51 protein-coding genes (2 of these 51 cut by a window edge) are annotated in these 57,671 nt (G+C 64.2%); 20 read left to right on the top strand and 31 right to left on the bottom strand.

Annotated features, from left to right (window positions below; translation table 11 throughout):
• The 4 genes in view from CMN27_RS14395 to CMN27_RS14380 are tightly spaced (at most 7 nt apart) and all read left to right on the top strand, a layout consistent with a single transcriptional unit that may run on beyond the window.
• Positions 1–1,048, top strand: the 3' portion of a protein-coding gene (locus CMN27_RS14395; protein ID WP_293627529.1) for an FAD-dependent oxidoreductase. Its footprint begins 218 nt before the window's first position; 1,048 of the gene's 1,266 nt are visible here — the last part of the coding sequence; the start codon falls outside the window, past its left edge; it ends in the stop codon at positions 1,046–1,048.
• Complete coding sequence (locus CMN27_RS14390) at positions 1,041–1,814, top strand: DUF1365 domain-containing protein (protein WP_293627527.1); 774 nt, start codon at positions 1,041–1,043, stop codon at positions 1,812–1,814. Before CMN27_RS14395 ends, CMN27_RS14390 begins: the two co-directional genes overlap by 8 nt.
• Positions 1,804–3,039, top strand: a complete 1,236-nt coding sequence (locus tag CMN27_RS14385; protein WP_293627525.1) for a cyclopropane-fatty-acyl-phospholipid synthase family protein — start codon at positions 1,804–1,806, stop codon at positions 3,037–3,039. Before CMN27_RS14390 ends, CMN27_RS14385 begins: the two co-directional genes overlap by 11 nt.
• A gap of 7 nt (positions 3,040–3,046) precedes the next feature.
• Positions 3,047–4,378: an MFS transporter gene (locus tag CMN27_RS14380; RefSeq protein ID WP_293627523.1), complete on the top strand. Its 1,332-nt coding sequence runs from the start codon at positions 3,047–3,049 to the stop codon at positions 4,376–4,378.
• Positions 4,379–4,881: 503 nt separating this feature from the next.
• On the opposite strand, the gene CMN27_RS14375 is transcribed toward CMN27_RS14380, so the two are convergent.
• The 18 genes from CMN27_RS14375 to pilM form a co-directional block, all read right to left on the bottom strand.
• On the bottom strand, positions 4,882–5,490 hold the full coding sequence (locus CMN27_RS14375; RefSeq protein WP_293627522.1) for an SCO family protein: 609 nt from the start codon (positions 5,488–5,490) through the stop codon (positions 4,882–4,884).
• Positions 5,487–6,359 carry a cytochrome c oxidase assembly protein gene (locus CMN27_RS14370; protein WP_293627521.1) on the bottom strand — a complete coding sequence of 291 codons (873 nt, stop codon included), beginning with the start codon at positions 6,357–6,359 and terminating at the stop codon, positions 5,487–5,489. The genes CMN27_RS14375 and CMN27_RS14370 overlap by 4 nt, the downstream gene beginning before the upstream one ends.
• A gap of 351 nt (positions 6,360–6,710) precedes the next feature.
• A complete protein-coding gene (locus CMN27_RS14365) occupies positions 6,711–6,902 on the bottom strand; it encodes a hypothetical protein (RefSeq protein WP_293627519.1) in 192 nt (63 codons plus the stop codon).
• A 2-nt stretch (positions 6,903–6,904) separates the two neighbouring features.
• The gene (locus CMN27_RS14360; RefSeq protein WP_293627517.1) at positions 6,905–7,657 is read right to left on the bottom strand and encodes an SDR family NAD(P)-dependent oxidoreductase; all 753 of its coding nucleotides are present in this window, start codon (positions 7,655–7,657) and stop codon (positions 6,905–6,907) included.
• The gene (locus CMN27_RS14355) at positions 7,654–8,589 is read right to left on the bottom strand and encodes an acetyltransferase (RefSeq protein ID WP_293627515.1); all 936 of its coding nucleotides are present in this window, start codon (positions 8,587–8,589) and stop codon (positions 7,654–7,656) included. The genes CMN27_RS14360 and CMN27_RS14355 overlap by 4 nt, the downstream gene beginning before the upstream one ends.
• A gap of 100 nt (positions 8,590–8,689) precedes the next feature.
• Positions 8,690–9,736, bottom strand: coding sequence for a uroporphyrinogen decarboxylase (gene hemE / locus CMN27_RS14350; protein WP_293627513.1), 1,047 nt, complete (start codon positions 9,734–9,736; stop codon positions 8,690–8,692).
• Positions 9,737–9,849: 113 nt separating this feature from the next.
• The gene (gene pyrF, locus CMN27_RS14345; RefSeq protein ID WP_293627511.1) at positions 9,850–10,569 is read right to left on the bottom strand and encodes an orotidine-5'-phosphate decarboxylase; all 720 of its coding nucleotides are present in this window, start codon (positions 10,567–10,569) and stop codon (positions 9,850–9,852) included.
• A gap of 72 nt (positions 10,570–10,641) precedes the next feature.
• Positions 10,642–12,078: an FAD-dependent oxidoreductase gene (locus CMN27_RS14340; RefSeq protein ID WP_293627509.1), complete on the bottom strand. Its 1,437-nt coding sequence runs from the start codon at positions 12,076–12,078 to the stop codon at positions 10,642–10,644.
• A 79-nt stretch (positions 12,079–12,157) separates the two neighbouring features.
• Positions 12,158–16,615, bottom strand: coding sequence for a glutamate synthase large subunit (gltB, locus tag CMN27_RS14335; protein ID WP_293627507.1), 4,458 nt, complete (start codon positions 16,613–16,615; stop codon positions 12,158–12,160).
• 248 nt (positions 16,616–16,863) lie between these two features.
• Positions 16,864–17,973, bottom strand: coding sequence for a 3-dehydroquinate synthase (aroB, locus tag CMN27_RS14330; protein WP_293627505.1), 1,110 nt, complete (start codon positions 17,971–17,973; stop codon positions 16,864–16,866).
• A complete protein-coding gene (locus CMN27_RS14325) occupies positions 17,970–18,473 on the bottom strand; it encodes an RDD family protein (protein ID WP_293627503.1) in 504 nt (167 codons plus the stop codon). Before CMN27_RS14325 ends, aroB begins: the two co-directional genes overlap by 4 nt.
• Complete coding sequence (gene aroK, locus CMN27_RS14320; RefSeq protein ID WP_293627501.1) at positions 18,470–19,000, bottom strand: shikimate kinase AroK; 531 nt, start codon at positions 18,998–19,000, stop codon at positions 18,470–18,472. Before aroK ends, CMN27_RS14325 begins: the two co-directional genes overlap by 4 nt.
• Positions 19,001–19,179: 179 nt before the next feature.
• Positions 19,180–20,895 (bottom strand): Ig-like domain-containing protein, encoded by a 1,716-nt coding sequence (locus CMN27_RS14315; protein ID WP_293627499.1) that lies wholly within the window; start codon positions 20,893–20,895, stop codon positions 19,180–19,182.
• 60 nt (positions 20,896–20,955) lie between these two features.
• Positions 20,956–23,043, bottom strand: a complete 2,088-nt coding sequence (locus CMN27_RS14310) for a type IV pilus secretin PilQ (RefSeq protein ID WP_293627497.1) — start codon at positions 23,041–23,043, stop codon at positions 20,956–20,958.
• Between the two features lie 14 nt (positions 23,044–23,057).
• A complete protein-coding gene (locus CMN27_RS14305) occupies positions 23,058–23,570 on the bottom strand; it encodes a pilus assembly protein PilP (RefSeq protein WP_293627495.1) in 513 nt (170 codons plus the stop codon).
• Positions 23,567–24,208 carry a type 4a pilus biogenesis protein PilO gene (locus tag CMN27_RS14300; RefSeq protein WP_293627493.1) on the bottom strand — a complete coding sequence of 214 codons (642 nt, stop codon included), beginning with the start codon at positions 24,206–24,208 and terminating at the stop codon, positions 23,567–23,569. Before CMN27_RS14300 ends, CMN27_RS14305 begins: the two co-directional genes overlap by 4 nt.
• Positions 24,205–24,819, bottom strand: a complete 615-nt coding sequence (locus CMN27_RS14295) for a PilN domain-containing protein (RefSeq protein WP_293627491.1) — start codon at positions 24,817–24,819, stop codon at positions 24,205–24,207. Before CMN27_RS14295 ends, CMN27_RS14300 begins: the two co-directional genes overlap by 4 nt.
• Complete coding sequence (pilM, locus tag CMN27_RS14290) at positions 24,816–25,895, bottom strand: type IV pilus assembly protein PilM (RefSeq protein ID WP_293627489.1); 1,080 nt, start codon at positions 25,893–25,895, stop codon at positions 24,816–24,818. Before pilM ends, CMN27_RS14295 begins: the two co-directional genes overlap by 4 nt.
• A 269-nt stretch (positions 25,896–26,164) precedes the next feature.
• Here pilM and CMN27_RS14285 point away from each other — a divergent pair, with 269 nt between their 5' ends.
• From CMN27_RS14285 to CMN27_RS14275, 3 genes are all read left to right on the top strand, one after another.
• Positions 26,165–28,561 (top strand): penicillin-binding protein 1A, encoded by a 2,397-nt coding sequence (locus CMN27_RS14285; RefSeq protein ID WP_293627487.1) that lies wholly within the window; start codon positions 26,165–26,167, stop codon positions 28,559–28,561.
• Between the two features lie 128 nt (positions 28,562–28,689).
• The gene (locus tag CMN27_RS14280) at positions 28,690–29,325 is read left to right on the top strand and encodes a hypothetical protein (RefSeq protein WP_293627485.1); all 636 of its coding nucleotides are present in this window, start codon (positions 28,690–28,692) and stop codon (positions 29,323–29,325) included.
• Positions 29,326–29,513: 188 nt separating this feature from the next.
• The gene (locus tag CMN27_RS14275; RefSeq protein WP_293627484.1) at positions 29,514–29,990 is read left to right on the top strand and encodes a universal stress protein; all 477 of its coding nucleotides are present in this window, start codon (positions 29,514–29,516) and stop codon (positions 29,988–29,990) included.
• 33 nt (positions 29,991–30,023) lie between these two features.
• Here the strand turns inward: CMN27_RS14275 and cysQ are convergent, their stop codons facing one another.
• Positions 30,024–30,833, bottom strand: coding sequence for a 3'(2'),5'-bisphosphate nucleotidase CysQ (gene cysQ, locus CMN27_RS14270; RefSeq protein WP_293627483.1), 810 nt, complete (start codon positions 30,831–30,833; stop codon positions 30,024–30,026).
• A 70-nt stretch (positions 30,834–30,903) separates the two neighbouring features.
• Positions 30,904–32,220, bottom strand: coding sequence for a DEAD/DEAH box helicase (locus tag CMN27_RS14265; RefSeq protein ID WP_293627482.1), 1,317 nt, complete (start codon positions 32,218–32,220; stop codon positions 30,904–30,906).
• 334 nt (positions 32,221–32,554) lie between these two features.
• Here CMN27_RS14265 and trxA point away from each other — a divergent pair, with 334 nt between their 5' ends.
• Both trxA and rho read left to right on the top strand, forming a co-directional pair.
• Complete coding sequence (gene trxA / locus CMN27_RS14260) at positions 32,555–32,881, top strand: thioredoxin TrxA (RefSeq protein ID WP_006913733.1); 327 nt, start codon at positions 32,555–32,557, stop codon at positions 32,879–32,881.
• A gap of 375 nt (positions 32,882–33,256) precedes the next feature.
• On the top strand, positions 33,257–34,513 hold the full coding sequence (rho, locus tag CMN27_RS14255) for a transcription termination factor Rho (RefSeq protein WP_293627539.1): 1,257 nt from the start codon (positions 33,257–33,259) through the stop codon (positions 34,511–34,513).
• 131 nt (positions 34,514–34,644) lie between these two features.
• On the opposite strand, the gene CMN27_RS14250 is transcribed toward rho, so the two are convergent.
• The 9 genes from CMN27_RS14250 to rph all read right to left on the bottom strand — a co-directional run bounded on the left by CMN27_RS14250 (position 34,645) and on the right by rph (position 43,800).
• On the bottom strand, positions 34,645–35,244 hold the full coding sequence (locus CMN27_RS14250) for an ABC-type transport auxiliary lipoprotein family protein (protein WP_293627481.1): 600 nt from the start codon (positions 35,242–35,244) through the stop codon (positions 34,645–34,647).
• Positions 35,241–36,887, bottom strand: coding sequence for an intermembrane transport protein PqiB (gene pqiB, locus CMN27_RS14245; RefSeq protein WP_293627480.1), 1,647 nt, complete (start codon positions 36,885–36,887; stop codon positions 35,241–35,243). The genes CMN27_RS14250 and pqiB overlap by 4 nt, the downstream gene beginning before the upstream one ends.
• Positions 36,884–38,143 carry a paraquat-inducible protein A gene (locus CMN27_RS14240; RefSeq protein WP_293627479.1) on the bottom strand — a complete coding sequence of 420 codons (1,260 nt, stop codon included), beginning with the start codon at positions 38,141–38,143 and terminating at the stop codon, positions 36,884–36,886. Before CMN27_RS14240 ends, pqiB begins: the two co-directional genes overlap by 4 nt.
• A 107-nt stretch (positions 38,144–38,250) precedes the next feature.
• Positions 38,251–39,543, bottom strand: a complete 1,293-nt coding sequence (locus CMN27_RS14235) for a citrate synthase (protein WP_293627478.1) — start codon at positions 39,541–39,543, stop codon at positions 38,251–38,253.
• A 36-nt stretch (positions 39,544–39,579) separates the two neighbouring features.
• A complete protein-coding gene (locus CMN27_RS14230) occupies positions 39,580–40,851 on the bottom strand; it encodes a malic enzyme-like NAD(P)-binding protein (protein ID WP_293627477.1) in 1,272 nt (423 codons plus the stop codon).
• A gap of 249 nt (positions 40,852–41,100) precedes the next feature.
• On the bottom strand, positions 41,101–41,289 hold the full coding sequence (locus CMN27_RS14225; protein ID WP_293627476.1) for a CPXCG motif-containing cysteine-rich protein: 189 nt from the start codon (positions 41,287–41,289) through the stop codon (positions 41,101–41,103).
• The gene (hemW, locus tag CMN27_RS14220; protein WP_293627475.1) at positions 41,289–42,470 is read right to left on the bottom strand and encodes a radical SAM family heme chaperone HemW; all 1,182 of its coding nucleotides are present in this window, start codon (positions 42,468–42,470) and stop codon (positions 41,289–41,291) included. Before hemW ends, CMN27_RS14225 begins: the two co-directional genes overlap by 1 nt.
• Complete coding sequence (gene rdgB / locus CMN27_RS14215; protein ID WP_293627474.1) at positions 42,454–43,071, bottom strand: RdgB/HAM1 family non-canonical purine NTP pyrophosphatase; 618 nt, start codon at positions 43,069–43,071, stop codon at positions 42,454–42,456. Before rdgB ends, hemW begins: the two co-directional genes overlap by 17 nt.
• A gap of 3 nt (positions 43,072–43,074) precedes the next feature.
• Positions 43,075–43,800 carry a ribonuclease PH gene (gene rph / locus CMN27_RS14210; RefSeq protein ID WP_366515462.1) on the bottom strand — a complete coding sequence of 242 codons (726 nt, stop codon included), beginning with the start codon at positions 43,798–43,800 and terminating at the stop codon, positions 43,075–43,077.
• Positions 43,801–43,936: 136 nt separating this feature from the next.
• Between rph and CMN27_RS14205 the strand changes: the two genes are divergently transcribed.
• The 8 genes from CMN27_RS14205 to CMN27_RS14170 all read left to right on the top strand — a co-directional run bounded on the left by CMN27_RS14205 (position 43,937) and on the right by CMN27_RS14170 (position 53,288).
• On the top strand, positions 43,937–44,800 hold the full coding sequence (locus CMN27_RS14205; protein WP_293627472.1) for a YicC/YloC family endoribonuclease: 864 nt from the start codon (positions 43,937–43,939) through the stop codon (positions 44,798–44,800).
• Positions 44,801–44,807: 7 nt separating this feature from the next.
• The gene (gene gmk / locus CMN27_RS14200) at positions 44,808–45,416 is read left to right on the top strand and encodes a guanylate kinase (RefSeq protein ID WP_293627471.1); all 609 of its coding nucleotides are present in this window, start codon (positions 44,808–44,810) and stop codon (positions 45,414–45,416) included.
• Positions 45,417–45,491: 75 nt separating this feature from the next.
• Positions 45,492–45,809, top strand: a complete 318-nt coding sequence (rpoZ, locus tag CMN27_RS17485; RefSeq protein ID WP_353176659.1) for a DNA-directed RNA polymerase subunit omega — start codon at positions 45,492–45,494, stop codon at positions 45,807–45,809.
• Positions 45,810–45,962: 153 nt separating this feature from the next.
• Positions 45,963–48,125 carry a bifunctional (p)ppGpp synthetase/guanosine-3',5'-bis(diphosphate) 3'-pyrophosphohydrolase gene (locus CMN27_RS14190; RefSeq protein WP_293627470.1) on the top strand — a complete coding sequence of 721 codons (2,163 nt, stop codon included), beginning with the start codon at positions 45,963–45,965 and terminating at the stop codon, positions 48,123–48,125.
• Between the two features lie 76 nt (positions 48,126–48,201).
• The gene (locus CMN27_RS14185) at positions 48,202–48,597 is read left to right on the top strand and encodes a RidA family protein (RefSeq protein WP_293627469.1); all 396 of its coding nucleotides are present in this window, start codon (positions 48,202–48,204) and stop codon (positions 48,595–48,597) included.
• Positions 48,575–50,707, top strand: coding sequence for an ATP-dependent DNA helicase RecG (gene recG / locus CMN27_RS14180; protein ID WP_293627468.1), 2,133 nt, complete (start codon positions 48,575–48,577; stop codon positions 50,705–50,707). The genes CMN27_RS14185 and recG overlap by 23 nt, the downstream gene beginning before the upstream one ends.
• Before the next feature lie 25 nt (positions 50,708–50,732).
• Positions 50,733–51,107: a hypothetical protein gene (locus CMN27_RS14175; RefSeq protein ID WP_293627466.1), complete on the top strand. Its 375-nt coding sequence runs from the start codon at positions 50,733–50,735 to the stop codon at positions 51,105–51,107.
• Between the two features lie 213 nt (positions 51,108–51,320).
• Complete coding sequence (locus CMN27_RS14170) at positions 51,321–53,288, top strand: hypothetical protein (RefSeq protein ID WP_293627464.1); 1,968 nt, start codon at positions 51,321–51,323, stop codon at positions 53,286–53,288.
• A gap of 27 nt (positions 53,289–53,315) precedes the next feature.
• Here CMN27_RS14170 and corA read toward each other — a convergent pair whose 3' ends face one another.
• A complete protein-coding gene (gene corA / locus CMN27_RS14165; protein ID WP_293627462.1) occupies positions 53,316–54,422 on the bottom strand; it encodes a magnesium/cobalt transporter CorA in 1,107 nt (368 codons plus the stop codon).
• A gap of 59 nt (positions 54,423–54,481) precedes the next feature.
• Entirely contained in the window at positions 54,482–55,186 is a 705-nt protein-coding gene (locus tag CMN27_RS14160; RefSeq protein ID WP_293627460.1) for a ComF family protein, read from the bottom strand.
• Positions 55,187–55,256: 70 nt separating this feature from the next.
• Here CMN27_RS14160 and bioB point away from each other — a divergent pair, with 70 nt between their 5' ends.
• The 3 genes in view from bioB to bioH are tightly spaced (each overlapping or abutting the next) and all read left to right on the top strand, a layout consistent with a single transcriptional unit that may run on beyond the window.
• A complete protein-coding gene (gene bioB / locus CMN27_RS14155) occupies positions 55,257–56,318 on the top strand; it encodes a biotin synthase BioB (RefSeq protein WP_366515460.1) in 1,062 nt (353 codons plus the stop codon).
• A complete protein-coding gene (gene bioF / locus CMN27_RS14150; RefSeq protein WP_293627458.1) occupies positions 56,315–57,505 on the top strand; it encodes an 8-amino-7-oxononanoate synthase in 1,191 nt (396 codons plus the stop codon). The genes bioB and bioF overlap by 4 nt, the downstream gene beginning before the upstream one ends.
• Positions 57,502–57,671, top strand: partial view of a pimeloyl-ACP methyl ester esterase BioH gene (gene bioH, locus CMN27_RS14145; RefSeq protein WP_293627456.1) — the beginning only. The gene runs 616 nt beyond the window's last position; 170 of the gene's 786 nt are visible here — the first part of the coding sequence; its start codon is at positions 57,502–57,504; its stop codon lies off the right edge, out of view. Before bioF ends, bioH begins: the two co-directional genes overlap by 4 nt.

The following is a 57,671-nucleotide window of genomic DNA, read 5'->3' as shown; positions in this document are numbered from 1 at the left end:
CGAGACCCGGGCCAGCGACATGTCGTTCGCGGTCTCGATCGGCGACGGGGCGATCGAATGGGCCGGCGACAACTGGCGAACCCTGTTCGCCCAGAAGAGCCGGCTGCTGGACTCACGCCACTGGCGCATGATCGCCGATATCCTGCGCTTCAACCGCCAGACGCGCCATCTCATCGAGACCGACGCGCTGCCGGCGGTGTCGCTGGGCGAGTTTCTCGATCGTAATGGTTATAGCGACGCGTTTGCCGCGCGCTATCTGCTGCCCATGGCCGCCGCGATCTGGTCAACGCCGACGGCGGACATGCGCGCGTTTCCGGTCGGCGCATTCCTGCGGTTTTTCGACAACCACGGCCTGCTGGAACTGTCGAATCGGCCGCAGTGGAAAACCATCATTGGCGGCAGCCAACGCTATGTGCAGGCCATTGCCAAGCGCCTGGGCGCGCGGCTGCGCCTGGCCACGCCGGTCGAGCGCGTGCGCCGCGATCAGGACGGCGCTCATCTGACCCTGGCCAGCGGCAAGACCGAAACATTCGACCACGTGGTCTTCGCCTGCCATGCCGATCAGACCCGGGCGATGCTGGCTGATGCCAGCGCGCTGGAATCCTCGCTGCTGTCGGCGTTTCGCTTCCAGCCCAACCGCGCGATTCTGCACAGCGATATTGCCCTGTTGCCGCAGCGCCGGCGGGTGTGGGCGGCCTGGAACTACCTGGCCGATCGCGACGGGGTGGAAGATCAGCGCGTGACCGTGAGTTACTGGATGAATCGCCTCCAGTCCATCGGCGGCGAGCGCCAGTACGTGGTCAGCCTCAACCCGCGCGTCGAACCCAACGCCCGCCACGTCATTCGCGAAATCGAATACCACCATCCGGTGTTCGACGGCGAGGCGATCGCCGCGCAAGGCCGGCTGGATGAAATCCAGGGCCACAATCGGGCCTGGTTCTGCGGCGCCTGGTGCGGCTTCGGTTTTCACGAAGACGGCCTGGCCTCGGCGGTACGGGTGGCGCGTGGGCTGGGCATCGACGTGCCCTGGCGCGGCCGCGATGGTTAGCGCCGGCGCGCTCTATCGCTGCCGGGTCATGCATCGGCGACCGGGCCCGCCACGGTATCGCTTCAATTATCGCAGCTTCTATATGTTGCTGGATATCGATGCCATCGACCAGGCCTGTGCCGCGTCGCCGCTGATTTCGCGCAATCGCTTCAACGTGTTGTCGTTCAACGATGCCGACCACGGCCCGCACGAGGCCGGCGCGGATCTGCGTGCATGGCTGGACGCGTTGCTGGCCGCACAGTCGATCGACCTCGCCGGCGGGCGCGTACAGCTGTTGGCGATGCCGCGCGTGCTCGGCTACGGCTTTCATCCCATCAGCGTGTTCTATTGCGAACATGCCGACGGCTCGCTGCGCGCCATCGTGGTCGAGGTTCACAACACCTTCGGCGAGCACCATTTCTATGTGCTGCACGAGCATGGCGCTGCCATGGATTGGCGAGTGGCCCGGCGCAAGGCCAAGGCCTTTCACGTGTCGCCGTTTTTCGATCGCAGTGGCGGCTATCGGTTTCATTTCGCCGAGCCCGGGGCGCGGCTGGGCATGGGCATCCGCCTGTTCGAGGCCGACGGCGAGCGTCTGCGTATTACCACCACGCTCACCGGCGAGCGCCGTGCGCTGAACACGGCCAACATCCTCAAAGCCGTCTGCGGCGTACCGTTCATGACGATCAAGGTCGTCGCGGCGATCCACTGGCAGGCGTTCAAGCTCTGGCTGCGCGGCGCCGTGTTCCACCGTAAACCCGAGCAGAACCGCGAGAATGTCTCCTGAAACGATGACCACGCGACACGACAAGGGCGCGACTATTCAAACCGGCGCGCCGACCAACTGGCGCGAACGCCAGGTCGTCAAACGTCTCGACCGGCTGCATACGGGGCGGCTGGAAGTGCGACTGCCCAACGGCTCGCTCGCCGTGTTCGTGGGCCAGCGCGAGGGGCCGTCGGCACGGCTGTATATGCACTCGGCGGCCATGGTCACTCGGCTGTTCAAGGCCGGTTCCATCGGCTTCGCGGAAGGCTATATGGCCGGAGAGTGGGACGCCGACGATCTGGCCACGCTCATCTACCTGCTGCATCTTAACGAAGATGCTCTGGAGCCGGATTTTTCGCGCCTGCAGCATCTGTATACCTGGATGAGCGCGGTCCGCCATCGGCTGCGGCGCAACTCCAAACGCGGCTCGCGGCGCAACATCGCCTATCACTACGACCTCGGCAACGATTTTTATGCCCAGTGGTTGGACGAGACCTGGACCTATTCGAGCGCGATTTTCGAACAGGACGACGAGCCGCTGGCCGACGCACAGCGGCGCAAGTATGCGCGACTGCTCGCACGCCTCGACGTGCAGCCGGGCGATCATATTCTGGAAATCGGCTGTGGCTGGGGTGGGTTCGCCCGCTATGCCGCCACCCATGCCGATTGCCATGTGACCGGTTTGACGCTGTCCACCGAACAACTGCGCTTTGCCAATGAACGCGCGCAGGCCGCGGGCCTTGCCGATCGGGTAACCTTCGAGCTGCGCGATTATCGCGACGTCAGCACACGTTACGATCACGTGGTATCGATCGAAATGTACGAAGCGGTGGGCGAAGCCTACTGGCCGACCTATTTCGCCGCGATCCACGATGCGCTCAAGCCGGGCGGTCGCGCGGCGATCCAGGCGATTACCATCGACGACTCGCGCTTCGACTACTACCGCGCCAACGTCGACTTCATCCAGGAGTACGTTTTTCCGGGCGGTATGCTCGCCTCGCCGAGCGTCTTTCAGGCCCAGGCCGAAGCCAAGGGCCTGCGTGTACGCGAAACCGATTTCTACGGCGCGGACTATGCACGCACCCTCATGCGCTGGGACGACTCGGTACGGGCCGCGGCCGACTCGATCATCGCCGAGCGCGGGACCGCCTTCTATCGCATGTGGCGCTACTATCTGGCCTACTGCGCGGCCGGCTTCACCTCCGGCAATATCGATCTGATGCAGATCGCCCTGCAGCGGGACTGATACGCCTATGAGTACACGTACCGGCATGGATCGCCTGGCCGCCTACGGGCTGCTTGGCCTGCCGCTGGCCGCGCTGGGCCTGCCCCTGACGGTCTATCTGCCGCCGTTCTATGCGCAGATGCCGGGCCTGAACACCGGCCTGGTCGGCGTGCTGATCTTTGCCGCCCGCCTGTTCGATGTGGTCACCGACCCGTTGATCGGCAGCGCCTCCGATCGGCTGCAGACGCGCTTCGGGCGTCGGCGGCCGTGGATCGCAGCCGGCACGCCGGTGCTCATGCTCGCGGCCTGGTTTCTTTTCGTGCCGCCCGACAACGCGGGTGCGGCCTATCTACTGGTATGGAGCATGCTGGCCTATCTCGGCTGGACGCTGATCTATCTGCCCTATACCACGCTCGGCGCGGAAATGTCGCCCGACTACGACGAGCGCTCGCGTATCACCGCCTGGCGCGAAGGGTTCTTTGTGCTCGGAACGCTCGTGGCCATCATGCTGCCAGCCATTGCACAGCGCTTTATCGGCGGCGCGGCCGCGGGCCTGGCCGCGATCGCGGTGTTTCTGATGGTGGCCTTGCCCATCGCCACCGGGCTGTTTCTGTGGCGGGTGCGCGAGCCGGACGGCGTCAACGCGTCGAAGATCCGTTGGCGGGAAAGCCTCGATCTGCTCAAGTCCAACCGGCCGTTCACCCGGCTGCTGATTGCCTACCTGCTCAACGGCGCCGCGAACGGTCTGCCGGCCGCGCTGTTCCTGTTCTTCGTGACCGCCATTCTGGGCGGCAGTGAAATCACCGGCGGCATCTTTCTGGCGATCTATTTTCTCTCCGCCGTGCTCGGCCTGCCGCTGTGGCTGAAGATCGGGCGCAACTGGAGCAAGCACCGGCTGTGGTGTGCCTCGATGCTGTGGGTGAGCTTCGTGTTCATCTTCACCCTCACCCTGGGCGAGGGCGACTATATCGGCTACGGGCTGATCTGCGTGCTCGGTGGGACCTGTCTGGGCGTGGATCAGGCCATTGCCGCCTCGATTCAGGCTGACGTCATCGACGAAGACACCGCGGCCGGCGGTGACGGCCGCGCGGGCCTGTATTTCGGGCTCTGGGGTATGGCCACGAAACTGGCCTTTGCGATTGCCCTGGGCATCGCCTACCCGGTGCTGTGGCTGGCCGGCTTCGATGCCGGGCAGGACAACGACGCTGTCGCGCTGTGGACGCTGGCCGTGCTCTACGGGCTGCTGCCGGTGGCGATCAAGCTCGGCGTGGTTGCCATGATGTGGAATTTCCCGCTGGACCGGCGGCGGCATGCAGAATTGCAGGAGCGCATCGGGCGTAGCGAACGGGCAGCGGGCTAACAACCTGATCGGAGTTCTACCAAACGCCTTCGGGTGCGTTCTAGAAAGAATATTGTCCGCAAATGAACGCGAATATACGCAAATAAGACAGGTGGTTGGGGGTAACCTCGACCCGCGGTGCCTCCTCTTTGCCAAGAGCTTCGTTTCTAGAAGAAGTATCCGCAGATCGACGCAGATTCACGCAGATGTGAAAGGCGACTAGCCTCCGCTAATGAGCGCGAAGATAGGCGAATAAAGCGCAAGTCAGTTAGGTTGAAGAGCGGATGCTGAGCGCTTGTGCTCGATTCTCAACTTTGTTCGTAATCGGAACCGGCAAACGGCCAAGATCAAACACACGGTCGTGATCTGCGTTGATCTGTGTCGATCTGCGGACGAATAACCGAAGAACGCCTTCGTGCAGAGAGGGTAAAGACCCTCAAGGGCCGGGTTTGTTAAAAATGAGTCCGCGGACTTAAGGCGATTCTTGCAGATCAGCGCGCGCTCGACTATTTGCACAGATCCGTTCAGTCGAGCTGGCCGAGCAGGGTTTTCAGATCGGCGGTGATTTCGTCCACGCCCTGCTGCTGGTTGATCAGCAATCGCGCGCGATCGTCGGGGCCGAACACGAAGATCGCGCTGCTGTGCGATACCAGATAGAAGCCGTTCTCGTTGGGCTCGCCGTAGCCATAGGTCACGCGATAACGCTTGCTCAGCGCCTTGAGCTGTTCCTGGGTGCCGGTCAGGCCCGTCACGCCCTCACCGAAGCTCGAGGTGAAGCGCTGCAGGCGCTCGGGGGTATCGCGTTCCGGGTCGACGCTGAGAAACAGCACGTCGATATTGTCGCGGGTGTCGGCGTCCAGTCCGCCCAGGGCTGCGCGAATACGGGCCATGGTGGCCGGGCAGATATCCGGGCAGTTGGTGTAGCCAAAGAACAGCAGCTTCAGTCGCCCGTCGTAATCGTCGGCGGTCACCGCCTCGCCCTTCTCGTTGGTCAGATTGAACTCGAGATCGGGCATTACGCCGGTAATATCGTGGGCGGCGTAGTCGGCGCCGCCCGAGCAAGCGCTCAGCGCCGTGCCGAGGCCCAGTACGAGGGCCAGCCACAGCGCCGAATGGATCTTGTACAAAGTCATGTCACGGGTTCCTTGGTCGGTATCGCCGTCTTGCGTTCGGCGGCCGGCGGGGTTCTGTTGCGCTCGTGGATAAAGCCGAAGCGCAACAGGATAAGCGTTGCAACCACGCTCATCATCGCGGCCGGTATCCAGGTGATCAGCCCGCCCAGTTGCTGGTCGACGATGGGCGAGATCGGAAAGGCCCGCCCGCAGACGGCATAGACGTCGTAAACCGTATCCGGCGCCAGCGCGATATAGGCACCCAGCGCGATCTGTGGTGGCATGACCGCCCACAAAACGATAATGCGCAGGCCGGTGGAGTAGGTGGTACGCGTGGTGCCCGGCGCGCGCGGGTCCAGCATGAACCACCAGAACAACAGGCCGTCGACGGCCATGGACAGATTCATCAGCCAGTAATCGCGTGCCGAGAGCATGGCGGTGAAATGAATTGACGGGGTGAGCCAGAAATAGATCAGGCCCACGAACAACAGCGCGCTGATGACCGGGTGCTGTACGAAGCGATAACAGGCCATCACCGGTGGCAGCGTGCCGATGCCGCGCACGCCGCGATTAAGCCAGGCGGGCGCGCCGGCGGCGAGCACGGCCGTGGGCATGGACAGCGCGATCAGAAACGGGCCGAGGTGGTGCAGGATCAGATGCTGGGCGCGGTGGATGAAGAACATGTACTGCGCGTAATAGTCGACATGCGTTTGCATGACGACATACATGCTGATCAGGCCAATGCCGAAAGCGATCGCCGGCGCGATATCGCGTATGCGTCGCCGCCGGGCGAGGCCGCGCGCATAGCACAGCGCGGCGAGGGCAAAGACCGCGATCAACACCGGCTGGGGCTCCCAGGGTGTGAGCCAGCGAATGATCTCGTCGGTCATACGATCGCCTGGGTTGAAACGCAGTACACACGCGCCCGTCGCGGGCGCATACCAACCGGCATTCTACGCCTGTGGGCGCGGCGGCGGATGAACGCGGGCTTTAGGGAAGCTCTGCATAACCTCTCGCGGTTCGCGTTCGCCCTGAAAAGACTTTCAAGGTCGAATGCGGTGCGACAAGGCGTGCGAGCGCAGCGGCTGCCTTATTGGCAGGTCAAGCTCGCACAACCCTGTCGCGGCGCATTTGAGGCCAAACCCCTTCGGGGCCGCCGGCTTTGCGCGCGCCTGGTCAGCGTCGAGGCAGCCACGGGCAAAGCACGCCGGCGCGACGGTGACAGGTTGTGCAGAGCTTCCTTAGCTTTTCCAGTCGTCCTTTTCGCGTTCCTCTTCGGCCCAGGCATCCTTGTCCATGTCCCGCAGCTTGCTGCGATCGACATGCTTGAGGTCTTCGCGGCTGGCCGCGATCTGGGCGCGTACCCAGTTCAGAATGCCGAAGGCGGCCACCAACACGCCGATAATGATCACGATCCAGACGACTGTGTTCATGACTAGAGCCTCGCCACACGACGGATGATGGGAAAATACAGCGCATACGGCAGGCGCTGCAGGAGCTTGAGTATGTAGGACAGGCGGCGTGGAAACGTGATCTCGAAGCGTTTCGCGGCCAGGCCACGACGGATACGCCGGGCTGCGTCGTCGGCGTCGACCATGAACGGCATGGGAAACCGGTTCTTCTCGGTCATCGGCGTACGCACGAAACCGGGGGTGATCACGCTCACGGCGATACCGTGACGATCCAGATCGAGCTTGAGCCCCTCGGCCAGCGCGATCATCGCCGCCTTGGAGGCCGAGTAGGGCGCGCCCCCGGGCAAACCGCGAAAACCCGCCACGCTGGCAGTCAGCGCGATCTGGCCGGCGCCGCGCTCGAGCATGCCGGGCAACACCGCGCCGATGCCGTTGACCGCGCCGCCATAGTTCACGGCCATGCGATCCTGGACATCGGCGGCGTCGAAGCGAGTGACAGAGAACTGGCTACCGATGCCGGCATTGAATACTGCAAGGTCGATCGGGCCCAGCTGTTGTTCGATTGCGGCGACCGTTTCGTTATTCGCCGCGCCGTCGGTGACATCGAGCACGAAGGCGTGGATCGCGTCGGGTGCGTCGGCACAAAGTGCATCGAGGCGTTCGCGGTTACGCCCGCTGGCGGCGACCTGCCAGCCGTTGGCCGCCATCTCGCGGGCCAGGGCCGCGCCGATGCCCGAGCTCGCGCCGGTAATCCACACCACACGCGGGCCGCTCACGAGGCTTTATCCACCTGGGAGAAACGCGTCGCGGACCGGCGCGGGTCCTGTAGCGCTGCGACCTCGATATCCTTCTCGGCCCAGAGTTGTTCGAGCCAGCGCTTGAAGCGATTGCGGTAATCGGCATCGCCCATGTAGTCGCCTTCGAGCAGATCGCTGGGAATATCCAGCCGGCGTACGCGAATCACGACTTCGTCGATACGCCCGCAGAGCATGTCCCAGAACTTCGGCTCGGGCGTATTCACATAGGCCACGGTCATGTCGAGCACGCCATCGAGCACGTCGTGCATGGCGTTCAGGGTAAAGGCGGTACCGCCGGCCTTGGGCGGCATCAGTGCTTCGTAGGGCGAATTGACCGCCCGTCGCTTGGCTGCATTCGAGCGCGTGCCCTCGGCATAATTGACGATGGTCACCGGCCAGTCGCGAAAGGTTTCACAGGAGCGGCGTACGGTTTCCATGTCGCGGGTGCGCAGGGCCGGATTCTTTTCGATCTCGGCCCGGCTGTGGCGTTTCATGAACGGAAAATCCAGCGCCCAGCAGGCCATGCCGACGACCGGCAGCCAGCGCAGCTGTTCCTTGATGAAATAGCGCGGGAAAGGCAGTTGCGGCTCGATGACGTGGCATAGCAGCATCACGTCGGCCCAGCACTGGTGGTTGGAGATCACCACATAGCGGCCATGGGGATCGTCGGGCACCTGCTGATCGTAGCTCACGCGGGTGCGGCCCATGCCCAGGATGCAAGCATTGATGCCACGCGCCCACCAGCGTGCCACCCAGAGCACGGCATGGGTGGCCGGTTTTTTCACGGCCGGCCACGGCGCAAGCAATTTGACCAGACTGGTGGGCAATAGCGGAATGAAGCCGATCAGTGTGACCAGCACCATGCCCGCGATGGCGATCGCCCCGCGAATGTTTTGTAGCGCGCGCTTCATACAGGCGTCGTACACAGCTTTGAAGAAACGATGTCGGCAATGTAACGGTTGCCGATGACAAGGCCAAGCCGGCGCGCATGGGGCCGGCCCGATTTATCTCTCAGCGCGCGGAAAACTCGTGTACGGCGTCCACCAGGGCCGCGACATGGTCGGGGTCGACCTGCGGCGTGACCCCGTGGCCGAGGTTGAACACATGGCCCGGATGATCGCCGAAGCGCTTGAGCACATCGGCCACGTTTTCACGAATGACCTCGGGCTTGGCATAGAGCATGGCCGGGTCGAGATTGCCCTGTAGCGCGACCTTGTCGCCCACGCGCGCCCGCGCTTCGTCGATATCGATGGTCCAGTCGAGACCCAGCGCATCGCAGCCGGTGGCGGCCATGGCTTCCAGCCAGGGGCCGCCGCCCTTGGTGAACAGAATCACCGGCACCTTGCTGCCATCCGGCGCGTCGTCGAGCTGCTCGACGATGCGTTGCATGTAGGCCAGCGAAAATTCGCGATAGGCCGCGGGCGTGAGCACGCCGCCCCAGGTATCGAAGATCTGAACCGCCTGGGCGCCGGCCGCGATCTGGGCATTGAGATAGGCCGCGACCGAGCGCGCGAGGATATCCATGAGCTGATGCAGCGAGTCCGGCGCGTTGTACATCAATGCCTTGATGTGCTGATAGTTCTTCGATGGCCCGCCTTCGACCATATAGGTGGCCAGCGTCCACGGGCTGCCGGCAAAGCCGATCAGCGGCGTCTTGCCGTCGAGCTCGCGACGGATCAGGCGCACGGCGGCCGGGACATAACCGAGGCTTTCCTCGATATCCGGTACGCGCAATTTCGCGATCTCGTCGGGCGTGCGCACCGGATGATGGAAGTGCGGGCCTTCGCCGGCCACGAAATGCAGGCCCAGACCCATGGCTTCCGGAATCGTGAGAATGTCCGAAAACAGAATCGCGCCGTCGAGCGGAAAACGCCGTAACGGCTGCAGCGTGACCTCGCAGGCCAGCTCCGGGTTCTGGCACAGATCGAGAAAGCTGCCGGCCTGTTCGCGCAGCTTGCGGTATTCCGGCAGATAGCGCCCGGCCTGACGCATCAGCCAGACGGGGGTGACATCAACGGGTTCGCGCTTGAGCGCACGCAGCAGACGATCGTGAGACATAAGGCACTCGCAACGCACGCGACGCTCGGCCGCGCGAAGAATGGGACGGCGCGCAGTTTAACGGCTTGGCCGGGCGGGGCATACCGCCGGCCTGTTCAGACGTTGGCGCGCGGCTAGCGGTCTGCGATCGCCTGGCTGATTTCGCGCTGAATTGCGAGTGCAGCCGCGCGGGGATCGTTGGCATTACGGATCGGCCGGCCCACCACCAGATAGTCCGCGCCGGCGGCAATGGCAGCGGTTGGCGTCATCACCCGTTTCTGATCGTCGCCCGCGCCTTCGTCGTTGGCGACAGGGCGAATGCCGGGGGTAACCGCGATCAGCTTCTCGGGCGCGTGGGCGCGCAGGTTGGCGACTTCCATGCCCGACGAAATCACCCCGTCGCAGCCGGCTTCCAGAGCCCGCTTGGCGCGCGAAAGCACCAGCGATTCGATATCGCAGGCAAAGCCCATGTCGTCCAGATCACCCTGATCGAGGCTGGTGAGGGCGGTGACGGCGAGGATGCGCGAGTCGCCGCTGCGCGCCTTGGCGGCGGCTTCCATGACCGACTGGTTGCCGTGCACGGTGATGAAGTCGATATCGCGTGCGCATAGCCGGCGTACGGCCGCGGCCACGGTAGCCGGCACATCGAATAGCTTTACATCGACGAAGACCTTCTTGCCGCGGGCCTTGAGCCAGTCGACCAGTTCGAAATAGCCGGGCGCCATGGCCAGTTCAAGGCCGACCTTGTAGAAATTCACTGCATCGCCCAGCTGGTCGACCAGTGCACGCGCGGCCTCGGCGTCGGGTACGTCGAGCGCGAAGATGAGGCGGTCGATATCGGCAATGGGGCGCAAGAGCGTGCTCCAGTCAGCGGTCTAGTTCGCGGCGCGTGGCCGAGCCGACGCGCCGCGAGAGAAGGTGATCTATCAGGCCGCGTTGCCGGATTCGCCGACGCCGACCTGCAGATAGTCGAGAATGCCCTTGGCGGCTTCCCGGCCTTCGAACACCGCGGTGACCACCAGATCGGAACCGCGCACCATATCGCCGCCGGCAAAGATCTTGGGATTGGTGGTCTGATGCTTGAATCGACCCTTGCCCGGGGCAATCACGCGACCGCCATCGTCGATATCCACGCTGTGCGTATCGAACCATTCCTGCGGGTTGGGGCGGAAACCAAACGCGATAATCACGCGATCGGCTTCGATGACTTCCTCGGTGCCCGGCACCGGCTCGGGCCGGCGCCGGCCCCGTTCATCCGGCGCGCCCAGCTTGGTGGTGACGACCTTGATGCCTTCGACTTTGGTGTCGCCAACGATTTCCACCGGCTGACGGTTGAACATGAACTCCACGCCTTCCTCGCGCGCGTTCTGAAATTCGCGCGCCGAGCCGGGCATGTTCTCTTCGTCGCGACGATAGGCGCAGATGACCTTCTTGGCGCCTTGGCGGATCGAAGTGCGGTTGCAGTCCATCGCGGTATCGCCGCCGCCGAGCACCACCACGCGCTCACCGCGCATGTCGATGAAGTCGCGCGGATTCTTTTCCAGGCCCAGTTCGCGGTTGATGTTGGCCACCAGGAAAGGCAGCGCTTCGTGTACGCCGTCGAGATCCTCGCCGGGGAAGCCGCCTTTCATGTAGGTATAGGTGCCCATGCCCATGAAGACGGCATCGTATTCTTCCATGAGGTCTTCGATCTGGACGTCCTTGCCCACTTCGCAGCCCAGCCGGAATTCCACGCCCATGCCTTCCATGACCTCGCGGCGGGTTTCGACCACGCTCTTTTCGAGCTTGAACGGGGGAATGCCGAAGGTGAGCAGGCCGCCGATACGTGGATACTTGTCGAATACCACGGCCTTGACGCCGCTGCGAACGAGGATATCCGCCGCGCCCAGGCCGGCCGGGCCGGCGCCGATCACGGCTACCTTCTTGTCCGTCCATACCACGTTGGAAACATCCGGACGCCAGCCCTGCTTGAAGGCCTCGTCGGTGATGTATTTCTCGACCGAGCCGATGGTGATGGCGCCGAAGCCGTCGTTCATCGTGCAGGCGCCTTCACAAAGGCGATCCTGCGGGCAGATACGGCCACAGATTTCGGGCAAGGTGTTGGTGGCGTGCGACAGTTCGGCCGCCTCGAACAGATTGCCCTCGTTGACGAGCTTCAACCAGTTCGGGATGTAGTTATGGACCGGGCATTTCCATTCGCAGTAGGGATTGCCACAGGAAATACAGCGCCCGGCCTGCTGGGAGGCGGTTTCCTTGTCGAACTGACCGTAGATTTCGGCGAATTCGTGGATGCGTACCGGCACCTCGACCTTTTTCGGGTCCTGGCGCGGCATGTCGAGAAACTGCAAATGATTCTTTGCCATTGCTAACCTTTAGTCGTTACGCAGCCCGCGCCGCGCCTGTCGATGAGCAGGCGCGGCGCGGCCCCTTTCTGCGGCGTGATCAGGCCGCGCGATTGAGCGTATCCAGGATCGTTTCCACGCTTTCGGCCTTGGGCTTGACCAGCCAGAACTGGCCGATGTAGTCGCGGAAATCCTCGAGGATTTCGGCGCCCCAGGCGCTGCCGGTTTCGGCCACGTGGGCTTCGATCATCTCGCGCAGATAGTGGCGGTGGGCTTCCATGTTTTCGGAAACCAGCCGATGGATGTCGATCAGCTCGTGATTGTAGCGGTCGACGAACTCGCGTTTTTCATCCAGCACATAGGCCAGACCGCCGGTCATGCCAGCGCCGAAGTTCACGCCGGTATGGCCGAGCACGACCACGCAGCCACCGGTCATGTATTCACAGCCGTGATCGCCAATGCCTTCCACGACCGCGGTGGCCCCCGAGTTGCGCACGCCGAAGCGTTCGCCGCCCATGCCGGCGGCATACAGCGCGCCGCCGGTAGCACCGTACAGGCAGGTGTTGCCGATGATGGCTGCATCACGAGCGACAAAGCCCGCATCCCGCGAGGGCCGGATCACCAGCCGCCCGCCGGCCATGCCCTTGCCGACATAGTCGTTGGCATCGCCTTCCAGATACATATGCAGGCCGCCGGCATTGAACACGCCGAAGCTCTGGCCGGCCGTGCCGGTAAGCTTGAGCGTGATCGGCGCGTCTTCCATGTCCAGGTTGCCGTGACGACGCGCGATCTCGCCGGACAGCCGCGCGCCGAGCGAGCGGTTGTTGTTGTGCACTTCGTATTCGAAGGTGCCACCGCTCTTGTTTTCGATCGCATCCAGCGCGTCCGCAACCATCTGTTCGGCCAACTCGCCCTTGTCGAAGGGTTCGTTGTGCGGATCCAGACACTGGGTCGGGATATCATCGGCCAGCCCGCCCTTGGACAGGATCGGCTCCAGATCGAGGCCCTGCTGCTTGGGCGTTTCGCCCGGCAGGATTTCGAGCAGATCGGTGCGCCCGATCAGCTCGCCGAGCGAGCGCACGCCGATCTTGGCCATCAGCTCGCGCGTGTCCTGGGCGATAAAGCCAAAGAAGTTCTGCACCATCTCGGGAATACCGATGAAGTGGCGTTCGCGCAGCACCTCGTTCTGGGTCGCGACACCCGTCGCACAGTTGTTGAGATGGCATACGCGCAGGTACTTGCAGCCGAGCGCCACCATTGGGCCGGTGCCAAAGCCGAACGATTCGGCGCCCAGAATCGCAGCCTTGATCACGTCCAGGCCGGTCTTGAGACCGCCATCGGTCTGTACGCGAACCTTTTCGCGCAGGTCGTTGGCGCGCAGCGTCTGCTGGGTTTCCGACAAGCCGAGCTCCCACGGCGTGCCGGCATAGCGGACCGAGGTGAGCGGGGATGCACCCGTGCCGCCGTCGTAGCCGGAAATCGTGATCAGATCGGCATAGGCCTTGGCCACGCCGGCTGCGATCGTGCCCACGCCAGGGCCCGACACGAGCTTGACCGACACCAGCGCCTGCGGATTGACCTGCTTGAGGTCGAAGATCAGCTGGGCCAGATCCTCGATCGAGTAGATATCGTGATGCGGCGGCGGCGAAATCAGCGCCACGCCCGGCTTGGAATAGCGCAGGCGGGCGATCATTTCGTTGACCTTGTGACCCGGCAGCTGACCGCCTTCGCCAGGTTTCGCACCCTGGGCGATCTTGATCTGCAGCACTTCGGCGTTGACCAGATAATGCGGGGTCACGCCAAAGCGGCCCGATGCCACCTGCTTGATCTTCGACATCTTGTCGGTGCCGTAGCGAGCCGCGTCTTCGCCGCCTTCGCCCGAGTTCGAGCGCCCGCCCATCCGATTCATGCCCTGGGCCAGCGATTCGTGGGCCTCGGGCGAGAGCGCGCCCAGCGACATGCCGGCCGAGTCGAAACGCGGCGTGATGTCTTCGATGGGCTCGACGTCGTCGATGGAGATCGGCTCGATATCGTCGCGCAGCTTGAACAGGTCGCGCAGCACCGACACGGGCCGGCCCTGCACGATATCGGCGTACTCGCGGTACTTGTCGTAGTCGCCGGTGGACACGGCGTCGTGCAGGGTGGCGATCACGTCCGGGTTGTAGCAGTGATATTCCTGCCCGTGCACGAACTTGAGCAGCCCGCCCTGGTTGATGGCCACGCGCGGGTTCCAGGCGTTCTGTGCCAGACGCGCGATATCGGCCTGCAGATGGGCGAAGCCGGCGCCGGAAATACGGCTGACCGTGCCCTTGAAGCAGGTTTCGGTCACCTCTTCATCGAGGCCGACGATCTCGAACAGCTGGGCGCCGCGGTAGCTGGTGACCGTGGAAATGCCCATCTTGGACATGATCTTGTACAGACCCTTGTTGATGCCCTTGCGATAGGTCGCACAGAGCTCGTCCGGGTCGCGGCCGTCGACCTGGCCGCAGCGCACGAGGTCGTTGAGGCTTTCGTAGGCCAGATAAGGATGAATCGCGCTCGCACCGTAGCCGATCAGGCAGGCGAAGTGATGCGCATCGCGTGCGCTGGCGGTATCCACCACCAGATTGGCGTCGCAACGCAGGTTCTCGCGGGTCAGGCGATGATGGATCGCGCCGGTGGCCAGCAGTGCCTGAATGGGCAGCTTGCCCTGTTCGATCTCGCGATCAGAGAGCACGATTACCGTCTTGCCGGCCTTGACCGCATCCACCGCCTGATCGCAGATCATGGCGATCGCATCGGACAGCGCGGTGTTCGCGTCGTAGTTGAGGTCGATGATCGTATGCGCGTAGTCGTCATCGTCGATCGACAGCAGGCGACGGAACTTGCCGGTCGAGAGCACCGGCGAATCCACCACCAGACGCTTGGCGCGTTCCTCGTTTTCCTCGAACACGTTGCGCTCGCGCCCGAAGCAGGTCTCCAGCGACATGACGATACGCTCGCGCAGCGAGTCGATCGGCGGGTTGGTGACCTGGGCGAACTTCTGGCGGAAATAGTCGTAGATGACCCGATCCACGCGCGACAGCACCGGGAACGGCGTGTCGTCGCCCATGGAGCCGGTGGCTTCCTGGCCGGCTTCGGCCAGCGGACGCAGTACCTGGTCGCGCTCTTCGAACGACACATGGAAGAGCTTTTCGTAGACCTTGACCTGCTCGCGCTCCATCCAGGCTTCGTCGCGGGTGTCGGCCAGCCGCGATTCGAGCATGCGCGCGTTCTTTTTCAGCCACTGCTTGTAGGGAGCACGGCTGGCCAGGCGCTTGTCGATTTCCTGCGGCTTGATCAGTTCGCCGTTTTCGGTATCCACGGCGATCATGTCGCCGGGCTTCAGGCGGCCCTTGGCGACCACGTCCGCCGGGTTGTAGTCCCAGACGCCGATTTCGGAGGCCAGGGTGATGTGGCGATCCTTGGTGATCACATAGCGCGCCGGGCGCAGGCCGTTGCGATCCAGACAGCAGGCGGCATAGCGCCCGTCGGTGAGCACGATGCCCGCCGGGCCGTCCCAGGGCTCCATATGCATGGAGTTGTATTCGTAGAAGGCACGCAGATCGGCCGACATGTAATCGACGTTCTGCCAGGCCGGCGGCATCAGCAGGCGCATGGCATAGAAGATGTCCATGCCGCCCGCGAGCAGTACCTCGAGCATGTTGTCGAGGCTCTGCGAATCCGAGCCGGTGGTCGAGACCAGCGGCAGGATCGATTCCAGGTCAGGCAGCTTGTCGGAGGCGAATTTGTTCGCCCGCGCGGTCGACCAGTTGCGGTTACCCGTGACCGTGTTGATCTCGCCGTTATGGGCCAGATAGCGAAACGGCTGGGCCAGACGCCACTGCGGCAGCGTGTTAGTGGAAAAGCGCTGATGGAACACGCACAGCGAGGTTTCCAGACGCTCGTCGGCCAGGTCCTTGTAGAACACCGGCAGATAGCTGGGCATGACCATGCCCTTGTACGACAGCACGTGTGCCGACAGCGACGGCACATAAAACACCTCGTCGTCGGGCAGGGCGTTTTCGGTACGCCGACGCGAGAACACCAGCTTGGACTCGAACAGCGCATGGTCCATGTCGGCCGGCGCGTTCACGAACAGCTGTTCCAGATGCGGCAGGGTTTCCAGCGCCTGGTTGCCGCAGGCGGACTGTGCATCGATCGGCACTTCGCGCCAGCCCGCAACCGTCAGCCCCTCGGCCTCCAGCTGGCGGCCGAGCTCCGCCTTGGCGGCTTCGCGCAGGTCGGCGTCCGGGTTCAGGAAGACGATACCGCTGGCGTAGTGATCGGCCAGTTCGATACCGGCTTCCTCGGCGATCGTGCGCAGGAAGGCATCCGGCTTTTTCATCAGGATGCCGCAGCCGTCGCCGGTCTTGCCGTCGGCGGCGACCGCGCCGCGATGGGTGAGCCGTTCGAGCGCGCCGATGGTGGTCTCGACCAGCCAATGGCTTGGCTGGTTGTCCATGTTCGCGATCAGGCCGAAGCCGCAGGCATCTCTCTCGAACTCCGGAGAATAGAGTCCGCCTTTCAACTGGTGCATTTTAAGTCCTCGGGTCAGATTCGGCGCGATCGAGGGCAATTCCCGGATGCCGAATGCCGTATCGGAAATCATGTGCCGCGGCGTTCGCCGCCTGGATGGTCACACTATACGGCGCAACGGGCCGTTCTGATGTGGCAGCCCGTTTCGAGCGCCGGTAACGAACCCACGTTGAATAAAAGTATAAAAGGCGGCCGATGCGCAATCAATCGGCGCGCGCAGGCAACGGCGCAGGAGCGTTGTAGAAACGGCTAATTTTCGAAATACCGTTTCAGGGTTTCGTCGAGCGCGTCGCCATAGTCGCGCGTGACAACGGCATGGCCGATATCGCGCATGAGCACCAACCGCAGGCTGCCGGCCGTGGCCTTCTTGTCGCGGGCCATGAGCGCGCGGATGCGCGCGCGTTCCAGCGTGCGCGGTGGGGCGATGGGCAGGTGCGCGGCGCCGATGAGGCGTTCGATATGTTCGCACTGGCTTTCGTCGAGCCAGCCCAGCCGGCAGGCGGTGTCGGCGGCCATGCACATGCCGGCTGCGACCGCCTCGCCATGCAGCCATTCGCCATAACCCAGTTCGGCCTCGAGGGCGTGGCCGTAGGTATGCCCGAGGTTGAGCAGGGCACGTTGGCCGGCTTCGCGTTCGTCGGCGGCCACCACCTCGGCCTTGTTCGCACAGGAGCGCCGGATCACCTCGATCAACGCATCCGCATCGCGGGCATTGATTGCGGCCATGTTCGTATCCAGCCAATCCAGGAACGGGCGGTCGCGAATCAGGCCGTACTTGATCACCTCGGCCATGCCGGCGGCGAACTCGCGTGCCGGCAGGCTGTCGAGCACGCCGACATCGGCGAGCACGCGCGTGGGCTGGTGAAAGGCGCCGATCATGTTCTTGCCCAGACGATGATTGACGCCGGTCTTGCCGCCGACCGAAGAATCCACCTGGGCGAGCAGGGTGGTGGGCAGCTGCACGAAGTCGATGCCGCGCTGGTAGCTGGCGGCCGCGAAGCCGGCGATATCGCCGATCACGCCACCGCCCAGAGCGACGATGGTGGCATCGCGGCCGTAGCCGTTCTCGAGCAGCCGGTCGTAGATCTTGTCGAGCGTGGCCAGCGTCTTGTACTGCTCGCCGTCGGGCAGAACCAGCGTATCGACGTCGTGCTCGGCCGACAGCGCGTTTTCCACAGCGGCTGCATAGAGCGGTGCGACCGTTTCGTTGGTCACGATCAGCACGCGCTGGCCGTGTATCGCGCCGGTGTAGGCGCCGGCCTGTTCGATGATGCCGCGAGCGATGACGATTTCGTAGCTGCGCTCGCCCAGGTCGACGCGCAAATCGGCACGACGGGTATTTTCGATTGCGACGCTCATGCCTGCCAGCGCTCCGGTTGTGTGTGTTCGGTTTCGTCGTCGAAGTGGCCGCCGCCGCCCGCCTGCTCGCGAATGACCACGGTCTTGGCGAGTTTGTCGTGCCAGCCCTGCTTGCGCCGATCGAAGGCGACCCAGACAAGGCCAAGGCCCAGCGGGAACGAGGACACGAAATAGCCCAGGTAACGAATGACCAGCTGGCCGGTGCCCGGCTGGCCGCCGGTGTGCGCATCGACCACTCGCGCGCCAACCAGCATCTTGCCGGGCGTGGCCTGCCGGTAGATCCAGAACAGAACCACGGCTACTGCGGGCAGCACGTAAACAACGAGTACATGGGCCGGCCCCATGATCAACGGTCCCTCGGCGGCAAAGAACGCCGGGCCGTAGACAAGCCGCATTATCGGTGCGGTGATGAAGGCGATCAGGATCGAGTCGACCAGCGAGGCGAATACCCGTATCCAGAAGCCGGCATAGGCCGGCGCGTTGGCGGCGCCGGCCGTCACGCCGTACCGATGGCCTCGAGCTGCTCGACGATCTCGCGAGCGAGGCGGCGTGCCTGCTGGTCGCCGGTGGCGACCACCACATCGGCAATGGAGCGGTAGAGGGGGTCGCGCTCTTCCATGAGCTGGGCCAGGGTGGCCTCGACATCGTCGCTGCCCTCAAGCAGCGGCCGATTGTTGGCCTTGCGGGTACGCGCGATCTGCTGCTCCAGCGATGTCTGCAGGTAGACCACTACACCGCGGGCCGAGAGCAGGTCGCGAGTGGATTCATCCAGAATCGCGCCGCCGCCGGTGGCCATTACCGTGTTCGGCTGCTCCGACAGCTCTGCAATCATCTCGCGTTCGCGCTTGCGAAAGCCGTCCTCACCTTCCATATCGAAGATGAAAGAGATATCGACGCCCGTGCGCTTTTCGACCTCATGGTCCGAATCCACAAAGGTCATGCCCTTGATTTCGGCAATGCGCCGGCCGATCGTCGTTTTGCCGGCGCCCATGGGGCCGACGAGATAGATGTTTGGGTTTGCTGCCATGTAATCTTAGTTTGGTCTCGGAAAACGAGGATAGGTGGGCCCGGCAAATATTCAGCCGCGAGCCAGAACAACCAGGATCATTTCGCGAGCAGTTTAACGCAGTTACCTGGCCACAAGGCAGTTCGCGTTTCGATCCTACCAAATAGAGCGGCGCGCCCCGGGGCGCGCCGCTCATCCTGCTAGGGGTTTTGCGACACCGGCGCGGACCCTCGGCTTATTACGCCCTGCGGCGTCGTAACAGTCACTCGCAACCGCCCGGTATCGGGTTCGTTCAAATTGTCCGCGGGCTCGAGCTCGAAGGTCGCAATAAACGGCCCTCGTGCTGAGGTGCTGCGAACAGTATAACTCGAAGGCCCAACGATCGATCCCACTTCCGTCGTCGCCTGGATTTGCGTTTCGGCCGGTGGCACTCGGCCGCCAGGGCCGCCCACCGAAACACTTACCAGCACATTCCCGCTATCGAGACTGATTGACGAAGGGTCGAACTCGATGACTTGGCTACTGTTGCTGAAGACGATGACGACCTGGTCCCGAACATTGATCGATTCGGTCGTGCAGTCGAGTTCGTCCGACGCGCTCGCGCCCGGCTGGCAGCGAAGGCCGGTGAATTCGCCATCGCCGAGATCGTAGCTACCGTTGTTATTGAAGTCGATGTAGGGTTCGTTGCTGTTACGGGCGCCGTCCTCGTTGTAGTCGACGAAGGCTTCCGGCAGATCATCGTTGGGGTTGAACTCGCCTTCGTCGAAACGGCCGTTGGAGGGTGAAGTGTCAGAGAATGTCTCTTCACCGATCGCGGTCGCAAGGACGGTCGCCCGGCCGTCGTCTGGACGCGAGTCCTGGGACGTAAGCGTCACGCTACAAGCGCCATTCTGCGTCGTGCAGCTGCCGGGGATCGAGCCGCCTTCTGTTCTGAAGTTAACCGCGGTACCGTCCGGAACCGGATTATTGAACCGGTCGGCCGCGCGAATTGTAATTTCGGTCGTTATGCCGTCGAATTCCTGGCCTTCGATATTCAACTTCGTCGCGCTTAGAGAGAAGTTGTCGTTGTCGGGCAGGCCCGTCGTGACGGCCAGTTCACTTGACTGAGCGCTTTGCTGCTGGCCGGATGTGCTCGTCGTGGAAGCGGTAACGCGCACGGATGTCGCAACGGTGCCGGAAGTAACCGTCGTCGTTGCGATCCCTTGACTGTCGGTTGTGGTTGAGGCGTTGCTCAAACTCAATCCGCCCACCGTCGTATTGAGCGAAAAGTCAACGGTTTGATTGGGCAGCGGCGAGCCAGTGCTGTTCGTCACCCTGAACGTAACTCTCGACTGTTCAGGTAGCGCGCCCGTACCTCTTAAACCGATCAGCTGCTGCGATACAGAATCGAACTCGATGGCGCCGAATTCCGCGGCCTGGGTCTCGATGTCAGCAGTGGCTGTCAGCGTGGTGTCTTCAACGCTAGTCCGGGCAGTCACCGTGTCTGTACCGACGCAGCCAAGCGCGGTATAGGTCGTTGTGGCTATGCCGCCCTGACTATCGACAACGGCGGGCGTGATATCGGCCTGGCCAGTGGATGCGCACTCAGATGAAAAAAACACCTGAGCCGATTCGCTCAGGCTACTACCGTCGGTGCCGCGAAGACGGACCGTCAAGCTTGAGCTCTGACCCGCTTGGAGCGACGAGTCAGCCACACCGATACGACCCGGCTGGAATTGACCCGAGCCGTCGATCGAGCCGATTTGCGGGTTGGAGTTGGGCGTGCCGGGCTCATTGGTGCCGCCACCACCCGAGCCGCCGCCCGACGAACCGCCGCCGTTATCGTCGTCGCCGCCTGACGTGGACCCGCCGCAGGCGGCGAGCGTAGCCGCGAGCGCCGTGACGGCGAGCAGCTGATAAATGGTCTTCCCCGACATGTATTCCCCCTAGGAATATTGAAATCGTGAATGCAATCGGCTCGTTCGGTCGCCGCGCGGTCAGTTGCCGAGCGACAGCTGCTCTTTGAGAATCTTGGGTGTGACGAACAGCAGCAGTTCGCGCTTGTCGCGCTGGCTTTGCGTGCGACGGAACAGCCCGCCGACCAGCGGAATCTCGCTCAGGATCGGAATCCGGTCGGCCTGGTTACGGTTCTCCTGCTCGTAGATGCCGCCGAGCACTACCGTATCGCCGTTATCGACCAGCACCTGGGTGGTCAGACTCCGGGTATTGATCGACGGCACGCTGCCACCGCCCTGTACGGCGATCGTGTCGCCCTGAGTGTCCTGGGTGACGTAAAGGTCCATGATGACGCGCTCGTCGGGCGTGATCTGCGGGGTGACGGTCAGGCCAAGCACGGCTTCCTTGAACTGGACCGTGGCCGCGCCACTGGAGGCCGCTTCGAGGTAGGGGATTTCCACGCCCTGCTCGATCTTGGCTTCCTTGGCGTTGGCGGTGATCACCCGCGGTGCGGAGATGATTTCGCCGCGGTTTTCCGATTCCAGCGCCGACAGGGCGAGGTCCAGATTGAACGTGTCGCCGACGATGCTCGTGGTGATCGTGCCGGCCGGGTTGTTCACCGGCAGGTTGATGGTATAGCCGTTGTCGACCAGATAGTTGCCGCCGCTGGAGGATTCAAAGGCGGCGTTATCCGTGGCCGAGGACGATACGCCCAGGTTGCGCGAGAACTCACGGTTGGCAACCACGATGCGCGATTCGATCAGTACCTGTCGAACCGGAATATCCAGTCGGTTGATGACGTTGCGAATCTCGCTGAGCTTGTCGCGGGTTTCGTTGATGAGCAGGCTGTTGGTGCGTTCGTCGACGGTGACCTGGCCGCGGTCGGACAGCAGCGACAGTTCGCCGGTCGTGCTGCGCAGCAGGGCGGCGAGTTCGCCGGCCCGGGCATAGTTGATCTGGATGATTTCCGAGCGCAGCGGTGCGAGGTTCGTGGTGGCCTGCTGGGCGGCGAGTTCGGCCTGTTCGCGGGCCGCGATCTCGGCCAGCGGGGCGACCGTGATCACGTTGTTTTCACGACGCATGCCCAGGCCCTTGGCCTGCAGGATGATGTCCAGCGCCTGGTCCCAGGGCACGTCTTCCAGACGCAGGGCGATATTGCCGCTGACGCTATCGGAGACGACCATGTTCACATCGGCCACGTCGGCCACGATCTGGAGCACGGCACGTACGTCGATGTTCTGGAACGACAGCGAGATACGCTGGCCGGTGTACTGTGGCTCCTGGGCTTCGCTTTCGGCCTTGTCGCTCGCGGTAATCGGCTGAAGCTCGATGAAGAAGCGATCGCCGGTCTGATAGGCCACCTGTTCGAAATCCGCGCCCGAAACGGGGGTGATCACGATGCGGGTGTTGCCATCGCGCTGCATGGCGTCGATGGTCTTGACCGGGGTGGCGAAGTCCAGCACGTCCAGGCGGCGCTCGAGTGCGGCCGGCAGCTGCACGCCGGGCATGGTCGCGATGACCTGGCCGCCGCGTTCGCTCACGTCCACCGCGCCGTTGACGCCGTCCAGAACGATCTCGACGCGACCGGCTCCGTCCTCGCCGCGACGAAAATCGATATCGCGCACCTGCGGGCCGCGCATCGACGCCGTGGCCGGTTGATAGCTGTTGTTGCCCGCCGGCTGTGCCGCCATCGGCGCGGTCTGGGTGGACACGTCGCCGCCGACGCCGATCACGATCGCATTGCCGTCGCGGTTGACGGTGTAGTCGGTCATGGCGGTGAGTTCGATCACCACACGGGTGCGGTTATCGCCTTCGGCCATGGCGACGGCCTGCACGGCCCCCTGGTCGATGCGCTGATAGCGCTGGTCGACCGCGAGGTCGGTATCGGGCAGGTCGATGGAAAGACGCGCCGGCTCGTTGACGGTGAACACCGAGGGAATGGGCGCACTGGTGGCCATGGTCAGACGGATACTCACCTGGTCGCCGCCAGTCGGGGCGGCGTTGACGGCCGTGAGCGTGTTCGTTGCCGCCTGCGCGGTCGTTGCGCCGGCGCACAGCAGGGCAAGGGTGAGCCACTGCCGGGATACCCGCCGGGTGAGCGAGGAAATGCGTGCAATCGATCTGCTCATAGTCTGGTTCTCTTTCACCGCGAGGGGGCGATCGTGGCCGGGCGGCGGATATAGCCGCCCAGGCCGTCCGGGACGATTTCGGTTAGAAGGACGCCGTTTTCGGAAATGCCGTCGATCTCGCCGTAGTTCTGGCCGAGATGGGCACCGTGGGTCACGCGATATACCACCCCATCGGGCGCCTGTATGAGCGCGTAGGTCACGCCGCCGCTGGAAATGGTGCCGACCAGGCGCAGCGCATCGAGCGGGAATGCTTCCAGCGCTTCGCGCGGGCGATCCACGTCCGGCGCGAGATCGTTGTTGCGATCGAAATCGCGGCGCGGCGCGGTGGGCGTGAACGGCGTGCGCCGTCCGCCCGGCTCATAGCTGTAGGGCGTATAGGGGGCGATTTCGGGAATCGGTTCGATCGGCGGGGCCGGGCGTTGCTTGACCTCGGCCACGAAATCGCGCAGATCGCGGTCGTCGCCGCCACAGCCTGCGAGCACAAGGCACAGGCCGGCAATCGTTCCCACGCGCTTGAAGGCCTTCATTGTGACTGGCTCCCGGCGGGCTGGGTGGTATCGCCGGCATCCTCGAGATAGCGATAGGTGTTCACGGTCATGCTCATGCGCAGGTCGCCGCTGTCATCGCCTTCTTCGATCGGCTTGATCTCGACGTTTTCGATGGTGACGATGCGCGACAGCGCGGCCACCCCGGACACGAAGCGCCCGAGTTCGTGGTAGGTGCCGGTCACGATCAGATCGTTGGGCAGGATCGCGTAGAAGTCCTGCGGTACCTCGGCGCGGGGCTTGAACAGCTCCTCTTCGAGGCCGCTGGCGATTCGCGTCTGCGAAATGTCGTTGAGCAGGCTCGGGACTTCGGTCTTGCTCGGCAGCTGTTGGAGCAGGGCGCCGAACTGCAGCTCCATGGCCTCCAGCTGGGTCCGGTAGGCATCAAGATTGGCGACCAGCCGCTGCTTGGCTTCGAAGGTCTGCTTGAGCTCGGGCTCGCGCGCCGAGACGCGTTCCAGCGTTTCCTGTTTGGGCAGTACGAAATACCAGGTGCCGATACCGATGATGACCGCACATACCAGCGCGATGGCAAAGCCGTAGGCCCAGGTCGGCCAGCTGCCGATATTGTTCTGATCCAGGCTGCGCAGCTCTTCGATGTATTCACTGAGACTCTTCATGAGCGCGGCGCCACTGGGTTGGTCGTATCGGCCTGGACGTTTTCATTCGCCTTTTTCTGCGGACTGTCGCCGCGGACATTCAGGGTGAAGTCGGCATAACGCTGCGGGCCGTTCTCGCTCGACTTGATCACGATCAGGCGCGGGTCGGTGAACCAGTCGGAGTCGTCGAAGTTGACCATGTAATCGGACACGCGCGCGTTCGATTCCGCCACGCCGTCGAGGTTGGTGACGTTGCCTTTCTGGGCGAGGGCGGTCAGGTAGACGCCGTTGGGAATGGTGTCGACCAGTTCGTCGAAGTAGTGAACGATGCCGGAGCGCGACTGCTGAAGCTGCTCGATGATGCGCATGCGCGTGATCAGGCTTTCACGCGTCTTCTGCAGCGCCCGAATTTCCACGATCTGGCGGTCGGCGATGGCGATCTGTTCTTCCAGATAACGATTGCGCGACTGCTGGATCTCGGTGAGATGGCCGTAATAGAGCGTGGGCAGCACGATGACGAGCATCAGGCTGGCCAGCGCCGCAAAGGCCAGGGCGCCGAGAAACTGCTTGCGCCGACGTTCGCGCGCGGCTGCGCGCCAGTCGAGAAGATTGATTCGAATCAAAGCGCTCATCGGATCGACCTCAACGCCAGACCGGTGGTCACCATCAACGACGCGGCCTCGTGATCGACGTGGTTACGGCGGGCGCGGCTGCTGGCGAGCATGCCGGCGAGCGGGTTGCCGAGCGTAACCGGCCGCGACATATGGCGTGCGACCGCGCTTTCCAGGCCCGGATAAAGGGTCGCCCCGCCCACGAGCACCACCTGGCCGACGGCCTCATCGCGCGAGCTCGCGGAAATATAGAACTGCAGCGCCCGCTCGATCTGGCCGGCCAGACGCTCGGCGAAGTCCGATACGTCGCCGGCAATTGCGGCGCCGTCGAGCTCGCCGGTGCGCAGGCGTGCGCGCAGTTGGTCGGTATCCTTGAGTTCGTAGTGCTCGATCAGGCGTGCGGCGAGGCTATGGCCGCCGAACGACAGCTCGCGTGAATACACGTGGCGGCCGCGATGCTGAACGCTCAGCCGGGTTTGATGGGCGCCGACGTCGAATACGGCCACGCTGGCATCGTGGGCGAGCGCGGGCGTCTGCTCGATGAGCAACGTGGAGGCGTTTTGCAGCGCGTACTCCTCGACGTCGACGATCTTGACCTTGACCCCGGCCATGTCGAGCGCGCCGATACGGGTTTCGATGTTCTCGCGGCGGCAGGCGACCAGCAGTACGCGGTTGACGTCCGGATTGGTCGGATCGCGCTCGAGCACCTGAAAATCCAGGTTGACCTCGTCGATGGCGTGGGGGATGTACTGCTCGGCGTCGAAGCCGATCTGTTGTTCCATGTCCTCGTCGGACAGGTCGGCCGGCATGTCGATGATCTTGCTGATCACCGTCGGGCCGGAGACCGCGATCGCCGCGTCGCGCGTGCGGGTGCCGGCGCGTTCGAGCACGCGGGTCATGGTGGCGGCGAGCGCCTCGGGGTCGACGACCTGGTCATCGGCGACCACGTCGGCGGGCAGGGCTTCGCTGGCATAGCTGAGTACGCGGTAGGCGCCCGGCTTGCCGTCGAGTTCGAGGACCTTGACGCGCGTGGAGCTGATGTCCACACCCAGAAAAGGCCGTGTCCTCGGCTTGAAGATTTGCTCGAATCGCCCCATCCGACTCCCCCTGATCGGCCCACGCAACGGTTTCAGGCCTGCGGAACACCCCCGTGTCCGCTAACCCCCGGCCCTGTGTTGGCCGCGGCGCGAAATGCCGGGTCTAACTATACTCATGGCGGCCCGCTTGGCAATCCATGATTGCAGGTTTAAGCGTTTGAATCCGCGTGTCTAACGTTTATCGGCAGCTTGTCGCGATTCCGCAACGTCTGCGGCAAAAAAAGATTGGGGCCGGTATCATGGCCCGAGTTTTTCCCGATCCGCGGCCCGTGAGCCGTGCATTCTCGATGAAAGCGATGCCGCGCGCCGCCCGTATTATTGTATTTCTGTTTGCCGGTTTGCTATCGGCCGCGACCCTCGCGGTGCTGGTGGTGGCAGGCGTCTATCTGTATTTCGGGCCGCAGTTGCCCAGCGCGGGCGATATCGGCGACCCCGAGCTTAACGAGCCGCTGCGCGTTTATACGGCGGATCGCAAGCTGATCGGCGAGTTCGGCCTGGAGCGCCGGCTGCCGCGCACCTATGACGAAATTCCGCCGGCGCTGGTCAAGGCCTTCGTCGCGGCCGAGGACGATCGTTTCTTCGACCATCCCGGCGTGGACTATCAGGGCATCGCCCGAGCGGCCTACGTGCTGGCCACCACCGGGCGCAAGACGCAGGGCGGCAGTACCATCACCATGCAGCTGGCGCGCAATCTCTATCTCACCAACGATCGAACCTACGTGCGCAAGATCAAGGAGATCATTCTCGCGCTGCGCCTGGAGTCGAAACTCACCAAGGAACAGATCCTCGAGATCTACCTCAACAAGATCTATCTCGGTAATCGTGCCTACGGCGTGGGTGCGGCCGCCGAGGTCTATTACCACAAGCCGCTCAACGAGCTCACTATCGCGCAGATGGCGATGATCGCCGGCCTGCCCAAGGCCCCCTCGCGCTACAACCCGATGGCCAATCCCGAGCGCGCGGTCGAGCGGCGCAACTATGTGCTGTCGCGGCTGCATGCGCTGGGTGAAATCGACGACGAGACCTACAATAGCGCCCGGGAAGCGCCGGTCACGGCCACCGCACGTGTCACCGACGACCGCTATGAAGCCGACTACGTGGCCGAAATGGTGCGCCAGGACATGGTGGCGCGCTTTGGCGACAAGGCTTATACCTCGGGCTTCGATGTCACCACCACGCTGGATGCCGAGCGCCAGCGCGCCGCCAACAACGCGTTGCGCAAGGCCCTGCTGGCCTATGACAGCCGCCATGCATGGCATGGGCCGGAAGACACTCTGGACAGCGCCACGGTCGACGACGCCAAGGCGCTGACGGCCGCACTCGAAGAGATGCGTGTGGCTGGTGGTCTGGTGCCGGCGGTGGTGACCGATGTGGCGCGTCGCAGTGCGACGCTGATGACCGAACGCTATGGCGAGGTCACCCTGAACGCCCAGCAGATGCCCTGGCTGGGCGGCAACGATCCGGCCAGCAAACTCGTCTCGCGTGGCGATGTGGTGCGGCTGGCCTATACCGGCAGCAAGGAAGACGACAAGGCCTGGACCCTGGCCGAGATTCCGAAGGTGCAGGGCGCCATGGTCGCGCTCGATCCGCATACCGGCGGTATCGAGGCGCTGGCGGGTGGCTTTGACTTCTCGCTGTCGAAGTACAACCGCGCGGTCCAGGCCCAGCGCCAGCCGGGTTCCTCGTTCAAGCCGTTCTTGTACTCGGCCGCACTGGCGCACGGGTTCACGACCGCCTCGCTGATCAACGACGCGCCGGTGGTCTATGACAGCCCGGATCTGAGCGACGCCTGGCGCCCCCAGAACTACAGTGGTCGCATCTACGGGCCCACGCGCATGCGCGAGGGGCTGGTGCACTCGCGCAACCTGGTCTCCATCCGCCTGCTGCGCAGTATTGGTATCGATGCCGCAGTCGAGCACATCGCCAAGTTCGGCCTGCCCGAGGACCAGATTCCGCGCAACCTCTCGATGGCCCTGGGCAGTGCGTCGTTCTCGCCGCTGCAGATGGCGCAAGCCTATGCGGTGTTCGCCAACGACGGCTTTCAGGTCAAGCCCTATTACATTGCAAAGATCGAGGATGGGCGCGGCGAGGTCGAGTTCGAGGCCGAGCCGAAGGTCGCCTGTGCGAGCACGAGCAATTGCCCCGCGCTGGAAAACACCGGCAGCCAGCGCGACGCCTCGCGTCTGGCCGAGCGCGTAATCGACGCCAGCAACGCCTGGCTGGTGGGGGACATGATGCGCGACGTGGTCAAGCGCGGCACCGGCCAGCGCGCGATGACGCTCGGGCGCAACGATCTGTCGGGCAAGACCGGCACCACGAACGACCAGATCGATGCCTGGTTCGTGGGCTTCAACGCCGACCTGGTGGGTATCAGCTGGGTCGGTTTCGACAAGCTCACGCCCATGGGGCATAGCGAAACCGGCGGTCACGCAGCGCTGCCGATGTGGATCGACTTCATGCGCGTCGCCCTCAAAGACACGCCGGAAGCCATTCCGCCGCGCCCGGCCGAACTCGTGGCGGTGAGCATCGACCCCGAATCCGGCCAGCGTTCGCTCGACGGCGGCGGCATCACCGAGTACTTCCGCCCGGACAACGTGCCGTCGGCGGAAGAGGCACGACGCTCGGGCAAGAATGCCCCGTCCAACGAGGTCGAGCAGCTTTTCTAGTCGCCGAGTGGCCGGGCATGGCGCGGGGGCGGGCGGCGAAAGCCCGGCCCGCGGCCAGCCCGGCGTATGGTCGTATCGGTTTATTCAGCCGGGTGGGCCATAGCGGTCGCCCAGGAGAGAAGCACGCCATGGCAAGCGCACGCAAACAGGCGGCACAGCGCCAGCATATGGCCCAGTTGGCCGCTCGGCTCATGGCCGAGCAGGGCATTCGCGATTTTCGTATAGCCAAGCAGAAGGCCGCACAGCATCTGGGCATCGACGTGCGCAACAGCATTCTGCCCAAGAACAGCGAAATCGAAGCCGCACTGGCCGAACACCAACGTCTGTTCGCAGGCGATGAACAGCCCGCCCAGCTGCGCGCCATGCGCGAAGCGGCGTTGCAGGCGATGGCGCTGTTCGCCGAATTCAAGCCGCGTCTGGTCGGAGACGTGCTTTCGGGGCTGGCCGATGCGCACTCCGATATTCAGCTGCACGTGTTCGCCGAACATTCGGAGAGCTTCGATTTTTTCCTGCAGGGCCAGGGTATTCCCTTCGAAATCGTGGAGCGACGTTACAAGGTCGCCCGCGATGCCCATCGGTTTTATCCCGCGTTTCGTTTCGTGGCCGGCGAGCATCGCTTCGAGGCGACGCTGTTCGCGGCGACCGAAATTCGCGAGGCACCGCGCAGCCTGGTCGACGGCCAGCCCATGGCACGGGCGACCGCGGCACAGGTCGAACGTCTGATCGCCGACGAAGAACTCGAAGCGCGACTGGCCGGTCTTTGAACGGGTCGTGCCTCACCCGGGCAGCCCCTGCCTGCCGGGGCGTGTAAGGCGCGCGCGGCGGCCCACGGCGGCGCTAGAATAATCGCGCCGCCTGGATCATTCTTGACACGGGCCGGCTGTAAGCCCTTCATTGAGCGAGGCGCATAACGCCGAGACGATCAAATCCGCTGCCTGGACGGGGGTGTTGCATGGAAAACTTCGAGAAGGTTCTGCTGGCCTACGACGGCAGCGAGCATGGCCGTATCGCGCTACGGCGCACGCTGCCGCTGCTGGGCTCGGGCGAAGTGGAAGTTCATCTGCTGGCGGTGGTGCCGCTGACTGGCGCGGTCGCGGCGGCCGAGGGTTTCTATACCGAAAGCATGTACGAAGCCGAGCGCGAGCGTATCGAGAACATCCTCGACGAAGGCGTGGCCCTGCTCAAGAATCGCGGCGTGGATGCCGAAGGCCATTTACGCGCCGGCGAGCCGGCCCATCAGATCGCCAAGCTGGCTGAAGACCTGGCCGTCAATCTGGTGGTGGTCGGCCATCAGCGCCGCGGGGTGCTGGCCCGCTGGTGGCAGGGCTCGGTGGGCGCATCGCTGCTCGATCGTCTGAGCTGCAGCCTGCTGGTCGTGCAGGCGCCGGGCGACGACGAACAAGACGTCGCCGATGCCCCTGCGCCCTGACGGTCTACGCCCTGACGCGTGTAGCCGACCGCGCTAGCGGGTCGACTCGGGCAGGTAGGCGCGCCAGTCGTGGGCGGTGTCGCCGAAGGCCAGGAAATGCGGGTTCAACACGCTTTCGGTGACGTTGTAGCGTAACGCCTCGCCGGCGAGATCGGTCACCTGGCCGCCGGCGCAGGCGAGCACCGCATGCCCGGCTGCGGTATCCCATTCGCTGGTGGGGCCCAAGCGCGGGTAGAAGTCGGCGCTGCCATCGGCGATCACGCAGAACTTCAGCGATGAACCCATGGTGACGGGTTCGTAGTCGGGCATCCGGTCGAGCAGGGCATCGATGTCAGGGGTCCGGTGCGAGCGCGACACGAGCACGCGCGGCTTGTCGCGCTTCGCGGCCACCGTGGCAATCGCCTCGGCTGCGGCATCGCCCTGTTGACGGAAGGCGCCGAGCGACCGCGCCGCGAACCATAGCGTACCCAGTACCGGCGCATAGACCGCGCCCAGTACCGGCTCGTGGTCGACGATCAGCGCGATGTTGATCGTGAACTGGTCGTTCTTGTTCACGAATTCCTTGGTGCCGTCGAGCGGATCGATAAGCCAGTAGGTCGACCAGGCACGACGGGTTTCGAAATCGATATCCGCGGCTTCTTCCGATAGCTGCGGGATATCCGGCGTCAGTGCCTCCAGCGCCTGCTTGATACTGCGATGCGCGGCCAGGTCCGCCTGGGTCAGCGGGCTATCATCGTCCTTGGTCTGGACTTCGAAGTTGCTGTTGTAGATCGGCAGGGTTTTCTGGCCGGCGGCGATGGCGATATCGCAGACGTGGTCGAGCAGTTCGCGGTTCAATTGCATAAGCGTCGGTCGGATCGGGCGTTGCGCGCATCATACCCGTTCGATGCGCGCGCACCGTTGCTGTCTGTTTTTACCGACGGCCGCGCGGCTTGCCACGGCCTCCGCCGCCCCCGCCGTTGCGACGGCCGCCGCCGCGGGGCTTGCGCTTGCGCCGTGCGGGCACGGTCACATCGTCGGCGAAGTCGTCGCCGTGCGGCATTTCGGCATCGATTTTGTGCTCGATATAGGCTTCGATATCGGGCAGCGAATAGACGTATTCCTCGCAGGCGAACGAAATCGCGTCGCCGGTATTGCCCGCACGCGCGGTACGACCGATACGATGCACGTAGTCCTGAGCGTCCTGGGGCAGGTCGTAGTTGATTACGTGGGTGACGTCGGGGATATGCAGCCCGCGTGCGGCCACGTCGGTGGCGACCATGATCGGCAGCTGGCCGGTCTTGAAGTCTTCGAGCAGGCGCAGGCGCTTGTTCTGGGCCACGTCGCCGGACAGGGTGGCGGCCGTGAAGCCGTTGGCGTTCAGGCCATCCTCGATGAACTCGGCGGTGCGCTTGGTATTGATGAAGATCAGCGTGCGCCCGTTTTCGATACGACGCAGCGTGCCCACCAGCAGGGCGAGCTTGTCGTCCTTGGACACGTGATAGAGCTTCTGCGTGATCGCGCCGATGTTGACCGTTTCGGTATCGGTGCGCACGAGGGTGGGGCTGTTCATGTGCTCGTAGGCCAGCTCCAGCACGCGATGGCTCAGCGTGGCCGAAAACAGCAGGTTCTGGCGGTTCTCGGCCGGCGGCATCTTGCGGAACATGTAGCGGATATCGTCGATGAAGCCCAGATCGAACATGCGATCCGCTTCGTCGAGTACGGCCACTTCGATCGCCTTGAGCGTATAGACCTTCTGCTTGTAGTAGTCGATCAAACGCCCCGGCGTGCCGATGAGGATATCCACGCCGTCGGTAATGGCCTGGCGCTGTTCCTCGTAGCCGGTGCCGCCGTAGCAGACCACGCATTTCAGTCCGGTACCGGAGGCCAGGGGCAGCGCATCCTTGTAGATCTGGTCGGCGAGCTCGCGGGTGGGTGCGAGAATCAGCGCCCGCGGCTGGCTCGCGCCGACCGGTGCATGGTCGCTGGGCTCGGGCTCGTCCTTGAGCAGCCGATGCATCGTGGCCAGCAGAAATGCCGCGGTCTTGCCGGTGCCGGTATGGGCCTGGCCGGCAATGTCGTCGCCCTTGAGGGCAAGCGGCAGGGTCTCGGCCTGAATCGGCGTGGCATGGGTAAAGCTGCGTTCGATAAGGCCGGAAAGAATGGTTTCGTGGAGGCCCAGCGCGTCGAGACGGGTGTCGGTCAGAAGCTTTTGCTGGGCGGCGTCGCTGGCGGATGCGGTTTCGGTCATATTGGCCCTTGGAATAGGTGAAAGATCGCGTCGATGGCGGCGAGTTCACGCAGGGGTTGAAAAACGCGCCGAGATAGGCTCCAATAGCCCGAACGTTGCGAATACGGATATTCGCTGCACTGCCCGAGTCAGGTCGACTCGCATTCCGGCACTGTTTTTTTGCAGCCCGCACTATAACAGCTTGTGGTCTTCACGGTTGTCGGGCCGCGGCCTTTCGCGCAGCTTGCAAACATCTTTTCGCGCCCCTAACTACCGGCTCAGCGGCGCCGTGTCGGCACACTGCCGACGCGCGTGAACTTTCATTTGTCCCGCTTGTATTCTTTCGAGGACGCTCATGAGTGAAAATATCGTCAAAGTCAGCGATGACAGCTTCGAACAGGACGTGCTGTCCGCCTCCGGCCCGGTGCTGGTCGATTACTGGGCCGAATGGTGCGGCCCCTGCAAGATGATCGCACCGGTGCTCGACGAGATCGCCGACGAATATGACGGCCGTCTGACGGTCGCCAAGCTCAATATCGACGACAACCCGAATACGCCGCCCAAGTACGGCATTCGCGGTATTCCGACGCTGATGCTGTTCAAGGACGGCGAAGTGGCCGGAACCAAGGTGGGCTCGGTTTCCAAGACCCAGCTGACCGAATTCGTCGATCAACATATTTGATCCGCTCCAGACCGCCGGCATATCCGCCGGCGGTCTTCGTTTGATTCGCAAGAAGTCGAACGCCTTCCCACCGCGAATAGGCGCGCATCCAGCGCCGGTTTTCGCTGCAACTCATAGATAGCCGTGTCTGAAGAAACAGTCGACGAACGCCAGTCCAAGGATTCGAACAGCAACAACAATGGCAATGGCGGCAATAACAACCGCCGCGGCCGGCGCCGCAAGAATCCCAACGGACCGAACAAACCGCGCAACAGCGGCGGCAACAACCGCGGCAAGGGCGGCGGCCCGAACAAGGGCGGCAACAACCCGCCCAACGAGGATATCGACGAGGCCGAGTTCGAGGCCTATGCGGGCGTCGCCGGCGACGGCCCGATTCTGCACCTGAGCGAGCTCAAGCAGAAGACTGCCGCCGAGCTCATGGACATGGCGCAGGAGATGGAGCTCGAAAACATCTCGCGCATGCGCAAGCAGGATCTGATCTTCGCCATGCTCAAGGGGCATGCGAAATCGGGCGAGCGCATCTACGGCGACGGCGTGCTCGAGATTCTCTCCGACGGTTTCGGCTTTCTGCGTTCGAACGAATCGTCCTACATGGCCGGGCCGGACGACATCTATGTCTCGCCCAGCCAGATCCGGCGCTTTTCTCTGCGTACCGGCGATAACATCTCGGGCCGTATCCGCCCGCCGAAGGAGTCGGAGCGCTATTTCGCCCTGCTCAAGGTCGACGAGATCAACGGCGATCCGCCGGAGAAGTCGAAGGGCAAGGTACTGTTCGAAAACCTTACGCCGCTGTTTCCCACCGAGCGTATGGTCATGGAGCTGGGCAACGGCTCCACGGAAGACATCACCGCACGTACCATCGACCTGGTGGCGCCGTTCGGCAAGGGCCAGCGTGGCCTGATCGTTTCGCCGCCCAAGGCCGGCAAGACGATGATGATGCAGAACATCGCCCAGTCGATCGCGCATAACTACCCCGAGTGTCATCTGATCGTGCTGCTCATCGACGAGCGCCCCGAGGAAGTCACCGAGATGGAGCGCAGCGTGCGCGGCGAAGTCGTATCCTCGACCTTCGACGAGCCGGCCTCGCGCCATGTGCAGGTCGCCGACATGGTGATCGAAAAGGCCAAGCGTCTGGTCGAGCACAAGAAGGATGTAGTCATCCTGCTCGACTCCCTGACCCGTCTGGCCCGTGCCTACAACACCACCGCCCCGTCCTCGGGCAAGGTGCTTACCGGCGGCGTCGATGCCAACGCGCTGCAGAAACCCAAACGCTTCTTCGGCGCGGCTCGTAACGTGGAAGAAGGCGGCAGCCTCACGATCCTGGCCACGGCGCTCATCGAGACTGGCTCCAAGATGGACGAGGTCATCTACGAGGAGTTCAAGGGTACCGGCAACATGGAGGTTCATATGGACCGCCGTATTGCCGAAAAGCGCATCTACCCGGCCATCCACGTCAATCGCTCCGGCACACGCCGCGAGGAGAAGCTGGTGCCTCAGGACGAACTGCAGCGCATGTGGGTGCTGCGCAAGCTCCTGCATGGCATGGACGACCTGGCGGCCATGGAGCTGCTCATCGATCGCATGAAGCAGACCAAGACCAACGCCCAGTTCTTCGAATCGATGAAACGTTAAGGCGGCTCGTCATGGGATATGACGTCATATCTCATGAGGACACGCTCCGGGTTTGAAGCCGGCGTTACGAAAAAAGCGGGCCAGTACGGCCCGCTTTTTTATGCGCGATAGGCGCGTTCGGCGGATTCGGTCTACCGGGAGCGATCCGACGTGGCCCGGCTGATGGCCGGGGCCATGGCCTGGCCGGTGGCCTGCCAGCCCTCGGCCAGGCTTTCGACCAGCGCTTCGTAGCCGTCGTTGGTGAGCGCGACTTCCTGCAGGAAAGGCTGGCGTACGACGGCACGACCTTCGGGGTCGTCGAGCTGCCATTCGCCCACGATTCGTGCCTGTCCGTCGTAGTGCCCCATGAACTGCTCAACGCGCGTGCGCAGCGTGTAGCGATCGGTCGTGGCCGAATCGGCACGCCGTACGACCTGAATGTCGGTGAGTTCTTCTGCGAGCGTCGCGATCAGGGACTCCCGCAGCTGCTCGCCCAGCGGCGCCGCCCAGCGGTTGTGGTTGGCGATGACCACCCGGTGCGGGCCGGTTTGATAGACGATGCCGCGTTCATCGAGTACCGGCGCGATCTCGACCGGCGCGACCATTAGCTGTGTGCGCGCCGTGGCTGCAGCCGACATCGGTTGGCGGGCCGATCCCGGGTCGAGTACGAACAACGACGGCGATGACGCACTGCCGGCGCAGCCGGCAAGCAGGGTGGCGGTGGCCAGGCAGAGCAGGGGGCGTGTTTTCATCGGGCGGCCTTCGGAATCGGATCGCCATCTTCGGGACGGCCGAAGATGAGGGCGTTGGGACGGTCATGCAGGGTGCGCGCCAGCGGCGCGACGTCGTCGAGCACCCGGTTGAGGCGATCCAGCGAGCGGCTGAATTCGCCATAGGCCGGCGCGCCCTGCTGGAAGCCTTCGAGGGTGTCCTGCAGCTCGGCGAGCGTGGCACGCAGCGTGCCCGGCAGCTCTCGGGTGTCTCGGGCTTCGAGCAGCTGATTGATATTGCGGGTGGCGCGGTGCAGTTCGTCGAGCGTGGCGTTCGAGGTTTCCAGCGTGTGTTTGAGGTTGTTGGCGATCGGGCGCACGTCGATGGCGTTGAGCTTGTCCATCAGGTCCGACAGCTGGCTCTGGATGCTGGTAATACTGCTCGGTACGCTGGGGAAGACTTCGTATTCGCCGAGGGTCATCGGCCGGTAGTCGTCCGCGTTGCTCTCGAACTGCAGATTGATGAAGGTTGCGCCGGTCAGCAGATTGCCCGACTTGATGGTGGCCCGCAGACCGTTGGCGAAAAAGCGCTTGTTGTTCGCGCGCCATTCGGCGTCGCTCCAGTCGGCCCAGCTGTTGGCAGGGCGCTGCGGTTCGATGGAGATCAGCACCGGGATCTTGAAGTCGGACAGGCGTTGCAGGTTGAAGTCGTCGCGAAAGAAGGGCACCTGTTCGACCGTGCCGATACGCAGGCCGCGGTATTCGACCGGCGCCCCGGGCGACAGGCCGCGCACCGAGTCGTCGAGCAGGATCACGTAGCGGATCTTGTGATCGAAGCGGTCCTGATTCGCTGCGCCGCGTGTTGCATAGAGCTTGAACGCCTGGCCGGCGCTGGCCGGCTGGCCGGGTGGGACACCGTCGGCTCGGCCAAAGGTGACGCCGCCGGCAAGAATGCTCTGCAGCGAGCCGGTTTGCACGTCCACGCCGTCGGAACCGAGATGGAAATCGATGCCCGAACGCAGCCAGAACTGGGTGGTCTGGGTAATCAGCTGGGCATAGGGCTCGCGCACGAACACGCGGTATTCCATATGCTGTTGCTCGAGGACGAACTCGCTGTCCTCGATCTGACCGACCGTCTGCCCCTGATAGATGATGGGGTCGCCCACCGCCAGCGAATTGTCGCCGTCGCTGGTCAGGCGTACCGCGATGCCCGGCTCGCTAGACGAGGTGGCGGGCGGCGTATCCTGAACCTCGAACTCGCGGCGGTGCTTGTCGGCGCTGCCGGGTTCGAGCTGAATATAGGCGCCCGACAGGATGGTGCCCAGCCCGCTGATGCCCTGGCGCCCGACTCTTGGCTTGACCACCCAGAATCGGCTGTCCGCCACCAGCAGTTCGGAGGTATCCGGGTTCATCTGGACGGTGGCGACCGCGCCTTCGTAGTCGTCGGCCAGACGCACCGATTCCAGGTGGCCGACCTCGACACTGCGGACCTTGACCAGTGTCTTGCCGGCCTCGAGGCCGTCCGCGGTATCCAGGGCGAGGGTGATTTCGGGTCCGCGCGACATCACGTTCTGATAGATCAGCCACAGGCCGATCAGGGCCGCGCCCAGCGGAATGAACCATACCGGCGAAATGCGTCGGCGCCGCGGGCCGTGGGTGACGGCAGTGTTCGGGTCTTGCGTCATGGGCAGTCTCGTTCGAAAGTCGCGCCCCAGAGCCGGCGGGTGTCAAAGGTATGCGCGGCGACCATGGTAATGATCACGACCGCGGCAAAACAAAGCGCCGCGGGGCCGGGTTCGATGGCCATCAGTGCCCCGGCGCGTACCAGCGCCACGAGAACCGCGACCACGAAAACGTCGATCATCGACCAGCGCCCGATCTTTTCGGTGATGCGGTACAGGCGCATCTGGGATCGCGAATCGTCGTGCCAGCCATTGCTCGCGGCCAGGCAGAGCCAGGCCAGGGCAGCGATCTTGCTGATCGGCACCACCACGCTGGCGACAAAGATAACCAGGGCAATCGGCCAGGAGCCGGTATGGGCCAGGTGCAGTACGCCGCCGATGATCGTCTGCGGATCGGTCGACCCCAGGCTGGTGGTCGACATGATCGGATAGATGTTGGCAGGAATATACAGGATGATCGCGGTGATCAGCAGCGCCCAGGTCAGTTGAATCCGGTCGAGTGCGTTGCTGACCGGGCGCCGGTTGCAGCGGGGGCAGTGTCCATGCCGGTGTGGCTGAAAGGCCAGGCCGCAGCCGCGACAGGCCACCGCATCCTGGCTCGCGCCGGTACGCCCGGTTTCGAGATGCGAGTCGATCGCCTGCTTCGGTGCCAGATCCTGCCAGAGCGACGCCCAATCGATGAACGTGAACGTACGTAACAGAAGCAGGGCATAAATACAGAAGGCGATGAACGAGGTGCCGATCGCGACATCCGCCAGGGTGACGATCTTGATCAGGCTCACCAGTACGCCGACGATGAATACGTCGGCCATCATCCACGGTTCCATCGGGCGCAGGCTGCGCGCCAGCATGCGCGTCGCGGGTCCCGATCGACCCCCCGCGGCCTGGATAAGTAGAAAGATCAGCGCCAGCAGATAGGCTGCTGGCAGGCCGGCGGTGGTCATGAAAAGCAGTACGCCCAGGCTCGGATAGTCGTGGCCGGCCATGGCTCGAGCGGCGTCGAAGAAACTCATGCTGTGGGCGACGCCGCGGGTGGAAAAGCTCAGAAAATCGAAGGCAAACACCAGGCCGAGCATCACCAGCGTCGCCAGCGCCCAGGCGAGCGGGCGCTGGTGATCGGGCTGCGCCGGCGGCGCGACATGGTGGCCGCAGCGCGGGCAATGCGCGGTTTCTCCCGCCTTGCGGGCCGGCACGCGCGCGACCCAGTCGCATTCGCCGCATACCGCGATCGATTCGCCGATGACCTTTTCGTTGTTCATGCCGTCAACAATAGCGTGGGCGCGCCGGTGCAGATGCACGGGCAAAAAAAAGCGGGCCGCAGCCCGCTTTTTTCGCATGTCGGCGATCGCTTCAGCGATCGTTATGCTCAGCGGTTGCCGATATCGACATAGTCACGCAGTTGGTAGCCGGTATACACCTGGCGCGGACGCGCGATACGCATGCCCGGGTCGGCCATCATTTCCGACCAGTGGGCCGCCCAGCCAACCGTACGCGCGATGGCGAACATCGGCGTGAACATGTTGATCGGAATGCCCAGCGCCTGATAAATGATGCCGGAGTAGAAGTCGACGTTCGGATAGAGCTTGCGCTCGACGAAGTAGTCGTCTTCCAGGGCGATGCGTTCAAGCTCGAGCGCCAGCTCGAAGAGCTTGTTGTTCTGCATGCCGTAGTGCTCGAGGATCTCGTGGCAGTAGCCGCGGATGATCTTGGCGCGCGGGTCGAAGTTCTTGTAGACGCGGTGGCCAAAGCCCATCAGACGGAACGGGTCGTTCTTGTCCTTGGCCTTTTCCAGATACTTCGGTACCTGCGACACGTCGCCGATCTGGGCGAGCATGTTGAGCACGGCTTCGTTGGCGCCGCCGTGGGCGGGCCCCCACAGGGCCGCGATGCCCGAAGAGATCGCGGCATAGGGGTTGGCGCCGGTGGAGCCGGCCATGCGCACGGTCGAGGTCGAGGCGTTCTGCTCGTGATCGGCGTGCAGGATGAACAGCACGTCCAGCGCCTTCGCGGCGACCGGATCCACCTCGTATTCCTCGGCCGGCACGGCAAAGCACATGCGCAGGAAGTTGGCCGCGTAGTCCAGATGGTTCTTCGGGCCGATCTTGGGCTGACCAATGGAGTGCTTGTAGGCGGCGGCCGCGATCGTGGGCATCTTGGCGATCATGCGGTGGGCAAAGATCGCGCGATGCTCGGGGTCACGAATGTCGGTGGTGTCGTGATAGAAGGCCGACAGCGAACCGACGATACCCGTGAGGATGGCCATCGGGTGGGCATCGTAATGGAAACCGTCGTAGAACTTCACCAGCGATTCGTTGAGCATCGTGTGATGCGTGATCGAATGGCGGAAGTCTTCCATCTGCGTGGTGTCGGGCAGTTCGCCGTTGAGCAGCAGGTAACAGACTTCCAGGAAGCTCGACTTCTCGGCCAGTTCCTGTACGGAATAGCCGCGATACATGAGGATGCCGTTCTCACCGTCGATGAAGGTGATATCGGACTTGCAGCTGCAGGTGGCCGTGAACGCGGGATCGTAGGTGAATACGCCCTGCTTGGTGTTCAGGCCGCGCACGTCCACGCCGGGTGTGCCGAGCGTGCCTTCGACGAGCGGCAGCTCGGTGCTGCTGTCGTCCTGCGGATTGCTGATCTTGAAGGGTTGACTCATCTACGATCTCCCGGGTGTTGTCCGTCTCTAGTCTTTTCAGCCCTGGTCGGGCTCGACGACCGGCTGCGGATAATGCGAAGGATATTCTGTACGCGCAACGCCGGTGGCGATAGCGGCCTGTGCCACGGCGGGCGGAATGAAATCGATCAGGCGCGGATCGAAGGGGCTCGGAATGATGTAATCCGGCCCGAACGACATGGCATCCTGACTATGCGCCTCGAGTACGCTGTTAGGTACCGGCTGGCGGGCGAGTTCGCCCATGGCCCGGGCCGCGGCGACGCACATCGTCATGTTGATCCGACGGGCGCGCACGTCCAGCGCGCCGCGGAAAATATAGGGAAAGCCCAGAACGTTGTTGACCTGGTTCGGGTAGTCGCTGCGCCCGGTGGCCATGATCAGATCGTCGCGCACGCTCTTGGCTTCTTCCGGCGTGATTTCCGGCGTGGGATTCGACAGCGCGAAGACCACCGGCTTGGCCGGCATCATGCCGATCTGTTCCTTGGATACGGTATCCGGGCCGGACAGGCCGATGAATACGTCGGCCTGCTTCATGGCGTCGTCGACGCTGCGCAGGTCGGTCTTGGTGGCGAACTGGGCCTTCTGCTCGGACAGGTCGTCGCGATCGGAGTGAATGACACCCTTGCGATCGCACATGAACACGTTTTCGAGCTGTGCGCCCATTTCCAGCAGCAGGTTCATCGAGGCCACGCCGGCCGCGCCTGCGCCCATGCACACGATTTTTGCGTCGGCGAGGCGCTTGCCCTGCAGCTCCAGCGCATTGATCAGCCCGGCGGCGACGATGATCGCGGTGCCGTGCTGGTCGTCGTGAAAGACCGGGATATCCAGACGCTCGATGAGCGTGTTCTCGATCTCGAAACAGTGCGGGGCGGCGATATCTTCAAGATTGATGCCGCCGAAGGTGGGGGCGATACGTTCGACCGTATCGATGAAGTCCTTCGGGTTGTCGGCGTTGACTTCGATATCGAAGACGTTGACGTCGGCAAACTTCTTGAACAGAACCGCCTTGCCTTCCATGACCGGCTTGCTGGCAAGCGCGCCGGTATTGCCCAGGCCAAGGACTGCGGTGCCATTGGAGATGACCGCGACCAGATTGCCCTTCGAGGTATAGCGAAAGGCTGCCTCCGGGTCATCGCGGATCTCTTTCACCGGTTCGGCTACGCCGGGCGTATACGCCAGCGACAGTTCTTCATAGGTGGTGAAAGGCTTGGTGACCGATATCGCAAGTTTCCCGGGCTTGGGCTTTGCGTGGTAATCCAGAGCTTCCTGTTTGCGCGAGTAATCGGCCATGCAGTTTGGCTTTGCGTTGAAGCGTAAGGAGCCCGGCGGCGCACGACAGGGCGCACCCAGGCAGTAATCGATGAATTCGCGAGTATACCGGCGCGTTGGCCCTGCGACCAGCGATAGCCCGGCTTTGCGTTGGCAAGTGGCTGTCAAAACGTCATTTTTTTATCAAAACGGCTACGACGAACGTCGAATTCCAGGCGTTCCAATCAGCCCGCACGGCCACCCGTGAATTGGCGTTACCGGTTGCTGGCGCTAGTCGTTTTCGGCCGCGGCCTCGATATGCGCCAGACTGCCGTCGGGTGCCACTTCGACGCTCACAAGGATGGGCTGGCAACACACGAAACAGTCTTCGGTATAGCGTTGATCGCCGGCCGAGCAGTCCACCACCAGCACGATCGGCTCGCCGCAATAAGGACAGGTCACGGTCTGTTCTTCGAGCATCAGGGCAGCACCTCTGCCAGGATCGTATCCAGAAACCGCCAGCCGCGGTCGGTTGCGCGCAGGGTTTGGTCATCGAAGGCTACGAGCCCTTTCGTGATCGGCTCTGCGAGCGTCGTGCCCAGGGCCTGCCAGTCGAGCCCGGTGCGTTGTTCATAATCGTCACGGGTCACGCCTGCACGTCGGCGCAGGCCGTTGAGCAGGAATTCGAAGCAGGCATCGTCTTCATCGAGCAGGCGGGATTCGGCAATCGACGCCGGCCTGCCGGCCACGCTCATGTACCCCGTAGGCCAGCGCTGGCGCGCGCTGCGCTCGATACGGCCATCAGCCCGCGTGCGCTTGCCGTGAGCGCCTGCGCCGATACCCAGATAGTCGCCGAAGCGCCAGTAGTTTTCGTTATGGCGGCATGCTCGCCCCGGCTGTGCCCAGGCCGAGACTTCGTACTGCTCGTAGCCCGCCCCGCGCAGGCGTTCGCCGGCCTGCTCGAATATCTCGACCACCGTATCGTCGTCCGGCAGGGCCGGCGGCTGTCGATAGAACGGCGTGTTCGGTTCGAGGGTGAGCTGGTAATAGGAGATATGGCCCGGCTCGCGTTCGATGATGCCGTCGATATCGGCCATGGCCCGGGCATCGGTCTGGCCGGGCAGCCCGAACATCAGATCGCAGTTGATCGCGGTAAAGCCCCCGGCGCGGGCATCGTCGATCGCGGCCAGGGCTTCGCTGGCGCCGTGGATACGTCCGAGCGCGCTCAGGCAGTCGTTGTCCAGGCTCTGAATACCCAGCGAAAGCCGGTTGACGCCCACCGCCCGCAGATCGGCAAAGCGGGTCCGTTCGGTCGTACCCGGGTTGGCCTCGAGAGTTATTTCACAGTCGCTCGACAAACCGAGCCTGGCGTCCAGCGCAGCGAGTATTCGACCGATCGCTCCCGCCGAAAACAGGCTGGGCGTGCCGCCGCCAAAGAATACGGTATCGATCGGCCGGTTTTCGTCGGCCGCGGCGAGCGCCCAGTCGGACAGCAGGGCGTGGATATAGCCGGTCTCCGGCAGTTCGGCCGGCGCACGATGCGAATTGAAGTCGCAGTAGGGGCACTTGCGCACGCACCAGGGCAGGTGGACATAGACCGACAGCGGTATGCCGTGCCGCTTTGCGACCGCCGGGGCGGGCTGTTCAGCCGTGATGCTCATCGACGCGCAGTTGCTCGACGAGCTGGTGCATGGCGCGGGCGCGGTGGCTGATCGCGTTCTTGCGCTCGGCCCCCATTTCGGCGGCGCTGGCGTTCTCTTCGTCCACCCAGAACAGCGGGTCGTAGCCAAAGCCGTGCGCGCCGCGTGGTGCCTCGAGTACCCGGCCGCGCCATACGCCATGGGCGATGACCGGTACGGGGTCGTTCGCCGAGCGGGTGGCCACAAGGCAACAATGAAAGGCCGCGCCGCGCTGCGCCGGGGCGAGTCCGTCGAGGGCGGCGACGAGCTTGGCGTTATTGGCCGCGTCGTCGCCGTGGCTGCCGGCATAGCGGGCCGAGTGGACGCCCGGCGCGCCGTCGAGTGCATCCACCGCCAGGCCGGAATCGTCGGCGACTGCCGGCAGGCCGGTCAGCGCGGCCGCATGGCGGGCCTTGATCAGCGCATTGTCGACAAAGCCGATGCCGGTTTCCTCGGCATCGGGCACGGCGAACTCGCTCTGGCTGAGCAGCTCGATATCGAGCGCCGCCAACAGGCTGCGCATTTCGGCAAGCTTGCCGGCATTGCCCGAGGCCAACACCCAGCGTCGATCCGGGGAGGCCATGCGCTAACCTTCGCGGGCCGCGCGCTGGGCCTGGATGAGCTCACCAATGCCTTTTTCGGCGTGGCCGAGCAGGGCATCCAGCTCGCTGCGGGCAAAGGCATGGCCTTCGGCCGTGCCCTGGATCTCGACGAAGCCGCCGGCCTCGTTCATGACCACGTTCATGTCGGTTTCGGCCTGCGAATCTTCGGCATAGTCCAGATCGAGCACCGGCATGCCGTTGTAGATGCCGACCGACACGGCCGCGATCTGGCCATGAATCGGGCTGCTCTTGAGTTTGCCGGCCTTGACCAGCGAATCCATGGCATCGACGAGGGCGACATAGCCACCGGTGATCGACGCAGTGCGGGTGCCGCCATCGGCCTGGATTACGTCGCAGTCGATAGTGACGGTACGGGCCCCCAGCGCGTTCATGTCGACAACGGCGCGCAGGCTGCGCCCGATCAGGCGCTGGATTTCGACGGTCCGGCCGCCCTGTTTGCCGCGGGCGGCTTCACGGCCATTGCGGCTGCCGGTCGCGCCCGGCAGCATGCCGTATTCGGCGGTCAGCCAGCCGCTGTTCTGACCGCGCAACCACGGCGGCACGCGCTCTTCCACGCTGGCGGTGCAGATCACCTTGGTATCGCCGAAGCTCACCAGTACCGAGCCGGCGGCATGTTTGGTGAAATGGCGTTCGAAGCGGACGTCGCGTAGTTCGTCGGCGGCGCGTGCGCTGGGTCGCGTGGTCAAGATCGGGCCTTTGGTCGTCGGTAAACTGGCCGTGCAGTGTAACAGCGTGCTGCTATGGCCATGCTGCAGCCCAGCGTGACCGCATACGGCTGTGCGATACTGCGCGGCTTGCCATATCGATGACGACCACGGACAGTCCATGACCCGGAGCATGACCGGTTTCGCGCGCAGCCAGGCCCAGGGCGACTGGGGCGAAGTGGTATGGGAGCTGCGCAGCGTCAATCACCGCTATCTCGATATTCACCTGCGCCTGCCGGACGCGCTGCGCGCGCTGGAGCCGTCGATTCGCGAGGCCGTGGCGCGGGTGGTGTCACGCGGCAAGGTGGATATCGGCGCCAAGCTCGTCACCACCGACGATACCCAGGCAATCGAGATCGATGAGCAGCGTCTAGCGGCCCTCGGCGAAGCGCTGTCGCAGGTGCGCTCGACGGTGATTGACTGCCGAGCGCCGGACGCGCTGCGACTGTTGACCTATCCGGGCGTGCAGCGCGAGCGCGAGCCGGACACCGATGCCATCCAGCGCGAAGCACTGGCGGCATTGAACGACGCGCTCGACCAGCTGCAGTCCATGCGCGAGGACGAGGGCGGGCGGCTGGCCCGGATGCTGGTCGAACGCGCACGCCAGATTCGCGAGCATGCCGATGCCGCCGCCGAGCGTGTGCCCGAGGCACGCAATGCCTGGTACGACAAGATGCGCGCCCGCCTGGCCGAGCTGGATACGGAAGCCGACCCCGCCCGTGTCGAGCAGGAACTGATCTTCACCGCCCAGCGCATGGACGTGGCCGAGGAAATCGATCGCCTGCACAGCCATGTCGAGGCGCTTGAGAAAGCGTTGGAGAAAAAGGAGCCGATCGGTCGGCGGCTGGATTTTCTCATGCAGGAATTCAACCGCGAGGCGAACACGCTCGGCTCGAAATCGCAGGACGCGCAGCTCACCGCCCATGCGGTCGAGATGAAGGTGCTCATCGAGCAGATGCGCGAACAGGTTCAGAACATCGAGTAGGGCACCCGTGAACGATTGCCAAAGCCAACGCCGCGGACAGCTGTACGTAATCTCCGCACCTTCGGGCGCGGGCAAGACCAGCCTCACCCATGCCGTTATTGAACGCCTGGCCGCACGTGGCCGCAAGGCCCGGTTTTCGGTGTCCTACACCACCCGCGCGGCACGGCCCGGCGAGGTTGACGGCGAGGACTATCACTTCGTATCGGTGGCCGACTTCGAAGCCATGATCGCAGTCGGCGCCTTTCTGGAACACGCGCGGGTATTCGATCGTTATTACGGCACTTCGGCAGCCGAGACCGAACGCTGGCTCGCCCACGGCCAGGACGTCGTGCTGGATATCGACTGGCAGGGGGCGCGCCAGGTGCGCGCACGCAACGCGGATGTGGTCAGCATCTTCATCCGGCCACCGTCGCGTGAAGAGCTGGAGCGGCGCCTGCGCTCGCGGGCTTCGGACGACGACGCCCAGATTCAGCGCCGGCTGGCCGAAGCCGACGACGAGCTCGCCCGCGCCGACGAATACGATCATCAGATCGTCAACGACGTGTTCGACGACGCCGTGGACGCGCTCGAACAGATCTTCTTGGCCACCGACCCGAGCGACCACGGCGAATCGTAGCCAGACAGGGCTGGCCGATGCGCGCGCGCATGGTTATACTGCGCGGTTTGCCACCCTCGTCGCGAGAGTATCGTCATGGCCCGAGTTACCGTCGAAGATTGTCTTGAGCACGTCAACAACAAGTTCGAACTGGCCACGATCGCGGCCAAGCGCGCCCGCCAGCTGGCACGCGGCGCCAACGCCCGCCTGCCCTGGGAGGACGACAAGCCCACTGTGATGGCACTGCGCGAGATCGCTGCCGGCGAAGTCACCATCGCCATTCTTGACGAGCCGGACCTGCCGCCGGTGAGCACCGGCATGGATGCGCCGCAGCCTGCCGAGCCAAGCGAGGACGAGCTGGAAGCCGAAGGCGAGAAGAAAGCCGCCAAACCCGCGGCCGACGCCGACGAATAATGGCGTCGCCGGGCGGCTGCGCTCGGCAGCAACGCGATCGAAGGGCCGCTGGCGACAGCGGCCCTTTTTATTGGTCGCCATGAATTTCTGCCGCGGCTCGGCCGTTATAGCGACATGGTCGTCAAAACGGCGTTTTAGCAGTAGTCTTGGATCATGGAATTGACCAGCGGTATCAATCGGCTGCAGACGCGTATCCGGACCTCGCGTATTTCGCGGGAGTTCGGTATCGATACGCTTGCCGAGCATCTGGAAGGCTATCTGCCGGAGCCGGCGATCGCGCGGGTGCGTGCCGCCTATGAGTTCGGCGAGCACCAGCACCGCGGTCAGTTCCGCAAGACCGGCGAACCCTATATCTACCACCCGCTGGCGGTGGCCCGGATTCTGGCCGAGATGCGGCTGGACGCCACCACGCTGATCGCAGCGATTTTGCACGACGTCATCGAAGATACCGACGCCGCCCGCGAAGAGGTGGCCCGGCGCTTCGGCAAGGAAGTGGCCGACCTCGTCGACGGCGTCAGCAAGCTCGACAAGGCCCAGTTCCATAGCCGCGAGCAGGCCACCGCGGAGAGTTTTCGCAAGCTGATGCTGGCGATGACGCGCGATATTCGCGTCATTCTGGTCAAGCTGGCCGATCGCCTGCACAACATGCGCACGCTCGAGGGCATGACCGCGAAAAAGCGTGCCTCGATCGCCCGTGAAACGCTCGAGATCTATGCCCCCATCGCACGGCGGTTGGGCATCAACAGCATGCGCCAGGAGCTCGAGGAACTCGGCTTCAAGAACATGTATCCGCGCCGCTACGAGGTGTTGCGCCGGGCCAGTCAATCGGTGACCGGCGATCGACGCAGCCTGCTGCGCGAGATCGAGGAAACGCTGTCGCGCGCGCTGGCGGCCGAGGGCATCGGCGCCATCGTCAAGGGCCGGCGCAAGAATCTTTACAGCATCTATCGCAAGATGCGCGAAAAGCATCGCCGCTTTCTCGATGTGTTCGACCTCTACGGCGTGCGCGTGATCGTCGACGCGGTGGACGAATGCTACCGCGGGCTGGGCATCGTGCATCACCGCTACCGCCCGATTACCGAACAGTTCAACGACTTCATCGCCAACCCCAAGCTCAACGGCTATCAGTCGCTGCATACCACCGTGATGGCACGCGGCGGGATCAAGTTCGAAGTCCAGATTCGTACCCGCGAAATGGATCAGATTGCGGAATCCGGTATCGCTGCCCACTGGCAGTACAAGCTGGGTGAGAAGGCGGGCAAGCTCGGCAACCTCGATGCCGAGGAATGGCTGGCCCATCTGGCCGAGATGCACGAGGGCGAGCGCGATTCGCTGCGCTTTGTCGACAACCTGCGCATGGACCTGTTTCCCGACGAGGTCTATGTGTTCACGCCCAAGGGCCAGATCATCCGGCTGGCCAAGGGCGCGACCTGTGTCGACTTTGCCTATGCGGTGCACACCGAACTCGGCGATCGCTGCGTGGCCGCGCGTATCGAAGGTCATCTGGCGCCGCTCAACAGCCAGCTTCAGTCCGGGCAGACGGTGGAGATCATTACCGCCAAGCACGCACGGCCCAACGCCGCCTGGCTGCATTTCCTCAAGACCGCGAAGGCGCGCACCGGGGTACGCAACTTCCTCAAGAACCAGCGCGAAGACAAGGCCCAACGGCTGGGCGAGCGTCTGCTGGACAAGTCGCTAAGCGATTTGGGCTTGTCGCTGCGCCGGCTGTCGCGTTCGGATATCGACCGCGGCCTGGCAGAAATGGGCGAGCCCAGTCTGCCTGCGCTGTATGCCGCAATCGGTCTGGGCCAGCGGCTGGCGCCGCTGGTCGCACGGCATTTTCTGGCCGGCGACGCGCCGGTGGCCAAGGGGCGGCGGGCCAAGCCGCTGGCCGTGGAGGGCACCGAAGGGTTGGTGGTCGAATTCGCCAAGTGCTGTCATCCGGTACCCGGCGACGCGATTCACGGCCAGGCCAGCCTCGGCCGCGGTCTGGTGGTGCATCGCTTCGGGTGTGCCTATTCCACCCGCAAGGGCTCCTCGGCCGATCGCGTGGAGCTGACCTGGGCGGATAACGTTACCGGCGAATACGACGTCGAGTTGCGTGTAACCGCCTCGAACAAGCGCGGGCTTCTGGCCACACTCACCGCCAAGTTCGCCGACGCCGACTGCAATATCCAGAACATCATGTTCCCGGAAAGCAGCGGTGCGCTGATCACCATCCGGTTTCTGATCGACGTGCGCGATCGCCACCATTTGGCCAACATCATCCGCCGGCTGCGGCGTATCAACGCCGTCGAGCGGGTGGAACGCAGCTAGGCTTGGCGAGCAGGGCTGCCGCGCAGCGACGCGGCTATGGGACAATGCCGGTCAGGCTTTTCAACCGTGTAACGTCATGATCCAACCTGCCACCCATCAAATCATCAAGACCGAAGAAGCGCCGGGTGCGATCGGCGCCTACTCGCAGGCCGTGCAAGCCGGCGACACGGTCTATATCTCGGGCCAGATTCCGCTCGATCCGGCCACCGGCGACCTGATCGACGGCGATATCGAAGCCCAGATCGAACGCGTCTTCGACAATATCGAAGCCGTGGCACGGGCAGCCGGCGGTACTTTCGCCCACGTGGTGAAGTTCACCATCTATCTGACCGACATGGACAACTTCGGCGCCGTGAACACGGTCATGGAGCGCAAGCTGGCCAAACCCTATCCGGCGCGTGCCGCCGTGGGCGTGGCTGCATTGCCCAAGGGCGCTGCCGTAGAGGCCGATGCCATCCTCGTGCTCGGCTGACAGGGCCGCGACAAAAAAGCGCTATAGCGCGGGCGATTCCTGCCAACGTCTGAACGGCGTTGGCCCCAAGCTCGTCGACAAGCTCGCCACGCTGGGTATCGCCAGCATCGGCGATGTGCTGCTGCATCGTCCGTTGCGCTACGAGGATCGTAGCCGGGTCACCCCCGTCAGCGAGATGATGGCGCAGGGGCTGCCGGTGGTGGCCGTCGTTCGGATCGAGGCCGCCGAGGTACGCCACGGCCGTCGGCGCAGCCTGCTGGTGAGTACCACCGACGGCCAGGCGCGCCTGTGGCTGCGCTTCTTTCATTTCGCCCCGGCCCAACAGGCCCGGCTGGTGGCCGGCACCTGGCTGCGCGTGTTCGGCGAGCCGCGGGCCGGCGTGTACGGCCTGGAGATCGTGCATCCCGAGTACCAGATCGTCGATGACGCGGCCGCCGGCCATGACTTCACCCCGGAGCTGCGGGCGGTCTACCCGGCGACGGCCGGGGTTACCCAGCCGCGGCTGCGCGATATGGCCGATCAGGCGCTGGCCCTGCTGGATACGCCGGGCTTCTGGCCGGATGTGCTGCCTGTCGACCTGAGCCGCGAGCTGGCGGCGGCCGGGGTCGATATCGATATCGCCGATGCGCTGCGCTGTATCCATCGACCCACGCCGGGCGAGGACCTGGCCGCGCTGATTGAGGGGCGGCACCCGGCCGTGACCCGGCTGGCCTTCGAGGAACTGCTGGGCCATCAGCTGGGGCTGCGCAGCCGGCGTCGCCAGGTCAAGACCGAACGCGCGCCGGTGCTTGGCGATGCCGGTCGTGGTCTGGCGCCCCTGTTCGAGCAGCTGGGTTTTTCGCCCACCAACGCCCAGCGACGGGTCATTGGCGAAATTCTGGCCGACATGGCCGTTGCCCATCCCATGCTGCGACTGATCCAGGGCGATGTGGGCTCGGGCAAGACCGTGGTCGCGGCGGCTGCCGTGCTGACCGCGATCGAGAATGGCTGGCAGGCCGCCTTCATGGCGCCCACCGAGCTGCTGGCCGAACAGCACTATGCCAATCTGGCCGGCTGGCTGGAGCCGCTGGGGGTGACGGTACGGCTGGTGACCGGCCGCCGCCGCCGCGACGATGCGCTGCTCGCCCCCATTCGCGACGGCGAGCCGGTCGCGGTCGTGGGCACCCATGCCCTGTTTCAGGCCTCGCTGGACTTCGGGCGCCTGGGACTGTGCGTGATCGACGAACAGCATCGCTTCGGCGTGGATCAGCGTCTGGCCCTGCGGAACAAGGCCGCGGCCGGTGGGCTGACTGCCCATCAGCTGATCATGACCGCCACGCCCATCCCGCGCACGCTGGCGATGAGCGCCTACGCCGATCTGGATACGTCGGTAATCGACGAGTTGCCGCCGGGGCGTACGCCGGTGGTGACCGTGGCCGTGCCCAATACGCGTCGCGACGAAGTGGTCGAACGTATCGGCCGCGCGGTCGCCGACGGACGCCAGGTCTACTGGGTGTGTACGCTCATCGAGGCCAGCGACAAGCTCGAGGCCCAGGCCGCCGAAGCCGCGGCCGAAGCGTTGTCCGAGGCCCTGCCGGGCGTTCAGGTTTCGCTGGCCCACGGTCGCATGAAGGCCACGGCCAAGCAGAAGGCCATGCAGGCCTTCAAGGCCGGGGCGATTGACGTGCTGGTCGCCACGACCGTGATCGAGGTAGGCGTGGACGTGCCCAATGCCTCGCTGATGATCATCGAAAACGCGGAACGACTCGGCCTGGCCCAATTGCACCAGCTGCGCGGGCGCGTGGGGCGCGGCTCGGTGGAAAGTCATTGTGTGCTGCTCTACCAGCCGCCGCTGTCGGAAACAGCGCGCAAGCGCCTGTCCGCCCTGCGAGAAACAGGCGACGGTTTTGCCATCGCCCGGGCCGATCTGGAGCTTCGCGGGCCGGGCGAGGTGCTGGGTACCCGCCAGACCGGAGCGGCGAGTTTTCGTATCGCCGATCTGGTGCGCGACGGGGTCTGGGTCGAGAAGGCGCTGGCCGCGGCCGACGACGTGCTGGCCTATCACCCCCGCGAAGCCGCCACGCTCATCGAGCGCTGGGCCGGCGGGCGCGGCGGCTATGCCGGCGTCTGACAACGAACGGCAGACGCAGTGACGCATGAAACTCAGCCGGCCGCGTTCAAGCGACGACTTGATAGGGAAAAGGCGACTGCGTTTCATCCATACCCGAAAACCGCTGATCCACGGATTGCGCCGATTGATTGATCGCGCCGGCGTGGGGCGGGTGATCGACTGCGTTGGCGCCGTGGGTGGGGTGGTATTAGCGAAAAGGAACAGTCCGCAGATCGACGCAGATCACACAGATCAAAGGCAGGAAATCCTGATCGTTCGTCGTCGCCTGGCGCATGCGTCCGGTGCTCCTGCTCGTCTGCGAAATCTGCGAAATCTGTGGTTCCTCTTGAAGAACGGAGCCGCCGGGCAGGTCAACCAACGAAGCCGCCCCACATCGGTGCCCCCTGCGGACTACCTATGAGTGCGGCGCAAACGTCAGAGCGGCCGGATTTCGCGCGCTCTGTCTTGCGCACTGCTCGCGTATCTTCGCGTTCATTGCCGGACACACTGCGTGCTTGAACACGGCCAAATGCGTTTCATACATAATCGAGGCGACAGATAGGCTAGCGCATGGGCCATCAGCGCCTGCTGCCGCTACTGAACTCCAACCGTATCGAGACCGGAAAAGCCTGGCGTGAAACTGCTCGTTCGTCTACGTAATCTGCTTCAGTTCCAGCTCGAACAGTTCATGCTGCGGGGCGTGCTTTCGCGGCTGCTGGTCATCGCCTGTGCGATGGTGCTTATTGCCGTAAGCGCCGGGCTGCTTGTCTACAACCTGCCGCATATCGGCGAGGCCGGCGAAGAGGGGGATCCCGGCTCTGCGATCTGGTGGGCGTTTCTACGGCTGACCGATTCCGGCTATCTCGGCGACGACGAAGGCCCGCTGCTGCGAACGGTATCGACCACGCTGACCATACTGGGCGTCGTGCTGTTTGTGGGCGCGCTGATCGCCACCATGACCCAGTGGCTTGACGACACCATCGAAACGCTCGAAGCCGGCTATACGCCGATCGCCAAGAATAACCATATCCTCATCCTGGGCTGGAGTAGCCGGACCGCGGGCATGGTCGAAAACCTCATGCAGTCGCAGGCGCGGGTGAAGCGTTTTCTGGACCGGCACGGCGGGGGGCGGCTGCATATCGTGATCCTGGCCGAGCGGGTCAACACCGGCATGGCTCAGGAGCTCAAGGATCGGCTGGGCCGCCGCTACGACGCCCGGCGTATCACGCTGCGCTCCGGCACGCCCCTGCGTGCCGATCATCTGCGCCGCGTCGATTTCGAGCATGCGGCCGCGGTTATTCTGGCCGGCCGCGAGTTCGACAGTGACGGGGGCGGCGACGAAGCGACCATCAAGACGTTAATCAACGCCAACGGCAGCAGCGAAGACGACCTGCCGCTGGTGGTGGCGGAAATATTCGACGCCAACCACCTGGGCACGGCGGCCCGGGCCTATGCCGGCGAAGCGGAGGTGATCGGCGCCGGGCGCATCGTCGCCCGCCTGCTCGCTCAGAACGCCCGTAATCGTGGCCTGTCCTGGGTCTATGGTGAATTGCTCAACGGCAGGGATGAACAGATCTTCGTGCGCGAATGCCCGAGTCTGGTAGGCGAACGCCTGGTCGACGTGGCCGGCTGTTTCGACAAGGCGGTGCTGCTCGGGGCGGCGCGCGATGGGGCGCTCATTCCGGTGCATCGCGAGGATGACGAGCGCGTTCGCGACGGCGATCGACTGGCGTTCATTGCCCGGGCCTTCGATGATTGTGCGCCCACCGGCGCGCCGGAGGCGGTGGTCACGGCCAGCCCGGTCGAGCGCCGCGAGCGGGCCGCTCGCAACCGCGGGCATCGACGCGTGCTCGTGCTGGGGTGGAACCGCAAGCTGCCATCGCTGCTGGCGGAGTTCGAAGCCTATCGCCGGGAAAGTGTGACCATCGACGTGTTCTCGCTGCGCCCGATCGCCGAGCGCGAAACGCTGCTGGCCCGCCAGGGGGTCGGGTTCTCGCATGCGAGCGTGCGCCAGATCGAGGGCGATTTCACCTCTTATCACGATCTCGGTCGGCTCTCACTTGCCGACTACGACAACATCATTCTGCTGGCCAGCGACTGGCTGGGCTCGGCCGAGGCCGCCGATGCACGCATGGTAATGGGCTATCTGGTGCTGGCCCGCCAGCTGGAAAAGGTCGAGCAGCCACCTTTCACCCTGGTCGAAACCATGTCCGCTGAGAACGCGGCGTTGTTCGACGCCCCCCATGTCGAGCGCCTGATTTCGCCAGCCATCCAGTCCAGCCTGTTGACCCAGGTCGCGCTACGCCGCGAACTGCACTGGGTGATGGAGGAGCTCTTCGGTGCGGGCGGCGCCGAAGTGGTATTTCGCGACGCGTCCCGTCTGGGCTTTGTGGGTGGCGACGAGAGTTTTGAAACGCTGCGCCGGGCCCGTGCCAGCGAAGACGAAATTCTGCTCGGCGTCATGCGTGGCCCGGAAACGGCGCAGCCGCGGCTGCAGCTCAACGTGCGCGATAAACACGCCCCACTCAACCTCAAGGCCGGGGACGAACTGGTGGTGCTGGCGGTGCCGGCTGCGTCGCTGAGCGGGGCTGAGGTGGGTTGACGCGAGCCTTTCTTGTGACGACAGGCCCTAGAGCCAGCGCCTGCGCCGAAAGAACACGAGCATGGCCACCACCAGCGCGCCCATGAGCCCGAGTACGATCGGATAGCCGTAGCGCCAGCCCAGCTCCGGCATGTTCCAGGGGCTGGCGGTATCGAAGTTCATGCCATAGAGCCCGACGATGAACGACAGCGGCATGAACACGGTGGCGATAAGCGTGAGCACGCGCATGATGTCGTTGAGCCGCATGGAGGCCAGCGACAGATGCGTATCCAGCAGCGCGCCGGTGGCATCGTGATAGCTGTCGATGAGGTCCACCACGCGACGGGCATGATCCTGCATGTCGCGGATATAGGGCCGGTTTTCGATATGCAGCGCCGGGTGATCGCTGGTCAGCCAGCGCTGGATCATCTCGTGCTGGGCACGCAGCGTCTTGCCGAGCGTGCTCAGGGCACGGCGCAGGTCGTGGATGGTGCCGATCATGTTGTGCCTGCGCGTTTCGAATATCTCGTCTTCAAGGCGATCGAGGCGCTCGCCGTAGGCGGCGACAACGTCGAACCCGCTATCGACCACGACATCGGCCAGGGCATGACCCAGATGCTCGGCACGGGCGCTGCTTTCGCCCAACGTGATCGGGTCGCTCGCCAGGTGCTCGCGCACCGGGGCGAACAGATCGTGCCGGCCGGCATGAAAGCTCAGTACGAAGCCGTCGCCGATGAACAGGCTCACCTGTTCGATCGTCAGCCGTGTGTCGGGCTGGCCGCGGGCACCCGAGGTCGGGATCACCGGCAGCGCGAGCGTAATGAAGACCAGGTTGCGATAGGGGTCGAGCTTGGGCCGCTGGCCGTGGTTGTGCACATCTTCCAGGGCGAGCGGATGCAGGTGAAAGCGCTCGCCCAGGCGGGTGAGGTCCGCCGACGGCAAGTCGCCCTCGAAATGCAGCCAGTGCAGCGTGCTGTCCTCGGCCAGGGCAGCGAGCGCCTCATCGAGCGTGGCGGCGGTGTGCTCGCGGGTTGGCTGGCCTGCATCGAGCGACAGCGCATGAATGGTCAGCGCGTCACCGGTATCGGCATGCTCGACGAGGGCGCCGGGGCGTGTGCCCGGCTTGGGGTGGCGGATACGGATATGACGCAGCATGGCCTAAAGCCTTCAACGCCGCTGTGCGCGCGTCAAGCGCCAGAGTTCATGCAAGCCGGCTAGGCACGTGCGACCGCATACAGATCCACGCGGCGCGCGCCCGCGTGACGCAGGCAGGCGGCCAGCGCGCGCGCCGTATGGCCGGTGGTAACCACGTCGTCGACGATGGCGACATGGGCATCGCCCAGGTCGCGATCGCATGCAAAGGCGTTGCGCACATTGGCACGGCGCGCGCTCGCGGCCAGCGTGCTCTGGCGCTCGGTGGCCAGACGTCGTTCGATGCCGCCGACCGCGATTGGCACCGCCAGCGGCTCGGCGAGCCGGCGGGCGATGCGCTCGGCCTGATTGAAACCGCGTTTGCGCAGATTGCTCGGGTGCAGGGGCACGGGCACCAGCCAGTCGGGGCGAGGGCTGTCGACCGCGCTGATGCGCTCGGCCAGCAGATCGCCCAGCAGTCGCGCATGCGGCATACGCGCACCGAATTTAAGTCGGGTGACCAGCCAGTCCGCCGGTGGGCGATAGTGCAGAGCCGCGATGGCCCGATCTGCGAGCGGGCGCTTTCGGCAATCCGGACAGACGCGGTCAGCGGCCAGCTCCGATAGCGCCAGCGCGCAGTGTTGGCAGGCCGCCTGCAACCAGGGCAGCTCGGCCTTGCAGTCGGCACAGATATCCTGCGTCAAGGGTGCCGGCGCATGGCATAGCACGCAGGCGGGCCCGAGCAGGGCCGATTGTATGCTTTTTGACCATCTGTAAAGGAAAGGCATGTTTCCAGCTTGACAGGGGGTGGCCGTTGACCAACCCTTTCCGCTCTTACATTTGTGAGTCGATACTGCCATGACCGAATCTGCGGATACCGCCGTTCTTCGCCACGACTGGCGCGCCGACGAGGTGCAGGCCTTGTTCGCGCTGCCGTTCGCGGACCTGATTTATCGCGCACAGAGCGCTCACCGTGCGCATTTCGATGCCAACGCGGTGCAGTTGTCGACCCTCATGTCGATCAAGACCGGCGCCTGTCCCGAAGACTGTGCCTATTGTCCGCAGAGCGTGCGCTTCGATACCGGGCTCGAGCGCGAGGCCCTGCTGCCACTGGAACAGGTACGAGACGCGGCCCAGCGCGCACGCGCCGCCGGTGCCACGCGCTTTTGCATGGGCGCAGCCTGGCGCAGCCCCAAGGATCGCGACCTGGAAAAGGTCATCGACATGGTGCAGGCGGTCAAGGATGAAGGTCTGGAGACCTGCGTGACGCTGGGCATGCTCAAGGCCCGTCAGGCCGAGAAGCTCAAGGCCGCCGGGCTCGACTACTACAACCACAATCTGGATACCTCGCCCGAGTATTACCAGGACATCATCACCACGCGCACGTATGAAGACCGGCTGGATACGCTCGGCCATGTGCGCGATGCGGGCATCAAGGTCTGCTGCGGCGGCATCGTCGGCATGGGCGAAACACCGCTGGATCGCGCCGAGCTGCTCTGCCAGCTGGCGAACCTGCCCGAACACCCGCAGAGCGTGCCGATCAACAACCTGGTGCAGGTCGAAGGCACGCCCCTGCACGGGGTCGACCCCATCGACGAGCTGGACTTCGTGCGCACCATCGCCGTGGCCAAGATCATGATGCCGGCCTCCTATGTGCGGCTCTCCGCCGGGCGCGAACAGATGTCGGAGGCGACCCAGACGCTGTGCTTCCTCGCCGGCGCGAACTCGATCTTCTACGGTGATCAGCTGCTGACCACCTCGAACCCCGCGCATCTCAAGGACCTGGCCCTGCTCGAAAAGCTCGGCATGAAGCCCGAGGCTTCACCCAAATACACCGATATCGCGGTCGGGCAGGCGCCCAGCGCCGATGCCGCGCCGCGGGGCTGCCGGCAGGCGAGCGAAAGCGCCGCCGTATCGTGAGCCCCACGCTCGCATCCTATTGCCATGAACGGGTGGCGGCGGTGCGCGCGGCCGAGCGCTTTCGGCGACGGAGGGTGATCGAAGGCGCGCATGCACCGGTGGTGGTTGCCGACGGCCAGCGCTGCGTGAATTTCTGCAGCAACGACTATCTGGGATTGGCCGCCGAACCGGCGCTGGCACAGCGCATGGCCCGGGCGGGCGAACGCCTGGGTACCGGCAGCGCTGCCTCGCAGCTGGTGACCGGCCATAACGCCGAGCATGCCGCGCTCGAAGCAGAACTGGCCGACTGGGTTGGCCGTGAACGCGCGCTGGTTTTTTCGACCGGCTATGCGGCCAATGTGGGCGTGGTGAGTGCGCTGATGACCCGCGGGGATCATATCGTGGCCGACGCGCTCAATCATGCATCGTTGATCGACGGCGCACGACTGTCCGGTGCGCACAAGCATGTCTATCGCCACGGCGATGCCGCCGACGCGGCGGTCAAGCTGGCCGCCTGCGAGACGGGCAATCGGCTGCTGATCACCGACAGCGTGTTTTCAATGGACGGCGATACGGCCCCGCTGTGTGCCTTGGCCGAGACTGCCCAGGCGCAGGGTGCCTGGATGGCGGTCGACGATGCCCATGGGCTGGGCGTATTCGGTGCCCAGGGCGCCGGGCGGGTGGCCGAGGCCGGTCTGGGCAGCAATCGGGTGCCGCTGCTGCTGGCAACGCTGGGCAAGTCGGTGGGCGCGGCCGGCGCCTTCGTGGCCGGCGACGATGTGGTCATCGAAGCGATTCTGCAAAGCGCGCGTTCGCTGATCTTTTCCACCGCGCCGCCGCCGGCCGTGGCCGCCGCCGCGCGTGAAGGCGTGGCGTTGGCCCGTGCCGGTGATTATCGTCGTGGCCATCTCATGGGGCTGATCGAGCGCTTTCGCCAGGGCGCGGTCGAGCTCGGGCTGCCGATCGAACCATCGGACAGCCCCATTCAGCCGCTGCTGCTGGGTGGCGAAGCCCAGGCCGTAGCGGTCAGCAATGCCCTGCTGGCCCGGGGGGTTCTGGTCGGTGCGATTCGTCCGCCCACCGTGGCGCCCGGCACGTCGCGGCTACGCATCACCTTGACCGCGGGTCATGACGAGGCACAGGTCGATGCCTTGCTGGGCGCGCTCGCCGCGGTGCTGCCCGCGGCCGACAGCCGGCGTAGCGCATGAGTTTGCATATCCAAAGCGTGGGTACACAGGGCCCGGATATCGTCTTTCTGCACGGCTGGGGTCTGTCGGCACGCATCTGGGAATCGCTGGCGGGGCGGTTGAAGAACCGTTTTCGTTGTCATCTGGTGGATTTGCCCGGCCATGGCGAAAGCCCGGCCGGCGCGAC

The sequence above is a fragment of the Salinisphaera sp. genome, from assembly GCF_002729955.1.
GTDB lineage: Bacteria > Pseudomonadota > Gammaproteobacteria > Nevskiales > Salinisphaeraceae > Salinisphaera.
The sequence above is the reverse complement of the archived record's forward strand: the minus strand, read 5'-3'. Positions and strand labels throughout refer to the sequence as shown.

What these genes read in the sequence shown, in the direction of transcription:
- CMN27_RS14390 (WP_293627527.1), top strand. Translation starts at nt 1,041, where the DNA reads ATGGTTAGCGCCGGCGCGCTCTATCGCTGCCGGGTCATGCATCGGCGA.
- CMN27_RS14385 (WP_293627525.1), top strand. Translation starts at nt 1,804, where the DNA reads ATGTCTCCTGAAACGATGACCACGCGACACGACAAGGGCGCGACTATT.
- CMN27_RS14380 (WP_293627523.1), top strand. Translation starts at nt 3,047, where the DNA reads ATGAGTACACGTACCGGCATGGATCGCCTGGCCGCCTACGGGCTGCTT.
- CMN27_RS14375 (WP_293627522.1), bottom strand. Translation starts at nt 5,490, where the DNA reads ATGACTTTGTACAAGATCCATTCGGCGCTGTGGCTGGCCCTCGTACTG.
- CMN27_RS14370 (WP_293627521.1), bottom strand. Translation starts at nt 6,359, where the DNA reads ATGACCGACGAGATCATTCGCTGGCTCACACCCTGGGAGCCCCAGCCG.
- CMN27_RS14365 (WP_293627519.1), bottom strand. Translation starts at nt 6,902, where the DNA reads ATGAACACAGTCGTCTGGATCGTGATCATTATCGGCGTGTTGGTGGCC.
- CMN27_RS14355 (WP_293627515.1), bottom strand. Translation starts at nt 8,589, where the DNA reads ATGAAGCGCGCGCTACAAAACATTCGCGGGGCGATCGCCATCGCGGGC.
- hemE (WP_293627513.1), bottom strand. Translation starts at nt 9,736, where the DNA reads ATGTCTCACGATCGTCTGCTGCGTGCGCTCAAGCGCGAACCCGTTGAT.
- CMN27_RS14340 (WP_293627509.1), bottom strand. Translation starts at nt 12,078, where the DNA reads ATGGCAAAGAATCATTTGCAGTTTCTCGACATGCCGCGCCAGGACCCG.
- gltB (WP_293627507.1), bottom strand. Translation starts at nt 16,615, where the DNA reads ATGCACCAGTTGAAAGGCGGACTCTATTCTCCGGAGTTCGAGAGAGAT.
- aroB (WP_293627505.1), bottom strand. Translation starts at nt 17,973, where the DNA reads ATGAGCGTCGCAATCGAAAATACCCGTCGTGCCGATTTGCGCGTCGAC.
- aroK (WP_293627501.1), bottom strand. Translation starts at nt 19,000, where the DNA reads ATGGCAGCAAACCCAAACATCTATCTCGTCGGCCCCATGGGCGCCGGC.
- CMN27_RS14315 (WP_293627499.1), bottom strand. Translation starts at nt 20,895, where the DNA reads ATGTCGGGGAAGACCATTTATCAGCTGCTCGCCGTCACGGCGCTCGCG.
- CMN27_RS14310 (WP_293627497.1), bottom strand. Translation starts at nt 23,043, where the DNA reads ATGAGCAGATCGATTGCACGCATTTCCTCGCTCACCCGGCGGGTATCC.
- CMN27_RS14305 (WP_293627495.1), bottom strand. Translation starts at nt 23,570, where the DNA reads ATGAAGGCCTTCAAGCGCGTGGGAACGATTGCCGGCCTGTGCCTTGTG.
- CMN27_RS14300 (WP_293627493.1), bottom strand. Translation starts at nt 24,208, where the DNA reads ATGAAGAGTCTCAGTGAATACATCGAAGAGCTGCGCAGCCTGGATCAG.
- CMN27_RS14295 (WP_293627491.1), bottom strand. Translation starts at nt 24,819, where the DNA reads ATGAGCGCTTTGATTCGAATCAATCTTCTCGACTGGCGCGCAGCCGCG.
- pilM (WP_293627489.1), bottom strand. Translation starts at nt 25,895, where the DNA reads ATGGGGCGATTCGAGCAAATCTTCAAGCCGAGGACACGGCCTTTTCTG.
- CMN27_RS14280 (WP_293627485.1), top strand. Translation starts at nt 28,690, where the DNA reads ATGGCAAGCGCACGCAAACAGGCGGCACAGCGCCAGCATATGGCCCAG.
- CMN27_RS14275 (WP_293627484.1), top strand. Translation starts at nt 29,514, where the DNA reads ATGGAAAACTTCGAGAAGGTTCTGCTGGCCTACGACGGCAGCGAGCAT.
- cysQ (WP_293627483.1), bottom strand. Translation starts at nt 30,833, where the DNA reads ATGCAATTGAACCGCGAACTGCTCGACCACGTCTGCGATATCGCCATC.
- CMN27_RS14265 (WP_293627482.1), bottom strand. Translation starts at nt 32,220, where the DNA reads ATGACCGAAACCGCATCCGCCAGCGACGCCGCCCAGCAAAAGCTTCTG.
- trxA (WP_006913733.1), top strand. Translation starts at nt 32,555, where the DNA reads ATGAGTGAAAATATCGTCAAAGTCAGCGATGACAGCTTCGAACAGGAC.
- CMN27_RS14250 (WP_293627481.1), bottom strand. Translation starts at nt 35,244, where the DNA reads ATGAAAACACGCCCCCTGCTCTGCCTGGCCACCGCCACCCTGCTTGCC.
- pqiB (WP_293627480.1), bottom strand. Translation starts at nt 36,887, where the DNA reads ATGACGCAAGACCCGAACACTGCCGTCACCCACGGCCCGCGGCGCCGA.
- CMN27_RS14240 (WP_293627479.1), bottom strand. Translation starts at nt 38,143, where the DNA reads ATGAACAACGAAAAGGTCATCGGCGAATCGATCGCGGTATGCGGCGAA.
- CMN27_RS14235 (WP_293627478.1), bottom strand. Translation starts at nt 39,543, where the DNA reads ATGAGTCAACCCTTCAAGATCAGCAATCCGCAGGACGACAGCAGCACC.
- CMN27_RS14230 (WP_293627477.1), bottom strand. Translation starts at nt 40,851, where the DNA reads ATGGCCGATTACTCGCGCAAACAGGAAGCTCTGGATTACCACGCAAAG.
- CMN27_RS14225 (WP_293627476.1), bottom strand. Translation starts at nt 41,289, where the DNA reads ATGCTCGAAGAACAGACCGTGACCTGTCCTTATTGCGGCGAGCCGATC.
- hemW (WP_293627475.1), bottom strand. Translation starts at nt 42,470, where the DNA reads ATGAGCATCACGGCTGAACAGCCCGCCCCGGCGGTCGCAAAGCGGCAC.
- rdgB (WP_293627474.1), bottom strand. Translation starts at nt 43,071, where the DNA reads ATGGCCTCCCCGGATCGACGCTGGGTGTTGGCCTCGGGCAATGCCGGC.
- CMN27_RS14205 (WP_293627472.1), top strand. Translation starts at nt 43,937, where the DNA reads ATGACCCGGAGCATGACCGGTTTCGCGCGCAGCCAGGCCCAGGGCGAC.
- rpoZ (WP_353176659.1), top strand. Translation starts at nt 45,492, where the DNA reads ATGGCCCGAGTTACCGTCGAAGATTGTCTTGAGCACGTCAACAACAAG.
- CMN27_RS14190 (WP_293627470.1), top strand. Translation starts at nt 45,963, where the DNA reads ATGGAATTGACCAGCGGTATCAATCGGCTGCAGACGCGTATCCGGACC.
- CMN27_RS14185 (WP_293627469.1), top strand. Translation starts at nt 48,202, where the DNA reads ATGATCCAACCTGCCACCCATCAAATCATCAAGACCGAAGAAGCGCCG.
- recG (WP_293627468.1), top strand. Translation starts at nt 48,575, where the DNA reads ATGCCATCCTCGTGCTCGGCTGACAGGGCCGCGACAAAAAAGCGCTAT.
- CMN27_RS14175 (WP_293627466.1), top strand. Translation starts at nt 50,733, where the DNA reads ATGAAACTCAGCCGGCCGCGTTCAAGCGACGACTTGATAGGGAAAAGG.
- corA (WP_293627462.1), bottom strand. Translation starts at nt 54,422, where the DNA reads ATGCTGCGTCATATCCGTATCCGCCACCCCAAGCCGGGCACACGCCCC.
- CMN27_RS14160 (WP_293627460.1), bottom strand. Translation starts at nt 55,186, where the DNA reads ATGCCTTTCCTTTACAGATGGTCAAAAAGCATACAATCGGCCCTGCTC.
- bioB (WP_366515460.1), top strand. Translation starts at nt 55,257, where the DNA reads ATGACCGAATCTGCGGATACCGCCGTTCTTCGCCACGACTGGCGCGCC.